Source organism: Bdellovibrio bacteriovorus (assembly GCF_001592755.1).
GTDB classification, from domain to species: Bacteria; Bdellovibrionota; Bdellovibrionia; order Bdellovibrionales; family Bdellovibrionaceae; genus Bdellovibrio; species Bdellovibrio bacteriovorus_E.
This window is the reverse complement of record NZ_LUKF01000001.1, coordinates 206,868-262,668: the sequence shown is the minus strand read 5'-3', so window position 1 is coordinate 262,668 and position 55,801 is coordinate 206,868. Positions and strand designations below refer to the sequence as shown.

Here is a 55,801-nt window from a genome sequence, read left to right as displayed (position 1 = left end):
AATAAAAAACGTAAAGCCCCATGTGTTCGAAAAAAAATTTGTCAAGGTGCTGGCTTTAGGTCAGAAGGAGTTTTTTTAAATGAAAATCGCCGTAGCGGGAGCCAGCGGATTTGTGGGGAAAGCTCTTATTCAAGAGCTTAAAAAGAGCCATCAGGTGATTGCTCTGAGTCGCTCCGCAAAGAAAGCTAAATCTGACAGTGAAGTTGAATGGCGGGCCTGCGATCTTTTTAGTTTGCTGGACGCGGAAAAGGCTTTAAAGGATGTGGACGTCGCAATTTATTTAGTCCATTCCATGCGTCCTTCCGCGCACCTGACTCAAGGAACCTTTGATGATTTTGATTTGATCGTGGCTGATAACTTCGTGCGCGCGGCGGAGAAAAATCATGTGAAGCAAATCATTTATCTGGGCGGAATGCGCCCGGATAATGCTCCGGATTTATCGCGACATTTACGAAGTCGCTGGGAAGTGGAAGAGGTTTTTAAAAACAGCACTATTCCCGCAACCGTTTTGCGGGCGGCGATTATTCTGGGACCGGAGGGGTCTTCATTTCAAATCATGGCTCGCTTAGTAGCTCGACTGCCCTTGATGATTTGTCCCTCGTGGACGAACACTTTGAGTCAGCCCGTCGCTTTGAAGGACGTGGTTCAAAGCATTCTTTACTGTGCTGAAAACGGTGATACCTATAATAAAGTTTTCGATATTGGCGGAACGGCGATTAGTTATCGAGAGATGATGCAGAAAATAGCCGATCAAATGGGATTGAAGCGCTCAATGCTTCGCTTTCCCTTTTTAACTCCGCAGCTTTCAACGTTGTGGGTTTGTTTGATAACTCAAGCTCCTTGGTCTTTGGTGTCACCTTTAGTCAAAGGTTTGCGATATGATTTATTGATTGATCCCAAGCGCGCCTTGGTAATTCCCAATCATAATTTTGCCGATGTCGACATGGCCTTAAAAGAAGCGTTGATTGACTACGATCCGCATAAGAAACCGTTGGCATTCAAAGGCACTGAAGTCGGTAAGCACGTCGTGCGTTCTGTCCAACGCTTGCCTTTGCCGCCCGGAAAAACAGCAGAGTCGGTGGCGCACGCCTACTTGGATTTTTTACCGACACTGCCGGCCTTTTTAAAAGTGGATGTCGAGGGTCGTTGGGTTTATTTCCGTTGGCGTTTTCCAGATACAAAACTTTTGGTGTTGGAATATGCGCCCGAACGAAGCTGGTCTCATCGTCAGCTCTTTTATGTGCGAGGCGGATTGTTAGCGGCAAAAACGGAGCGGGGCCGACTGGAGTTTCGCGAGATCCTTGGTGGTAAAGCCGTCATTGCCGCCATCCATGATTTTGTTCCACGCATGCCTTGGTATGTGTATCGATGGACACAAGCTTACTTTCATCTTTGGGTGATGAAACAATTCGGTCGCTACTTAAAACGAAATAAAAAGCAGCGTCCGAATAAACGTCAAATTCCGCGACCTTCGTAAGCTTCTTCCATTTCCGGATCGCGCGTGGGAAGCAAGGCTCTTACTCTCTCAAAAGCCCATGCTAAACCGGCCGACGACCAGATAATAAGGACCGCGTCGAAAGGGACGCGAAACCTGTTTTCAGATTTGAAAAACCACACAGTGAAAAATAGGGTTAACATCAATAAAGCGGCGACTTTCGAATAGTCGTCATTCTTTCTTGCGTAAGCTAGAGCCCCGATCACGGTGAAAGGAAGAAGGAAGAAGTGAAAGAACTCTTCCCAGTCCAAGAAGAGCGAACGCATCGGCGTTTCACCTACAGGCCATAACATATTTCCGGCAAACAAATAGTAAACATAGCGAAAGCTTTCAGCGAGTACCCAGGGATTTTCTTGAATACATTTGAAGCCCTCGTTCCAAAAGTAGTTCTGATCTGTGAAAGGACGAGGCCACTGTTTGAAGGTTCTTTCGCCCGTCACCGTAAAAAGAGGCGACATCCAACGACTGCCTTGTGAATCTTGGTTGTCTTTAGAGGGACATTTTCCTTCAACAAAGTTCAAAGCGCCAGCGGTAGGTCCTAGGTAAGATTTCCCATAATGAGCCTTCGTCCAAACAAGATGGGGAATGGCGATGAGCATACAGCCCAATCCTAATGCAAACACCTTGGAGATTCCTTGAAGCAGATTTTTGCGATCACGATAGAGTAACCACAAAGAAAATGCCGGTAAGAAAAACGCGTGATTTCCTTTAAAGTAAAAAGCCGTCATTAAAAGGGCGCCGATAAGAAAGTAACCGGTCCATCTTTCTTTCTTTAAAGTCTTTAAAATAAAATACAAGGAAAGCGTGATTAAAAAGGCATAGGCATTTTCAGCCAGATGCAAGGACGCCATAGCAGCCTGAGGAATATGAATCGCTGCAAAGAAAAGACTGATGAATCCCGCCAGTCTTCCAAATCGTTCTCGCACCATAAGATAGATCAGTACGACGATGCCCCAAGAAAAGAAAACTTGAGTCCAATTGAAAAGCTCAAAGCCTCCAAGATCGCGAATCCATTGTGACCAAAGCGTGAATCCAATCGGTTGAAAAAGTTGATTGGCATTGAAGGAATGCCGTGAAATTTCCCATGCTCTTTGAAAATAAGCCGACATATCGGAAAAAAGACTGAACTCGGGTGGATAGGTAATAAACACAAACCAAAAGCGCAGAACGAAGGCTCCGCAAAGAGCAAAAACAACGGCGATACGTTCTGAATTATCATCGGCGGGAATAAGTGCGAAGAGCAGTACACTTAAACTCAGAAGGAAAAAAATAAGTCCACCCACAAGTTTTGGCTCAGACCAATCTTTATCTAAGATCACTCCGTGAAGGTCCCCGCGAGTGCTACCAGCAATATGCCATTGCGTTTCGCTAAAAAGAAAGGCCGCCGTTTTTGTCAGCGAAAGACCTTTTTTATTGTCACAAACTTTTGAAAGCTCGGTCGGGATATTCCAATCCCCTTTAGTTGTTGTAAGAGAATGAACGCAATTGCGGGTGCGAAGAAGAAGCTTATCTAAGGCAAAAATTCTTCCGGGTGTTGTAAAGCTTAACCAATACAGACCTTCCGGCGTCCCGCGGTGATTGAGAGTGGAAGGGGCTTTATTGTAAAGCTTAAGATCAGGTTGAATGAAGTTTGCATTGTAAGGACGAGGTGAAAGATAAAAGAACCACGCCAGTCCTAAAACCATGCCGGTTATGCCTATGAGTGAAAGTAAATGTGTGCGCTTTATCATGAGTGGGCAAGGGTTTAACCGTGCCGTGGACTCATTCACAAGTTACGAAAGATTTAGTGAACAAGTCGTAATAGTGAGCCGCTATGAAGGGTCACCAGCAGGCAATAAGGAAGTGTATAGCAGAAAAGAACTCCCCAAGGCTTGGTATTGTGAAACAAGTGCAAACCTGTAATTACAAAAAGTAAGGGCGCAAAAGCCGCCAAACTTAGTGGAACAGCAAAATTAATGATAAGAAAAATTCCGAAAACAATTTCGATCAGTTTCACTGCGGGCATGATGAATTTTGTTTCGATACAAGCCGTAACAAACTGATCTATCACCGGGCTTGCTGGCGGGATTTTAATCCATTGGAAAAATCCGTTCAGTCCCCAGAAGACCATCTGCATAGCGAAAGCCCATCGCACGGCGATCTCAAAGTATTCACTCATGTATGTCAGTCTATATGATTTTTGCTCCGGGGCAACCCTGTGATTCTTACCACTGGACTTCGCCAATACTCCCCCGAAACTTGCGCCCTTTGATAGCTTGAAAGCAACGAGAGGAGCTTGCATGGATATGGATCTCGCAAAATTTGATAAAGAGATCGTCAACAACGAAGCCTATGATCACTTGGCGGAGCGCTGGTATGAAGCGCAGGATGACCCCATCGCCTTGCTGCGGAATCAACACAAAGTGGAGATGCCTTGGATCTTGGAAGAAATCCGCCGCAACATTGGTTATCGCGCCGAGATTTTGGATATGGGTTGTGGTGCCGGCTTTCTTTCAAACGATCTAGCACTGGCGGGCCATTCAGTGCAGGGAATAGATTTATCGACATCCAGCTTGAAGGTTGCGGAAGACCGCGATGTCACTCACACCGTTCGCTACCAACAGGGTGATGTCTATGCAGTGCCTTTTGAGAAAGAAAGTTTCGATGTGGTCTGTGCGATGGATCTGCTTGAGCACGTATCAGATCCCCGTCGCGTGATTGCTGAGGCCACGCGCGTCCTGCGTCCCGGGGGACTCTTCTTTTTTAATACTTTCGCGAAGAATCCACTGGCATGGCTGGTTGTTATCAAAGGGATGGAGTGGTTCGTAAAGAACACACCGAAGGATTACCACGTGTATTCTTTATTTATCGATCCAGAACAAATGAGGGAGTGGGCAGATGAAAGCGGATTGGAAGTTATGCAGATTCGCGGAATACGTCCCGTCTTCGCGCAGAAAGCGATGTTTGAGCTTATTCGCACGGGTGTTGTCCCGAAAGATTTTCGTTTCAAATTTACAAAGCTCCCGCTTATCGCATACACGGGATACGCCAAGAAAATGCGTGAGCATTAAAGACTTCTTAATTTCAAAAAAGAAACTTGTGACGCTTTGACACGGAGTTTATAGATGTCGCATGAACGTTTCGGCACTTTTGAGATATACCAGTCTTCTGCTGGTGGGTCTGATGGCAGGAAGCTCTTTTGCTTTCGTGCTGGGAATGGGACCTGCCATGGAGAAGCTCTCTGCGGCTGCGTATATCGAACTTCATCAAAACTTGGATCCGGCATTCACAGCGTGGAATCCGTTTCTTTATTTCGTGGTGACTGTCACCATTGCTGCTAATTTGTATCTCATTCGTCACGAATGGAAGTCTTTGGAATTTCTTTTGGTTTTATTTGCGCTGATTTGTGTGATTGATGAATTACTCATGACGTGGACGGGAAATCTGCCGTTAAACCGTGCCGTTCATTCTTGGCAGATGCTTGCACCTCCGACGGATTGGGTGGAGGTGCGTTCGCAGTGGCTAAGATTTATGTACATTCGCTGTGCTCTATTAGTAACTAGTTTTGGGCTTCTGCTGGCGTCCAGCTTCTTTATGAAACGGTCTCTGCCTTCCCCGCAAGGTGTCTTTGTTGTCTCTTCGGAATGGCAGAAGTCACCTCTTTAGTGCCTGTCTTTTTTACTAAATTTTCTTTTAAGAATTTCGGTAAATCGGTTTTACCAGTTAAAGAATAATCTTCCATAATCAAGGCTTTAGCTTCGTCGGCAGGCCATTGCAGTTCCTCTTTTAGATAAACATAGGCCGATTCAAATAAACTCAGCTGAGAGATTCCAAACGACTGGGCATATCTTTGCGTAAGGAACGTATTAAATTCAAAGAATTGCCAGAAGAAGGACTTATCTTCTCGCGCCTGCGCTTTTTCACGAAGGACGTTGACGAATTTTTTAAAGCTTCCGCTATTAGCGTAAAGATCCCAGTACTTTGCAAAGCGATTCATAACCTGCAAGGTATCGAAGTTCATACTCTTCGTGCGTAAGATCTGAAAGGGCGGATGATCCGAATAGACCATTTGCCATTCTTTATCATGACGAGCAATCGGCGCCCCTTTAAGGCGTTTTAGAATTCCCACCTGAATTTCATGAGGACGTAAAGCCGCTAGAATATCAAAACCTTTGGCAAAGCTTTCAAGGTCTTCTCCGGGAAGGCCCGCAATCAAATCGGCATGAGTGTGAACACCTGTTTCTTCTGCAAGGAAGCGGAAATTGTCTTTTACTTTCTCATAGTCATTGCGACGACTCACCAGACGAGCGACTTCGGGATTCCAGGTTTGAATTCCGATCTCAAACTGCAATGCTCCTGCAGGAAATTTTTTAATCAGATCGCGAATTTCCAAAGGCAAACGATCTGGCACCATCTCAAAGTGCAAGAACAAACCTAAATCAATACGATCCAAAAAGAATTGCAGGATGGTTGTACAAGTTGTCGGACTTAAATTGAAAGTTCGGTCGATGAACTTAAATTGACGGGCGCCGCGATCTAAGAGCTTTTGCATCTCTGTTAAAAAATCGGCAAGTTCAAAACTTCGCACGGCCTTATCCAGCGAAGAAAGACAATATTCACAACGGTAAGGGCATCCTCTTGAGACTTCGACATAGATCACGCGGTTTTGGATGTCTTCATCCGTATAAAGCTCATAAGGCGATTTGATTTTTTTGATATCTGGAAGAGCGCCAGAGATAAACTTTGTTTCTGGAAGAATCCCGTTATCTAAAGCATTTTTGCAGAATTCATAGAAAAGAAAATCGGCTTCACCCTTGATGGTGAAATCCGCTATTTGACAGATTTTTTGCGTTTCCGATTCGTGACTGACCTCAGGTCCCCCCAGTACTACGATCGTGTCGGGACTGATTCTTTTCAGTAAAGAGACGAGTTCTAAAGACTCTTGGGCGTTCCAGATATAAACGCCTAAGCCGATGATCTTCGCATTTTGACGCAGTAAAGCCTCGGCGATATCGCGGGGATCCTTTTGAATGGTGAACTCCATGATCTGAGCGCGTTCTTGCAGATCTCCCAGATTGGCCATTAGGTAGCGCAATCCAAAGGAACTATGGGGATAACTTGAGTTCAGAGTAACCAGCAAAATGTCTTTGTTCATAGGGCGCACCTTACTGCATGTTGAAAAAATAAGCGAATTGTCTTTGCCAACCTGAGGACAAATTCGATACGATTACGTGACGGTAATTTATTTTTCAAAGGATTGAATTATGAAAACTGCCACGATGGCACTTTTATTCGTCGCAGCGACGGCTTCGGCCCATGTTGCGCCTCTTGAAAGCTTCGAAACCAAGCCTATTCTCGCAGATCTCAAAGATCTTAGAGCCTTGAACATTCCGGTTTTAGCTAAAGATGAACGTATCGAGGTGGGTTACGCGATCGTTACTCCCATCATGCAACAAAGAATTCAAGAGCGCGCTCACCAAGTAGGGAAGTGCGGTGGATTTGAAGATCTCAGCCAGGATGTCATGTTGCATTCAAATGGCTTTGATAAAATGTTGCAAAGTCTGGCCGATATTCAGGAGAAAAACGAGCTTTACGAAAGAGCTCCATTTAAAATCCTGTCTTTAACCAAAGATGCAAAAATCGAAGCGGCATTGACGGAAGTTAGTGAAAGCAATCTTCGCAGTTATGTGACTTGGCTTTCTTCTTTTCCGAACAGGAACAATCGCGATCCTCAACCCAACCGCCACGTTGACGAAATGAAACAACGTCTGGAAGCAATGCTAGGAAACGCGACGATTCCCTACGAGATTTCAATCATCAGTCACACTTCGACAAAACAAAATACGATCCGGGTTCGTTTGCCTGGTTCCGAAAGACCTAACGAGATCGTTGTCCTGGGTGGTCACCTTGATTCGATCAACCAATCTTGGGGCGGAGATAAAGCAGCACCGGGAGCGGATGACAATGCCTCGGGTTCAGCGAATTTGATCGAAGCTTTGCGTATCTTGATGAATAAGGAGCAACCCAAACGCACCGTCGAGATTTTCTGGTACGCGGGTGAAGAGTCAGGACTTCTAGGATCTGCGGAAGTTGCAAAACAGTATAAAGCAGAAAAGAAAGATGTTGTGGCTGTTCTTCAGCTGGATATGACTTTGTTCCCAGGCTCTGGCGAGCTTGTGATCGGAAGCATGACTGATTTTACCAGTGCTTGGCTTCGCGACTATCTTAAGGCGATGAACGAGACGTATCTGCATGCACGTGTTGTTGACGACAAATGCGGATATGGCTGTAGTGACCACGCCTCTTGGAATCGTCAGGGGTATCCCGCTTTGATGCCGTTTGAAGCAACATTTAGAAATAGCAATCAGAATATTCACACGGCAAAAGATGTGATTTCTCCGGCGTCGAACTTCAAGCATTCTGCGGTTTACACAAAGATTGCGTTGGTCATGGCAATGGATTTGGCGAACAGCCAGGCTCGCCAACCGTACTAAAGATTATTCTGAAATTTTAAATTCATTAAAGGCACAAGGGCTTCCTTTGTGCCTTTAATATTTTTCAAGTCTCTTGATGCTGTTTTTCACTTCTTCCACGGTGTCATCGTAGTGATCATCCTTACGGCCTAAAAGATAAAGACTGTGTTTCCAGTAACCTGTTTTAGGCCCCAGTAAAGTGATCGTGCCGTTATTCACTTCGTCTAAAAGATAAGGCACGGGCATAAATCCGACACCAGCGCCATCGACAATGGCTCTTCCGACGACAGAAATAATATCGCTTTCAAGCACTACTTTTTTTCGCGCTTTGATTTCCTGAAAGTACAGATCCGTTTCGTGGCGTAATTTCATTTTGTAAGAAGGAATAATTAAACCCCAAGGAACCGCATTTAAAAAATCCACCGCAGAGGTGTTTCGGGAAGTGCGGATCTTCATGTCTTTCAAGTTCTTACTAGAAACCATCAGATTGACCGGCATATTCGCCGAGGCCAACTCTTTCACGTCTTCTGCATAGATGGGTTTATTCGTTAATACCAAATCAATTTCTTCACTGCGCAATTGGTTGACCAAAACTTCAGAGGGCGCTGAGCTGACAAAAAAAGTTTTTTCAATGTTTCTTCGTTTTTCGCGAATCAGTGGACTTAATAAATCGGCGATGAAGGGACGCTCTACTTGATCTGTGACACCGATACGGATTTTCTGACTTTGTTTTTCAGTCGGTGAACGCAGACTTTCAGCAAACTCATTGGCAATGTCGAATATCTTTTTAGAATAAGCGTAAGCCTTTTCCCCGTCGGGAGTGAGCTGTAAGTTGCGACCTTTTTTTTCGAATAACTTTTGATCAATGGCAGATTCAAAAACTTTCAGCTGCGAGCTGAGCGACGGCTGACTGATATGTAAGTACTTAGCGGCATTACTAACGCCACCTAGACGAGCTGTTACATAAAAGTAATAAAGATGGTTGTAGTTGAACATGAAACTGGACCCCCGGATGACAGCGTTTTCTTGGCTCCTTTTTGGAACTGGTTTTTCGACGTGTCACTGTAAGTGTTGAAGTTCCCTCAAATTTCTATTTTGCAGCCCTGCAAATATATAGTTTTAAACTAAGTAAGTCATCCAAATTATATATTTAAAGAAATCATGGTTGTTAGCGATAATAAAGGCAGAAGGAGGTAGATATGCAAACAGACATCTACTACAGAGACATCACTAAGACTGAAAACCTAGAAGCTTATTTGTTGGAAAAGGTGGAAGGTACAGTCGAAGACTTCTTTAAATACGATAGTGGTGCTCATCTCACAGTGCGGGTGGAAACAGATCGCCATCGATCGCAGACTCGTAAGCCCAGCTATATCTGTGAGGTCATTCTTAAAGCTTCCTACATCCGTAAAGTCATTAAAGTGCGTAAGACGGATGAGAACTTTAAGCGATGTGTAGCTAACACCGTAGACGCTTTGAAAGTAATCTTAAGTAAACAGTCCTCTTTAAAATCTCAGCACCGCCGTCGTGATCCGGCTTTGAATTATCAACCGGAATCATGGGAAGACGGTGTGGCGTAATTGAAAATTTGAACTGAGACAGAAGGAGCAGCTTATGAATACTCTTCTTAAGAAAAACCATGAAGATTGCGAACTAGCTCAAAAACTACGTGAACGGATTAAATGGGATAAGAGAGTAAGTGAAGCTGACCTCGATATTGTCGTCCGTGGAGGTGTAGTCATTGTCAGTGGCTGCGTTGATACCTCATACAAAAAGAATGCTGCACTGGAAGCGATCTCTGACACCGAAGGCGTTTGGGCCGTGGAAGATCGAATAGTAGTTCCAGTAGATTTTCATAGAACGGATGGCGAAATTTCGGAAATCCTGATGTCGGAGCTGACGGAAATGATCAAGATCGATGGAGAGCATATTGAAATCGATGTGATGAACGGAGTCGTAAAACTTTACGGCGAAGTCTTCCGTCCTCGACTGAAAGCGATGGCCGATGCCTCAGCTTGGGAACTCTCCGGGGTGAAGGACGTCATTAATTTCATCGAAATTAAAGACCCACCTCGCCGAGTTCCCCTTACTACCGATGAATACCAACCTCTGTTCCACAACCCCGGAACAGATTTTGAGGAAACTCTGAAGGAGGTTTCTTGATGACGAGAGAAACAACATAATTGCGGTCCTTTTCCCATCCCTCCATAATGGGCGCCCTTTCTGTGGCGCCCTTCTTTTTTTCTTTGATCGAAGACGGAAATTTATTTTTGGAAGCAGAGTTGGGTGCTGGCGCTTCGGTCGGCACGCCTTCCGGGCTCGGTTGCCGCCGAGGCTGCGCCTCGGTTCGCGCCATCGTGGCGCCGGCAAAGGCCGACCTTCGCATCAGCACCCAACTCTGCTTCCAAAAATAAATTTCCTTCGACAGAAGAAAAGAAGAAGGGCTACAGACGGAAGCTTGGTGGGTTGGTTTAAAAGTTATTGTGGTTTTCTGGCGGCTTCGCCGCGTTTTCTGCTTGCGGCTGGCTTTCGGTGGGAGTTGAGTTGAAATGGTTGGTTCTTTTTGATTGCTTCTTATGGTGGATTTTTCTTTTCAGCTATGGTGCTTTGTTTTTGATGTTTGTTGTTAAAGTCGGGATACTTTTTGTATGAAAAAGATTTTGGTTTTTAATGGAAGTCCGGCTGGGGATGGTGGGAATTGTGCTCGGTGGGTTTCTTGGATTTTGAAGTGTTTTAAGAAATTGGGTGTGGATTGTTCTGTGGAAGTTGTGCATTTGAAGGCGGCTTCTTATGGGGCTTCTTTGAAGAAGAAGATTTCGGCGGCGGATGGGTTTGTTTTTGTTACGGGGACTTATTGGGATTCTTGGGGGAGTCCTTTGCAGAAGTTGCTTGAAGAGATGACCGAGCTTGAGGGGACTTCTTCTTTGATGGGGAAGCCTTGTGCGGTGTTTGTATTGATGCATTCTGTGGGTGGGAAGTCGGTGCTTTCTCGTCTTCAAGGGGTGTTATCAACTATGGGGCTTTTGATTCCGCCTATGAGTGGGATGGTTTATTCTTTGGTTTCTGAGGTGGCGCTTCGTTCGAAGTCTTCGCATCGGGATGACTTTTGGCAAAAGGAAGATGCGCTTCTTATTCTTTCGAACTTAGTGAAGGCTTGCGATTATCGCGTGGATTGGGAAACTTGGCCGGTCGATAAAAAGGATCCTCGTCGGATCTGGATGAAAAATTAGATTTGTTAGAATGTTTGTCTCGCAGGAGCGCAGGAGTCTTACTGATTGCGCTTAGCAGTGCAAAAAAGAAGCAGGCACTTCTAAAAAAAAGGCTGCGCTAGGCAGCCTTTTTTAAGAAACTACGTCATTGATTTCGTCAAATCGCGAACTTTTTTGGAAGCATAGTTTTCTGAAACGAAGTTCCAGTTGATTTGATTCCAGAAAGTCTCAAGGTATTTTTGACGAAGATTGCGGTAATCAACGTAGTACGCGTGTTCCCAAACGTCAGCAACCATCAATGGAGTTGGGCCGTTGTTTGTGAATGGAACTTGTGCGTTTGAAGTTGATACTAGGCTTAATTTGCCAGAAGCATCTGTGCAAAGCCAGATCCAGCCTGAACCGAAAGTCTTCATACCGCCATCAACGAATTTTGCTTTCAACTCGTCCATAGAACCGAAGTCGCGTTTGATCGCGGCATCAAGATCTGCAGAAGGTTGACCGCCTTTACCTTGCGGAGCCATGTTGAACCAATAGAATGTGTGGTTCCAGCCCTGAGCTGCGTTGTTAAATACGCCGCCAGAAGAAGAAAGTACGATCTCTTCTAGAGATTTACCTTTCAACGATGAGTCTGTTTCCATCATCTTATTCAAGTTGTCCAAATAAGCTTTGTGATGTTTGTCGTAGTGATAGTTCATTTGTTCTTCATTGAACAAAGGAGCTAAGTCAGTTTTTGCGTAGGGAAGTGTTGGAAGTTTGAACATTATTACGCCTCCTGTTGTCTAATGAAAGTATAATGAAAACAGGAGGCGGTCTATTAATTAAGCATTTTCGCCAAGCATCGTTCTGACGAAGGTTGGCAAAGTGAACGCAGCAGAGTGCAGCTCTTCGTTGTAGTACTTCAGACCTTTGGCTGAAGAGAATTGGCGCGCTTTGTCTTTGTTGAAGTCTTTCGCAGGGTGATAGTTTCCTTTTACACCGACTTGCAAGCTCCACATTCCTGATGGGTACGTTGTGGCGTGGAAAAGCATCGTGTGGACGTTGGATTTTCCAAAAATGCCTTTTAAGCAAGAGTTCAGCTCAACGAAAGTGCCTTCATGGAACATCGGCGATTCACCTTGAGTGATGATGATACCGCCTTCTTTCAATGCGTTTTTGCAGTTGTTGTAGAAGTCGGCCGTGAAAAGACCTTTTGCTGGACCTACGGGGTCCGAACCGTCAACGATGATCACGTCATAAGAGTTGGCGGCCGCGTCTTTCACGAATTGAATGCCGTCACCGATAATAAGATTCAATTTCGGATTACCGAATTCAGATGCGATTTTTGGAAGATGTTGTTTCGATGCGCGCACAACAGCTTCGTCGATTTCGACCATCGTCACTTTTTCGATGTGATCGTATTTGAAAAGCTCGCGGATTGTACCGCCGTCACCGCCACCGATGACTAGAATATTTTTCGCGTTTCCGTGGGCTTGCATCACGGGGTGAGAAATCATCTCATGATAGTGGAACTCATCACGCTCTGTACACATCACCATGTTATTGATCGCCAAGAATTTACCGTGAGAATAAGAATCCAAAACGCGCACGCGTTGGAACGGATTTGTTTCGTCGAACAACACGTCACCTGTGTAGCGCAAAGACAAAGCTTGGTTTTCATCTTTATCCGTAAACCATACGTTGCGCTCGATTTGGAAACCTTTCTTCAAATCGAAAGAAGGCTCTGTGCGCAAATGCTTTGGTTGGAAATCAGATTTTTGGATCACGTGCAAAGATCCACGATTCATTTCGATCGCAGAGTAATTGGCTTGGAAAGCTTTTTTCAAATGCTCAAAAGAAACCCAAGGATCTACAGAATCACCGCAAGTGAAAAGATCGACAGCGGCATATCTGTATTCAGGCCATGTATGGATGGCCAAATGGCTTTCCTGGATCACCACCACACCACTCACACCCCAAGGAGAGAAATGGTGAAAGGTCGAATTAATAACCGTAGCTCCGGCAATTTGAGCGGCATCAATCATGCTTTTTTCGATGATCGATACATCGTTCAAAACCTCGGCGTTACAACCACTGAACTCAACTAAAATATGGCGACCTAAAGCTTTCAATTCCGTGCCCTCCCAGGGAAAATTGGTATTTTGTTGGAAAAGGGGGGTTCTAGGTCCTTTTGACCCCCCATGCAAGAATTTTCTTCAGAGAATTTCAGTCGGTCAAACTTAGATATTCTGCTCTAAAGCACGAAGCGCGCTCAGCAGCGTTCAGAGCGGCTTTCGACAGGGAAAATCTGTTTTATTTGTGTTTTATCTCGAAGCAGTTGTGAATTTTTTTATCGTGAAAGTCTTGTGGAATGGATTCTTCGGTTAAATCTTTCACGGTGTATTTGGCCTGAATTTGTTCTGACAGTTTAAACTTTCTTTTGTTGTTGGAAAAATAAAGGACTCCACCGGGCAAAAGTAGACTCATGCACGCATTCACTAGGAAGTCCTGATCTCGCTCGACCTCAAAAGTGTCTTCCATTTTTTTTGAATTCGAAAATGTCGGGGGATCCAAGAAAATCATGTCGTACATAGGGTTGTTCTGGTTCAGTCGTAGCCATTCCAAAACATCGGCATTCACGAAGGTGTGAGCCTCGGGATCAAGGTTATTCAGGGTGAAGTTTTCTTGCGCCCAGCGAAGATAGGTTTGCGACATATCAACACTCGTGGTTTTTGCTCCTGCCAAGGCTGCAAAAACGCTGACGGATCCCGTATAGCAAAACAGGTTCAAAAACTTTTTATCTTTGGCGTTTTTAAAGACCTTCTGGCGCATCGGACGGTGATCCAGGAAAAGGCCGGTGTCCAAATAGTCATAAAGGTTCACTTTCAAAACGGCTTGGCTTTCTTGAATTGTGAAAGTCTGACTTTTTTCGCCTAATTTTTCGTACTGTTTAAGCCCTTCTTGGCGCTCACGCTTTTTGATGACCATGTGTTCGTCATCACTTTTAAAAAGGGCCTTCAAAGCCTCTGTGACGTGAGGAAGGTGGTTTTTGTCTTTATCGCGAATGGGATCACTTTTGTCGTAGATCACATAGAAGTTTTTATAGATATCGACGATAAACGGGTACTCAGGAATATCACGGTCATAAAGACGGAAGGCCTCGATTTTGTTGCGGTCGGCCCAGCTTTTTAGTTTTTTATAGTTCTTTTCAAGACGGTTCTTAATCATATCCATGGTGTGATTCCTGTAACGGCGGTTTTAGACAAAAATACGTCTTTATGGTACCAATTCTTTATGTTGGCGCAAAATCGGGCGGAACACCTAGCATTTTTACTTAAAAAACCCGGCTTCGAACTCGCTTTTGTCGAGCACGAAGGGTCTGTCTATTTTGCCCACTACAAAGAAAGCTCCGTTGCGCCGTCCTCTGCTGTAGTAAAACTCCTCCAAGGGCTTTTTGATCAGTTTATCGATCACAGTTTTTTTATTCTTCGTAATCGCATTTATACAACAGCTTCACTGACGGAAATGTGTCGGGGAATGATCAAAGTGGTCGCCAAAAGAGCCACCGCAGGAATTATTCCCGTCGATCACAAACTGGATGGCCCGTGGCAGTTTCGCGAAATCGGTCCAGCTGACATGGAACTATGGAATTCAATGTATAGAGTCGATTCCAAATTGGCAGAGTCCCAAAAGCTCAATAAAGGCCTTCTGTCATCGTCACAGTATCTATCGGAATTGCGCGAAACGGCTTTATCTTTGGCGAGGCAAGTTCCGCGTGGCGATGTTTTGCATGATTATGACCGAGATATTGCCGCCGTGCTGGTCGATGCTGAAGGCGCCATTTTAAGTTATGGCGTGAATTCCAACTCCAAAAATAAAACTCTGCATGCGGAAGTGAATCTGCTGCAAAATCTTTATCGCCAAAGCTCAGTAAAAATTCCGGCAAACGCCGTTCTTTATTCGACTCACAAACCCTGTAAGATGTGCGCGGGCATGATTTATCATTGGTGTGAAGACCCCGCGTCCTTGCGGGTTTATTATTCGGTGGAAGAAAAAGGCTCGCTCTCCCGAGAAACAATTCTGGATAAGCTGAGCCTTAATAAGCCATTTCCTGCTCAGTAAAAGTTTTTAAAATTGTTTTTAACAAAGTGTCTTTGCGAATAGGCTTAGATAAATGCTCGTCACAGCCTGCTTGCAAACTCTTTTGTACGTCTTCGGCAAAGGCGTTTGCTGTACAAGCGAATATCTTAGTCAGTGGACGGTGCATTTCTTTTTCCATCGCCCGAATGCGACGGGTGGCTTCATAGCCATCCATTTCTGGCATTTGCACGTCCATAAAAATAATGTCGAAGTGTTCTTTTTGTACCAATTCAACCGCTTCCACTCCGCTTTCGGCATACGAAATAGAATGAATTGTATTTTGTAAGTAAATACCAAAAAGAGCTCGATTGTCGTCAACGTCGTCGACAATAAGAATCTTCAGTCGTTCTTTCGCCAGACTGTTTCTAAGTTCATCCACTTTTCGTTTTTGCGGAAGCAGGGCGAAGTTGTTCAGTTTTTCCAGAGTCGGTTTCAAAGTCGCTGTGAAGTAAAAAACACTTCCCATGCCGACTTCGCTTTCTAGCCAAATCTGTCCCTGCATCATCTCGACAATGTTTTTTGTTATCGAAAGACCTAAGCCGGTGCCGCCATAACGACGTGTTGTCGTGGGGTCGGCCTGAGTGAACGGTTGAAAGATGTCTTTAAACTTCGAGCGAGAAATTCCAATGCCTGTGTCGGCGATACAGAAAAGCACGTTCCCTGGGCGCGATGTACGATTGCGAGTCACGCGCAAAGAGATCTCACCACCATGCGTGAACTTAATGGCATTGTTTAAAAGGTTCATCAATACCTGACGAAGGCGATCCGCATCGCCCATATAGAATGAATCGACGTCGGGATCGACTTCAATAGTCAACTTCAAGCCTTTTTCTTTAGCCCGGAAGCCTAAAACGGAAGTCAGATCATCCAAAAGTTTTTGTAAGTGAAATGGCAACATTTTTAGTTCCACTTCTCCGGCTTCTACTTTTGAAAGATCCAAGACGTCATTGATGATAGTCATCAATTGATTGTTCGCGCGTTGAAGAATCTCGACAAACGAAGCCTGTTGGTTGTCGAGTTTTGTCTCTGCCAAAGTATCTGTGATCCCAATAATAGAATTCAGTGGAGTGCGAATTTCATGGCTCATATTTGCCAAGAAAACAGACTTCGCATATGTCGCCGCTTTGGCTTTTTCTGCTGTCGATGCCAATTCCTTATTTTTCTTTTCTAAGTTTTCAGCCAGGCGTTTTTTTTCGGTGATGTCGATCACCATTTTGATGATTTTCATCACTTGGCCGTTAGGGTGACGAACTGGAGTGTAAGAGCCCTGAATCCAAACTTCTTTCTTACTTTTTGTAAGACGTTTGAACTCACCGATCTGTGTTTGCCCTTGTGCAAGTTGGTACCACATTTGTTGATAAGAAAGTTCGTGCTGCGATTTTTCGGGCAAGAACATAGAGTGGTGTTGGCCTACGATTTCTTCTAATTCGTATCCCATGATGTTCAAGTAATTACGATTTGCCCAAAGGATGAACCCCTGTGCATCGAACTCGATCACCGCGTTTGAATTTAGTAAAGCGTCATAGACTTGATTGGTCATGTGACAAGTCTACTTGGTTTGACATTGCTTAATAAAATTACAAAATCGCCTGGGAATTAAAGTTTTGTAATTTCACTTGGCGATTTCGTAAATTTCATCTGTGCGCTCGCACATGCCGAATGACAACAGACGATGGGTGTGAATGAAAACTGACAAAATCCTTCGGATTCCTTTCTTCATCTGCGTATCAGAGGGAAAATAGAAAAAAGGGAGGTCGATATGGCTATGAATCAAATCCAAGATAGCGACACGGCCAAGTGTATAAACAACTGCTTAGCCAGTGTTCGAGTATGTACCGAAACTCTTCATTATTGTTTGCAACAAAAGGGGACCGCCTTTTCCGGCAAGCATATTGCCCTTCTTCAATTCTGTGCGGATGCATGCAGTATCTCGGCTAAGTTGATGATCGCGGACTCGGAATTTCATCATCAGGCGTGCGAGCTTTCTTTTGAACTTTGTGATGCTTGTGCCATTGAGTGTGAACGCTACGAGGACGACGAGGTTTTTGCCAATTGCGCGGAAGTGTGTCGTCGCTGTGCTGAATCCTGTCGTGGCATGGCAGGCATGACCGTACGAATGCCGATGCAGGGGAGAAGCGAAGGGAATCAAGCTCGTATGTGAAAATAAAAAAGCCCTTTGCGGAACAAAGGGCTTTTTATTTTTCTAAATTTATTCGAAAAATTATTTCGCTGGAGTTGCGAACATCGAAGTCGCAAAGAAACTCTTACGGAATGTAGACCAGTTTGCATCAGCAACGGCTGCCACTCTCCAGTAATAGTGTTTACCAGCTTCCAAACCTGTGGCTTCGAAAGAAGTGCCTTTAACGTGGTATTCGTTTGCTACCAACCATTTGAAGTTTGGATCTGTCGCTAATTGCACGTGGTATTCAGAAGCGCCTTCAACAGCTTTCCATTGCAAAGCCGCTTTATCCGCTTTCACTTCAGAGAAATAAGCTGGTGAAGCGATTTGCGGAGTCGCTGGAACTTCACGTTTCGCAGGAACTGGTTGTTTCGGTGGGAACAAAGCATTCATTTTTTCAGCCAGTCCACCGTGACCGCCGCCACCATGGCCTTCTTCCGCCAAAGACGGAGACGTAAGAGCTAGAGTCAAAGCGAATGCGAATAGAGATACAGCGATCTTCATGATAAAGTCCTTTTGTAAACGATGCTTAGAAATTAAAATAAAATAGGGGCGATGAAAACCCTCTTGCGCTTTTTGCTGGGGGGTGTTAGAAAACCCCTTCGGTTTTGCGGATGATCGCTCTAGTAATACTCTAAATTGCTGAAATTAGAGAGGAAAGTCCGGACTCCAAATGGCAGCGCAAGGGGTAACGCCCCTCGACAGTAATGTCAGGAACAGTGGAACAGAAAGAATATCCAGGACTATGATCCTAAAGGCGGGAACGGGAGCCTTCTGGGGAGTCGCTGGAGTGAAAACAGCCAAACTCTGCGCGGAGCAAGATCAAATAGGGAAGCATTAGTAGGACGGCCAGTCCGTAGCTTTCGGGTAAGATCGCTTGAGGGTGTTAGTAATAGCACTCCCAGAGGAATGATCATCTACGATTATCGGGACAAATTATGGGACCTGGTGATTGGGACAGAATCCGGCTTACAGCAAAACCGTGATCCCGCCTTCCTTCTTAGGGGCACCAAATTTTAGAAAATTTCTAATTTCCGGGCCTTTCCTTGGGAAATAGAGCTTTTTCACTTAAAAAGCTCTTCATGAAATCAACGATTCTTTTAGCTCTCTTCTTTTTCGGTTTTTCTGCCCAAGCGGCTTTGACTCTTCCTACTCTGGCAAATTACGAATCCGGTCGCACTCTCTGTCAAAAGACTTACGCCAGTTTGATTGCTCATGAAAAGGGAACCTACGTCACTGTTCCTTTTGATTATTCCAACCCTGCTTTAGGGACTACAGATATTTATTCGTACTTTGTTGGTGGTGTTTACGACTCGAGTAAAGAAACACTTCTGTATTTCACTGGCGGTCCCGGATCCACAGCGCACTGGGGACTTTTCCGTCAAGCGATGCCTTACAATGTTCTGATTATGGAACAAAGAGGGATTGGTTGTTCTCGTCCAGCGACTTTGGCTCAATATTTAAATCCTGCCTTTTACTCATCTGAAAACGTCGCCCGTGACGCGGAAAGAATTCGTCAGCATTTAGGAATTTCCAAATGGACAGTGTACGGCATTTCTTATGGAACCGTTCCGGCGACAATTTATTCTTCACTTTTTCCACAAGCGACTCGCGCGACTATTTTAGAAGGTGTCGTCTTTGATGGCGAATCGGGATTGTGGGATGCGCCTCATCGCCGCAAGCTTTTACAGCGTATGTTGGGTACTTTGCCGGCGGATCTTCTTAAGAAATTAGATCAAGTTCATACACAGTATGGTGTTCCTGCGATCTGGCTTTCAAATTATGCGCGCACGCAGATGATGTATGACGATGGATTGAACAAAATCAAAGAACGTTTCTTAGGTTTTACCGACGAAAAAAAATATCAGGAGTTCATCAAAGAAATGGTCTCGATGTTTGAGCCCATCAACTACACTCCGCATGTGCTTTTTGTCTCTAATGATATTCCTTATTTTATGATTGCTTGTCAGGAGCTCGGATTGGCGCTGCCAAACATGAGCACTGCAGATGTATATAAAAACGGAGTTCTTACGCCGGTTGTGGATATCGAATCACAAGGCAACTGCCGCCAGCTTCGTGCGGCGACAAAGGCGACCTACAAAGCAGAACGTTATCCTCTTACGGTTCCAGTGACTTATTTTCAAGGTGCCGATGACAGTGCGACAGCTTCACCGCAAGCGATCAGACATTATAAAACTGTTCCCAAGGCGTCGAAACAGATTCTGATTCAAGTGCGCGGGGGCCACAATCCTAATCTGCAGTTGGTGAACATCGAAAATGTTCGCCAAACACAATTCTTCGACCTTGCTTTTAAGGGACAGAAAATTCCGAAATCCTTGGTTAAAGAGTTTAATGACAATGAAGAAGTATTTTGGGCCTTTACCAGTAATTAATGTGGACATACATAAGGAATAAGCGCAGCGCCGAAGGTATCTTCGGCGTTTTCTTTTTGAGGGGCGTGAGATACGCTTTCCTCTATGGAAAAAATGGCTTGGAATATCGAATCAGAATACCCTTCGTGTACATCTCCGGAATTTCAAACGGAGTTTACTAACTTTGCCAACAAAGTGTCGTTGCTGGAAGAACTTGTTAAGTCAGTTCAAGCGCCACTGGCGGAATCGTTAGAGGCAAAGACAGATCCGGCGGCGGCTACTTGTGAGCAGCTACAAAAAATTCTTTTGGAAAGAGACGCCGCGATCGTTCTTTCGATGAACATGGGTACTTATTTGAATTGCACACTTTCCGTGAACTCGGCAGACGATGTCGCTCAAGGAAAGTATTCTGAGCTTCAGTCCATGAACTCTCGCTTCTGGCAATCCACGATTCCGGTTAACAATTTTCTAAAACGCTGTTCAGAAACTTTCTTAAGCAAAGTTCTGGCTCATCCTGAATTACAGCCTGCGGAATTTTATTGGAAAAATGAACGAAAGAACGCTGACACACTTCTGGCTGATTCCGAAGAAGCTCTTCTAGAGGCGGTATCAAATCCGGGATTAAGAGCCTGGGGAGAACTCTACACTAAGCTCAGCGGTTCTATGCGCTGTCATCTTCAGTGGGGTGATAAAACAGAAACTGTCGGCTTGGCACAGGCGAGCTCTTTAACTCGCAACGTGGATGAAAATACGCGCAAGGTGGCATGGCAAAGCATTCAAAATGGTTGGGCAGAGCATAAGCATTCAGCGGCGTTCATTCTGAATTCGTTGGCAGGATGGCGCCATGAGGTGAATAAGAAGCGCTCTTATTCTAAGTCTGTGCATTTCCTCGATACGTCATTGCACAACAATCGTATTGAAAGAAAAACCTTGGATGCTTTGATGACTGCTTGTCATAACAATCTCAGCGAGACTCGCAAAGCTCCTTTGATGATGGCAAAATTGATGGGTAAGCAGACCTTGGATCCGTGGGATTTGTTGGCGCAAAGCCCGGTTTCGGGCGGTAAGAAAGAACGCTCTTATGATGAAGCCTTAAAGCTGATTCAAGATTCTTTCGCGCAAATTGATCCGCAAATGAGTGATTTTGTGAAGATGATGGCGGACAACCGTTGGATTGAAGGCCGAGTTCTTCCGAACAAACGCAATGGCGCTTACTGCACGGGATTTGCGAAACGTCGCGAGCCACGTGTATTTATGACGTACATGGGTTCAAACAGTGATGTTTCTACATTAGCGCACGAATTGGGCCACGCCTTCCACTCTTGGGCCATGCGTGATTTGCCAAGGTCACAAACAGGTTATCCAATGACTTTGGCCGAAACGGCCAGCATTTTCGCAGAAACAGTTTTGCACGATGTTCTGATTGAAGAAGCTCAAAGCAAAGAAGAAAAGATCGAATTTGCCTGGGGAGAAGTGGAAGGAGCGACAAGCTTCTTGATCAATATTCCGGCACGTTTTGAGTTCGAGAAAAACTTTTATGAACAGCGTTTGAAGCGCTCTTTGAATGCTGACGAGCTTTCGCAGTTGACGGACGAAGCATGGACGAAGTGGTACGGACCGACATTGACATCGAATGATAAAATGTTTTGGGCGACCAAACTGCATTTCGCAATGGCCGGAACCAGTTTTTATAACTATCCCTACACCTTTGGTTACCTGTTTGCGATGAGCATCTATGCTCGCCGTAAAGAGCTAGGCAAAGACTTCATGAAAAAATACGTCGAGATTTTGCGTGATACCGGCAGAATGACGGCGGAAGACTTAGTACAGAAACATCTTGGCGAAGACATTCGCCGTCCTGAGTTCTGGCAGAAGTCCATCGATGTTATTAATACCAAAGTAAAAGCATTTGAAAAGCTAGCGCTCGGCTAGCGTTTCTTTTGAAGATAGAATTTTAAAAGTTCGGAAGTGCTTACGAAGCTTCCATCTTTGAATTGGCAGCGATCTAGGGCAAACCATTCGTTGCCGGCTTTGAATTCCAAAAGCTCAGGTTTGCCGTCAAGCTTGCGACAGAGGTTAAAGGCGGGGTTGCTGTTTTCGTCGTGCAGTTCTGAAAACTTAAAAAACTTTCGATCGTTGAAAGCTGCGGGACACTTTAGATCCTTGCACTCTTTGGAGTAAAGCTGGGTTTTGTCAGAGTTATAACAATAGTAAGCTTTGGTCGTTGATACGACTCCGTTCGTTGTTGAACGAAAACTACCATCAACGCAGTGAAGCTCCGATTGTGCGAAAGAAGAACTCATAAGAATAAAAAGAATATTACTTAACATAGTCTAAGAATTTCCCTCTTTGCATAATGTCGTTTTTGGGAATCCAGATATTCCCTTCTTTGCACTCGTAGGCAGTATCATAACTGCAACCACGTCCCCACGAATTTCTAAGAAGATATTCGCACTGTCCTGATTTTTCATTAAAGCGACGTCCGACGATCACACTGGCATGCATCTGCGTTTTTTCAGTATCTCGACGATCCATAAGATTAGAAGCGTCGTAGCCTAATGCCACAGGATTGCTTTTATTCAGTTGTTCATCCAGATCACGAATCATCGCCTTCTTGTCAAAGATATACATATTGGATTCAGTTTCTAAATTTGCCTTGATCCGGGGATTGCAAGTTTTGTCGGCCAGATTATCAATGAAATTGCGTGACGAACTTTCTCTTAATAGCTTTTGTAGGTCCGGCATCTTCACATTAGGAAAAAGAACTTGCGACGCCTGGTGAAGTTGCACGCAATCGGCACCGGCTATACCTAGCTTTTGTCTTCCCAAAGAATCAATTTCTTTTAAGGTGTTTTTTAAGTTTGATCGAGAGTTGTCTTCGCTCGGAAAGTCCTTTTCTAAGCAGAAGCCTTTTTTGGCGGCATCGTCGATAGCGGAAGCGGTGAAGCCGCCTTGAAATTTTTCGGCCGTCGATCCAAATGTTTTTTGGATGTCACTGATAACACCGTCATTGTAAGTGACAGCCATATCCGCAGCAGAAACTTTCTTTTTTAGTCGGTACGAGACAAGATCCGCGCCCGCGAAAGCATAACACCAACCAATAGAGTCTTGGTTTCGTACCGGGCCCATTTCTTTACTCATGTCCACGCCCGTACAGGTCTTTCTTTCACGTGCTGCCGATTTAATACCTTCTTCTTTGTATCGCTTCAGAAAAGCATCGGTTTCGGCCTGACTCAAGCCAACTCTCTTTGCGTAGAGGCGATACTCTGTTTCAAACATTTCGACGCGTCCGTTTTCCGAGAAGTTTTTGATGTCGTCTTTGATTCTTGCCATCTCGGCACGGGTGGACGCAGTTTTAAGTGATTCAAGAAAATTATCTGAAACACCCATGCTGCGATTGTCGATCTTGCAAACTTGCAGATCTTTTTTGGTCATATCGATGTATCGAGAGACATCACGATAAGTATAATTCTGAACGATGAACTTCATTTGTTCGCGGACGGCTTCGCGATTGCACTCTTGAGCGTGCGAAAGACTAGACAAAAGGGTATGAATAAAGAAAAGTAAAACCATCTCCAATTACATCGGCGAAACCACCGATGTAATTGAGTATTTTTGAGGTTTTACTTAGGGAAATGGCGCATTTCTGCGACTTTCTTGAAAGCGGCTCGCTGCTGGAACTCGCCCATCCATTTTTGTACATTTGGATAAGCCTTAAGGTCATACTTAAGTCCTAATAGAATATTCGTGACTGCGCCTACGTTCACGTCCGCCACAGTGAAGCGATTGCCCACGAGATAAGTTTTCCCCTCAAGGCCGCGGTTAAGAACTTCTAAAACTCTTGGTAAAGCTTTTTTGGCGTTCTCAATGATCTGATGATTTCGGTGTTCTGCGGGAACGAAAAGCTCTTGAATCATCCAGTTCACAGCAGGCTCTTGAAAATCGATCAGACCCCAAAGGCTCCATTGTTGAATCAAAGACTCTTCTTGTAAATTTTTTGCTGCCAGCGGGCTTTCGAATTTTTTTGCAAGGTAGTTCGTGATGGCCATAGACTCCCAAAGCACGAAGTCTCCATCTACGATCACCGGAATTTTTCCGTTTGGATTGAGCTTAAGAAATGCTTCAGACTTATGCTCTTTTTCACTCATGTTTAAAGGCATTGCTTCGTAAGGAACACCCAATTCTTCAAGCATCCAATAACAACGACCGGCACTAGACATCGGAGAACCGTAAATCTTAATCATAAAAACCTTCCTTAAGAGCTTGCACTTGAATAAAAGCGCAAGGCGAATTTCCAAAACTTGTTTGAAAGATAAATTAAAATGCCGGCTAGGGCTACAACCCAGGCAAAAAGGCCTAGTTGTGGGGGCTCTAAAAGGGCGCGTGCGGGAACACTGGCAATCACGCCCACAGGCAGGGCTGTTAGAAGAACCCATTTAAACCAAGGAACATAAATGGAATCAGGACGCATCCCGAGCTTATAAATCTGATACCAGATGAATTGCAAATTTTCAGAGCGAGCAAAGATAACGGCCGTTGAAGCCATAAAAAATCTCATCGCATAAAGTGCGACCAACCCGCAGGGAATCAAAACTACAAGCCATAAAAGACGGAACCAATTAAAATCAGAAAGCTGCAAGAGACTGTAAATGAACCAAGCCAGTCCCAAACCCAGATTTCCAATCATCGCGGTCGATGCCTTTTGCAGACTGAGCATGAACTGCGAGTTCACGGGCTTTGCTAAAAGCAAATCCAAGTCGCCCTTGCGCACTTTTTCGGAAAACTGATCTAAGTTCTCCGAAAGGATGATCATATAAAGTCCGTCGACCACAAATACAATGCCCAGGAAGACACGCATCTGCTCTAAATTCCAGTCGCCAATTCGAGGCGTGTGATGGAATAAAACTTCAAATGTTATAATCTGAGCCGCATACCAGAAAATATCTGTCATGATTCGAGTCAGAAAGTTCACACGGTATTCAAGATCGGCAATGAAGCTGGTTCTAAAAAGAGCAAAGTACAAAAGAAGATATTTTTTAATATTCTTCATTAAGCACCCGTTCCCGCATAAGTTTTGATTCCCTTACGCCACATCACCATGCCAATTAAATTTACGACGACAATGCCGATCGTGACCGAGATAAATGATTGCCATACGGTCGCTATTTCTAGGCGACCCGTAATATATCCAACCGGAACATAGACTCCCGCACTGAATGGCAGAGCGATAGCCCAAGTTCTGAAGGGTTCTGGCATCAGATCTAAAGGAAAAAGTTCTCCGGTGAAAAGCCACAGAGCTAAATTCTTTGCTCCAGTTAAGGAATAGACCTTATTGAAATAAAAGGCGATGGATGCGACGACAAAGCTGATCGAGTGAACCAGGATGAGATAGTAAAACTCTAAAGCAAAGGCCATGGGAAGTCTTGAAAGCTGCGTCGGTAATTTAAAAATCATCACGACACAAAGAGGAATCAACATCGAAACAAGTGTTGTGACGAATTTGTACCCCATCAACTGCGAAAAATAGTATTCATAGAAACTCATGGGACGAACCAGCAGACTGTTGATGGTGCCCGTATCGATTTCTTGAATCATTCGGTATTCATACATCCAGCTCGTGCAAATGCGCGCAAAGAAAGCGCCCCAGAGAGCATAAGAAAGATAATACTCGCGGGTGAAACCGGCAACTTCGGCTGTGCCAGCACCGACAAAGACCGCGTACCACAAAAGCATCTCGATACCCGTGGTGATCGTCGGTTGCAAAATCGCATCCACGAAATAGTTGAGGCGATATTCAAGATTTGTCACGACCGCTAGTTTAGCGAACGCGAGATTCCGTTTCCAAAAAACGGCGGATGACATCTTCAAAATCGACCTCTTCATTTTCAGCTAACTCACTATTTGATTTTGCCACGAAATCAGGAACCGTGCCCTGATAGACGATATGCCCTTTACTAATCAGAAGAAGCTTGTCGGCAAGCTTGGCAATGTCATCCATGTAGTGGCTGGTCAGAATGACGGTCGGGCTTTTTTCTTTCACATATTCATCCAAGAATTCGCGAATCGTTTCTTGGGCCACGATATCAAGTCCTATAGTAGGCTCATCTAGAAACAACACCTGGGGCTCATGCAAAAGCGCGCCGATGATTTCCATCTTCATGCGTTCACCCAAGCTTAAACGACGTAATTGCGTGTGCAGAACGTGTGAGCACTGAAGCATATCTGCCAAGTGTTCAACGCGTTTACGTGCTTTCACTAAATCTAAATCATAAATACGAGCCAGCAATGCATAGGAATCTGCTGGGGAAATATCCCACCAGAGCTGATTTTTCTGACCTAAAAGAATGCTGATCTGACGAAGAAACTCGTTTTTACGTTCCCACGGTCGGAAACCTAAAACTTTAGCGTCGCCACTTGTCGGTGTTACCAGACCTGAAAGCATTTTTAAAAGAGTCGTCTTGCCAGCACCATTGGCGCCTACAAGGCCGACAATCTGCCCGGATTCAATCTGGATGGAAGTACTATCAAGAGCGACACGATCAATGTGCTTACGATTCACAAAGCCGCGAAGGGAATTTAGAAATCCTTCGGGCTTTTGATAAGTTTGATAGACGCGTTTTAGATTTTCAGTTTCGATTGCTATCGCCATGTTGGCGACACTATAGACTAGTCTTGGACAAAAGAAAACTCAGCGTAACGTTCTTCGTCGCTGAAGTAGGTCTGAGCGTCAGAGGAAACATAGCTTCCCTCAACAATGCGACCTTCTTGGCAGCCCTTCAAAGAATTGCGAGTGCCGTCAAAATCGCAATCGCCAGTGTACCAAGCTTTTTCAGAATACTGGATTTTGTAGCCGATCAGTTCTTGTCCTTTATAGAAAGCCATTACTTGATCCAGACGTGTGCGTCCGGAAGCGTAATAGTCTCCTTCAAGAATAGTGTCGCCCCAGATTTGCGCTTGATCTACGGCGACCTTTTTTAAAGTTTCGCGAGTTTCAGCTGAAATTTTAGTGAACTTTGCTTTTTGATCGTAAACCAGAACGCGGCTGTAAGGCCCTTCACAAGGCTCCGTACGGCAAGCATGTTCAAAATGAGCAGCCTCTTCGTAGAATTTATCTCCGTTTGGTCCCATTTGATCAGCGAATGCGGTCGTGGAAGCACACAATCCCAAAAGTGCTGACATGATTAGTTTTGAAAACATAGTGGCCTCCTTTACAAAGGAGACTATGCGCCTAAAACGAGAAAAATTTTAATACATAGACAATATGTTATTATACGAAAAATGAATCTTACCCGCTCTGGCAGCGGGTCTTAAGAGTATGAATGCGACCTAAAAAGTCTATTTCAGGCGAAATGCTGCGGTTATCGGAGCATGATCGGAACTTTTCACGTCCGGATGCAGGGTGGATGAGTGAGTCAAAAGACCTCGAACGAAGATATGATCCAGTTTCATTCCGCGATCATCCTTGTCCAAAGGAACTTTTTTAAGCCCTAACGGAGATAAAATCTCATTCAGCGCACTGGTGCGGTTGCCGTTCCAGCTATTAAAGTCTCCGGCAAAAATGATGGGGCCTTTATGCTTTTTTAAGAAGTCCGCGACAGCCTGAATCTGGGCGCGATTGTTTTTGTCCTGTACGAAGTTGAGTGCATGAATATTTGCGACCATCAGGGTTTCACGGCTATTGGCGATGGCAAACTCTGCAACCAAGGTCATTTTAGGGGTGCGAGCGATAGGCTCGCGTCCCGGACTGCGCAAGAAATGAGTTTTTAAAGCTGTAATTGGTGAACCATTCATCACGCCAGTGGGATCATTGTCGATAAAGCTTGTGGCGAAATCCCAACAGAAGTTTTTTTGGCGAAGAGCAATGGAGGTTACGAAAGTATCGAGCATGGCCTCTTGAATAAGAACCACGTCGGACTTCGGCGCAAAGCGCTCAAAATCCAAAGCCCATCGAGACTTGGCCTCTGCCTTTTTAATATTCCAGACGAAAATTGAAAAATTAGAAGGTAAGAATTCCGCTTTGCAGTCCCCGAAGTGAGTCATCACTTCGCTGTCGCGCGGAATTTCATATGCGTATACCGAAGTGCTTAGTAGCACTGTGAATGCTAGGATCCATCCCCGCATCATATATCCCCCAAAAAAAGCCCCTGCTTCTTTTTTTAGATTTTCTTTTCAAGAACTGTGAACTCCAGTCCTTGAACTTTCGGGATGCCGAAACGTTCGTCACCATATGGAAATGGCTTTTTTTCCTTTGTATCGCGGAAACCGTGTTTCACGTACCAGGCAATCAATTCAGAACGCACCGTAATCACCGTCATATAGATGCTAGTGCAATCCCAGAATTGTGCAAGTGCTTCTGATTCGTCTAACAACATCTTGCCAATTCCCTGACTTTGCAATGACGGAGCGACGGTTAACATCCCCAAATAACATTTCGTGTTTTGTCTTTCCAAATGCACACAGCCCAAAAGGTCGCCGGTGTCGTCGTCTTCAGCAATGAGTATGATGGAATCTTCTTTGTTGATCAGCTCACGGATTCCTTCGGCATCAACGCGTTGGCCATCAAGAAGATCTGCTTCGGTTGTCCAACCTTCTTTGGAGCTATCGCCACGGTAAGCGGAATTAACGAGTTCAACGAGGTGATCGACGTGGCTTTCATCGGCTTGGGTGAATTCAATGTGCATGAGGTCCTCCGACCCAAAGGTGCCAGGTTCTTTTTTGTACTTCAACGCATCACTTTGTGCTGCGGTGAAGTACAAAAAAGAAGCAGGCACCTTTTAGTTTTTCTTGGTGTAGATGAAGAGTTCTTTGCCTTGGCGTCGGGGAATGGATTTTTGCCAGCGGCCCCAGAAGATGGGGTGGTAGTGGGATTTAAGGCGTTGGCGCAGTTCCCATTCGGTGCCGCCGTAAGGGGGGCCTTGGCGTTTTTCGAAAGTGAAAAAGACGCCCATCAGGTGGCCTCCGCTGACTAGAACGCGATTCCAAACTTTGACGAGTTCCTGGCGTTTTGCCGGATTGATGGCGCAGTAGCAGGTGTGTTCAAAGACGATGTCAAAAGCCTGGTCGTAGTCACGAGGAAGTTTGAAAAGATCGGCTTCTACGAATGTTAAGTTAGAAAGATGGCCGTAATTTTTTTTGGCTCTTTCAATGGCTTCCGGGGAAATGTCGACGGCCGTCACGAAATGTCCAGCGGCTGCAAATAGAGCGGCATCATGACCTTCACCACAACCTAAAACCAGAACGCGGGAGCGGGCGATTTTCAGTCGAGGAATCATGTCTTTCAAAGCTTCTGCCGGTTCACCCAAATTCCATCCTGGGTTGGCTTCTTCCTTGTAAATGCTGCTCCAGTAAGTTTCTTTTTCGACATTTTCATTCGAAGGCCAATAGTTAGGAATGTCGTAAGTCTTGCCTTGAAACTCGATGAAATCGTCGCCGTATTCATCGAGCAAATTAAAGAAACTGGCTTGAGCTTTGCGAGAAAAAACAAAAGGAATGTTGTTTGAAGTATAACCGTGAAAACGATCCCACTCATCCAGCGACAAACATTCTAATTGAAATGAATAGTGAACGCCGTAGGGAAGAGAGATTTCCCAAACGCCGTCTTCTTTCAAGTGAACTTGCGAGGCTACGTAAGGCTCGTCGAAAGCTTCGACGATGACGGGAGTTTCACCGATGGTGGAAAGCAAGGTTCCACCTTCATGAATTTTTAAATTTTGCAGAAGTTCTTGTCCTACCAACGGGTCTTGGATGCGAATATCTCGACTGAGTCCAAAACCCTCTTCATCAATCTGGATGAATTGTGTAGGAATGGACATTACTAGTGAGTCGCTTCCTGAGGAGCGGCCGTTGCGGCAGGAGTTGCCGTCGGAGCTGCCTCTTCTGTTTCTGGAGCTTCACCCGGAGTCAAAGTCGTGCCTTCTGTGAAAACCACGATGTCGTTTGTCGTTTTCACAGACTGAAGAACCCATTTGTCCGTGTTTGCATCTTCAGAAGGTTCACGGTGAAGAACGGCTTCGCCTTCGATGATTTGTTCAAGCTCTTCGCCCTCTTCAGAAGGTTCGATGAATTTGTAGGCGAACACAGCACGAACTTTGTTATCACCCAAAGATTCTGTCCACAGGCGCATGATAGAAAGGTCCTTAGCCTGAGGCTTCTTCGTTGTTAGCGTGTTGCCGATAAGTTCAGCTAATTTCAACTGGATGCCGGAGTGCGTCTCAAAACCCACAGCTTCAGAAGTGTGAATTACATTCCAAGTCCAAACCAACGCCACAAGAAAAACAATGAGGCTAACAATTTTCTTCATTCCTAGAGTCCTCTCTCCATTTACTCAGTGTGATAAAACTGACATCCTTATCCGAGCATGATATTCCGTTTTTTTCAACAACCGTGCAGAGAGGATATCTCATGAACCAACAATGGCTGACAATCTTAATGTCAAAGGGGATTGAGCTGGAGCAAAACCTGCGTCAGCAGTTGCAAACTGCGAAGGACGAACTGAAATCTCAGTTGGAAAGTCGTGGCATTCGTATGAGCGCTGCCGATTTTGCCGCCCTTTTAGAGGAGGTTTCTCCGAAGGCCTCGCATGCTGCTTTGAGTTATGCGCTGGATATCGTGAGACCTTTTTCAGCTGGCATGGGTTTAAGAATTTCTCGCCTTTCTGACACGCAAGTCGAGATGGTGATTCCGGCTCGCACCCGCAATATGAGCGAGACGAATCACATGCACGAAGGAGCTTTGACAACGGCGGCCGCCGAAGCGGCGAAAGTGTTGTGGATGCGCCACGCTCCGGTCGGAAATTTTGAGATTTCTGTTTCTCGTATCGAAGCGGAGTTCTTTAAAAACCAAACCGAAGATTGCCGTATTCGTATGGAGCTTCCTGAAACAACGCGTGAGTTGGTGCTTTCAGCTTTGCGTGATCATCGTGAAGCTAAAATCGAAGCGGAACTCAAAATCTTCGACGACAATGAACAAGCTGTGGCGGAAGTCCGATTGCAGTTAAATTTCAAACACACTCCCGCACTTGCTGGACAAGAATAGTTTTTAGGATTTATGGAAATTTTAGACAGTCACATAGATACAAATTCTGCCGACTTTAAAGCCAACCGCGAAGCGATGTTAGGCATCGTGAATGAATGGCGTGAAAAAGTGAACCTGGTAAAACAAGGTGGCGGTGAAGACGCGACAAAAAAGCACAAAGCCCGTGGTAAGTTGACAGCGCGTGAACGCATTGAAGCTCTGGTTGATGGCGGTACCGCTTTCCTAGAGTTCTCAACACTGGCGGCGTGGGATATGTATGAAGGTCAAGCGCCGGGTGCAGGTGTGATCACCGGGATCGCCGTGATTCACGGGACTGAGTGCGTGATCGTAGCGAATGATGCAACTGTAAAAGGTGGAACTTACTTCCCAATGACCGTGAAAAAGCATCTGCGTGCGCAAGAGATCGCTTTTGAAAATGGTCTTCCTTGTATTTATCTTGTGGATTCTGGGGGCGCGTTCTTGCCAATGCAAGCGGATGTCTTCCCAGACCGCGATCACTTTGGAAGAATTTTTTATAACCAAGCTCGCATGTCTGCAGCGAACATCCCACAAATTGCCGTTGTCATGGGATCTTGCACGGCGGGGGGAGCTTATGTTCCGGCGATGAGTGATGAAACCGTGATCGTTAAAGAAAACGGAACCATCTTCTTGGGGGGACCTCCTTTGGTTAAAGCGGCGACGGGTGAAGTCGTTGATGCCCAAGAATTGGGTGGTGCTCAAGTTCACTGTGAAACAAGTGGCGTGACAGATCACTTCGCGGAAGATGATCAACATGCGATTGAAATCACTCGTTCGATTGTTGCGCACTTAAATCACAAGCGTGCCGTGCAAATGAAAATGATGCCGGTCGAAGAGCCTCTTTTTGATTCAAAAGAAATCTATGGCGTGATCCCTAAAGACAGCCGCGTTCCTTTTGATGTGCGTGAAGTGATTGCGCGTATCGTGGACGGTTCTCGCTTTCATGAGTTCAAACCTCTTTTTGGTAAAACTTTAGTGACGGGCTTTGCTCATATCTGGGGAATGCCTGTTGGTATTATCGCGAATAACGGTGTTCTTTTCAGTGAGAGTGCGCAAAAAGCCGCGCACTTTATTGAACTTTGCGAACAGCGCGAAGTTCCTTTGATCTTCTTGCAAAACATCACAGGTTTCATGGTCGGAAAGAAATACGAAAATGAAGGCATCGCGAAACATGGCGCGAAGATGGTGATGGCCGTTTCTAATGCGCATGTTCCAAAATTCACCGTGGTTATTGGTGGCTCTTACGGAGCAGGCAACTATGGTATGTGTGGAAGAGCTTATCAACCTCGTCAGCTATGGATGTGGCCGAACGCTAAAATCAGCGTGATGGGTGGCGAACAAGCCGCGAACGTTCTTTTGACGGTGAAGATGGATCAGATGGCGGCAAAAAAACAAAGCATGTCGCCTGAAGAACAAGCCGAGTTTAAACGTCCTACACTTGAAAAATACGAGCGTGAAAGTTCAGCCTATTATTCGTCAGCGCGTATTTGGGATGACGGTATTATCGACCCCGCCGATACACGCCGTGTTTTGGCTTTGGGAATCGCAGCAAGTCTTAACAAGTCTTGGGGAGAAAAATCCCAAGGCGTCTTTAGGATGTAATTATGTCTTTTGTTGTTGTGACCGAGATGAATCAAGTCGCCTACGTCAAGCTTCATAGACCTGACGTGCGCAATGCTTTTAATCCTGAAATGATTGAAGAGCTGACTCAAACTTTTAGAAATTTAAACGGCCGTAAAGATTTGCGTGCCGTGGTTTTGCAAGGTGAGGGCAAGGCCTTCTGTGCCGGCGCGGATCTTAACTGGATGCGCGAAATGGTGAACTTCTCTTTTGAACAGAATCGCGAAGATTCTTTAAAGCTATTTCATATGTTTGAAACCATGGCTCAGTGTCTTTTGCCGGTGATCGGAATGGTTCATGGCGCGGCCTTTGGTGGCGCTTTGGGCTTGGTGGCGATTTGTGATGAAGTGATCGCTGAAGAGGGCACTCAGTTCTGTTTCAGTGAAGTGAAATTAGGAATTGCTCCGGCGGTTATTAGCAGTTTTGTAAATCGCAAAGCTGTTGCCGGTAAAGTTCGTCCACTGATGCTTTCAGGCGTGGTGTTTAATGCGCATGTGGCGCAACAAGCAGGACTTGTCACGGAAGTCGTTCCTCCGGGTGAGGGTCATACAGCTGTGCAAAAAGTGGTTCATAACTATTTGCAGTGCGGACCGGAAGCTGTTCGTGAAACTAAAAAACTTTTAAATGATTTGAATTTCATGTCTTGGTCTCAACAAAAAGATGCGACGACGCTTTTGATTGCGGAACGTCGCGTGAGTACTGAAGGACAAGAAGGACTGAAGTCTTTCTTGGAAAAACGTGAACCATCTTGGAGATCACAATAATGGCTAAGTTCTCTAGAATCGCCATCGCCAATCGCGGTGAAGTGGCTGTTCGTATTATTAAAGCTTGTGAAGAACTAGGGATTGAAACCGTTCTTTTGCATTCGGAAGCGGATATCAATACTCGCGCTTACAGAATGGCGACAAAAACCATCTGTATTGGACCCGCGCCAACAGCAGAAAGTTATTTGAATATCAAAGCGAATGTCGACGGAGCTTTGGCGGGAGGCGCTCAAGCCATCCATCCTGGATTTGGATTCTTATCTGAAAATGCCGACTTTGCTGAAGCTGTGACAAAAGCAGGACTCACTTTCATTGGTCCTTCTGCGGAATCTATTCGCTCTTTAGGTGATAAAGTTCACTGTAAGGAATTGGCAAAAAAAGCCGGCCTGCCATTGGTGCCTGGCTATCAAGGTGAAAACCAAGATGTGGCGCATTTGATTTTGGAAGCTGAAAAAATCGGTTTTCCCGTCATTGTAAAGGCCGCTGCGGGTGGTGGTGGCCGTGGGATGAAGCTCATCAAGTCTTCAGCCGAAGCAAAAGAGTTGATTGAATCCGCACAGCGTGAAGCTCAATCTGCTTTCGGTTCCCCGAAAGTCTTTTTAGAAAAATACTTGGACCGTGCAAAACACATCGAATTCCAAGTCTTCGGCGATAGCACCGGCAATGTGATTCATTTCTTCGATCGTGAATGTTCAGTTCAACGTCGTCATCAAAAGATTATTGAAGAAGCGACGTCTCCCTCATTAAGCGATGATCTTCGCCGCCGTATGGGAGAGGCCGCGTGTGCGATTGCCACTTTGGGTAAGTACAAAGGTGCAGGAACTGTTGAATTCCTTCTTCAAGATAACGAATTCTATCTTTTAGAAGTAAATACACGTTTGCAAGTTGAGCATCCGGTGACGGAAGAAGTTCTAGGTGTCGACTTGGTGAAAATGCAGATTTTGACGGCTCAAGGCGAATTCGTGCACGATCCAAAACAGGTGCGCGTACCTCGTGGTCATTCTATTGAATGTCGTATCTATGCTGAAAACCCGTTCATGGGTGGAGTTCCTTCGACAGGTCTTTTGGGACATGTGGAATGGCCGGAAGGGCCGGGACGCCGCTATGAGTATGGTTTTGATGCTGGCGACACCATCACGCCTTATTACGATCCCATGATTGCAAAAGTCATTGTGTGGGATGAGACGCGCTCGCGCGCGATTCAAAAAATGATTCGTGTGCTGCAAGACTCTGTGGTGTTTGGTGTTCATACTAATATTCCTTATTTGATCGAAATTCTTTCGCACAAAGAATTCGTCATGGGAACGATGACCACTCGTTTTATCGAAACATACTTTGCTGAAGCATTGAAAGAGCCAGAGCTTACAAGCCTAGACAAGAAAATTGCCGAGGGCGCACTACTGCAGCTTCGTGGTGGCGGAATGCAAAACCAAGGTGCGAGCAATTCACCGTGGGCATCTTACTGGAGAGGCATCTAATGGAAATCAAAGTCAGGGTCGACGGTGTTGACCATAAAGCTCACGCACAATTAATCAAGGGCACCTTATGGGTGCATCATAACGGCCGTGTTTTTACGATGGATGCGTCTACAGGACGTAAGTCTCGCAAAAAAGCGGGTGCCGGAGGATCTTCAGATCAAGTCGTGGCCCCCATGCCAGGTAAAGTGACTAAAATTTTAGTCTCTGCGGGTGCTTCCGTGGAAGCCGGCCAAGCCGTTGTAGTGATGGAAGCCATGAAAATGGAGTACACTTTAAAGGCGGACATTGCAGGATCCATCGACAGCATTTCCTGTGCGGTGGGTGAACAAGTGGCGCTAGGTAAAGCACTTATTAAAATTAAACCAGCTTCCGATAAATAGGATCTATGAAAAAGTCAGTCGTGATTGTTGAAATGGGATTAAGAGATGGTCTGCAAAACGAAAAAACCGTTTTGGATTCAGACACTCGTGTGGAGTTTGCAAGACGACTGATCGAAGCGGGTACGAAGCGTGTAGAAATTGGTGCCTTTGTTTCTCCGAAGTGGGTTCCACAGATGGCGGGAACGGCCGAAGTTTTAACAAAGACTTTTTCTTTGGTGAAGTCCGGTTCGATTCCAAAGAAGACGGAGTTTTCAGTTCTGGTTCCCAACGAACGCGGAATGCAGGACGCAATCGCCAGTGGTGTGAAAGAAGTCGCGATTTTTGCGGCTTGTTCGGAATCTTTTTCTTTAAAGAATATCAATTGCTCCATCGATGAAAGTTTCAAACGCTTTGAGCCCGTGATGGCTTTGGCGAAAAAGCACAAGATTAAGGTGCGCGGTTATCTTTCAACATGTTTCGGATGTCCGTTTGAAGGCAAAGTTCCTGAAGCTCGCGTGGTAAAACTTGCAGCACGCATGCATAAGCTTGGCGTCTACGAAATTTCTATTGGCGACACTATTGGTGTGGCAGACGCGGGCCAAGTCGAATCATTGTTTAAAAAGTTGAAGAAGGTTGTTCCCGTAAAAAAACTTGCGGGGCATTTTCACGACACTCGCGGGCAGGCCTTAGCCAATATTCTTGCGGCCTATAAGCTGGGTGTGATGGTCTTTGATACAAGTTTGGGTGGCTTGGGCGGATGCCCTTACGCTCCCGGAGCCACGGGCAATGTTGCGACTGAAGATGTCGTTTACATGTTCCATGGCATGGGTGTGAAGACAGGTTTGAATTTAGATAAGCTTTTAGAGATTGATCCTTGGATGGCTGAAAAGATTCAGCACCCTTTGCCTTCGAAAGTGGGTAAGGTCGGCAAATTAAAGCCTTTAGGAAAAGTCACTCGCGAAGCTTAAGAGCACTTGTTCTTTTTAACGGGAGTGAAGTTGTAAATCATCACTCCGCCGTTTTTCAATAGTCCCTTTTTCATAATATCCAAGTAGGGTGGAGTTCCCCCTAACTTGGAATTTCCTTTGGCCCTGGTATCTAAATTTCCCGCAACACCAAGACAGCCTTGAGTTGGCGTGTATGGATCCCATCCGTGAAGCAAAACTCCACGCCCGAAGATGTCTTGGTTTTCTGGTTCTAACCCAATAAGTTCAACACCGTCTTTGATGTTTCCGTTACGGGGAGGACGATAAGCTTTTGTCACGACAGCACCATTGGGAGTTCTCATCGTGCCACGTCCGTTTCCAAATCCACCTTCACCGCGAGAAACCCAGATGGGATTTTTATCAACGACTTTTGCTGGCGTTCCATCGGCATTGAGGAACCACATTTTCCCCATGACGCCGCCATTGGAAAAGTCGTTGAAGATGAAAATTTCCTGAGTGATTTTGCCGTCGTCTTTGCCTTTTCTGAAAGCGGCTAAGGCCTGTTCAACTCCGCATACTAAAGTTTTATCTCTTTTTAAATCCTGAGGCAGATTGTCGGTGCAGCTGGGCTCTAAGGGTTTTGCAAGTTTCGCATTGGTCTCGGTCACCGTTTTCTCTAGTGCTAAGGCCATAGCCTCTTTGGGAGGTGTTTTTTCGATGTTCTTAGACGGAGTCACCAGACTTGGTTGTTTTCCCATTCCAAAAAGATTTAAAAACCAATTTACGAAATCAAAGTTGCCGGTTTTATATACGGGAACATCTTGCGTGATCGTGCAGTTCGTAGAGTCACCTGAACTTGAACAATTCGAATTCTGTGCCGTAAGATCCCCGGTCTGTACAACCAGTTGTTGGTTCGTGGCGAGGGCTTGCAAATCCGCTGTGTCTGAAGAGGTGTCTTTTGTGGTGATGGATTTCACCTGCAGCAAGCCGGAGTTATCAACCTTTTGAAATCCGGTTTCAGTATTGTCACTGCGGACGGCGGGATTGAAAAACGAACCTGTCGGAACTGTTTTAAGTTCAATGGCCGAGTCTTTGGGAATAGCACCAATTGGCAGCACTGCTTGCGTAGAATTTTGGGCCCAAGAGCCGTGCAAAGAAACGGACAACAGAACGATTTTTAAAAGACTCATACTTCCTAGACTAAGCGATTGTATCTGTACAAATAAGACCAGTTCTCTGGAATTGATCCGCAACAATCCGGCTTCGTCTGGGCTTATGTTGAGCTTCAGTCCTAAACACATTCCGTTGTCGCTCATACCACCTGCGGCGTACGTTTAACTTTGGAGAATTCGCTATGCCTTCCTCGTTGAGTCCAGACGAATCACTACGCTATCGCACGATTGTTGAGTCGGGCGTTATTGGTGTTATGTGTACGACGGTGGAAGGGAAGATTATTGAGGCCAATGATTATTTTTTGAATATGGTCGGCTATTCTCGAAAGGAACTTCAAAGGGGAGAGTTGAACTGGAGAACTTTGACGGCCCCAGAAGACATTTCACGTAGCGAGCGCGCGGCCACCGAAATCCTAGAAACTCACACGGTCAAACGATTTGAAAAGCAGTATATACATAAAAATGGAACACGCATTCCCGTATCCGTGGCGCTGACCTTATTTCAAGACGGTACCGTGATCGCCTTAGTTCTGGATGCGACGGAAAGAAAACGCGCCGAAAAAGAGTTGGAAGAAGCCAAAGTGCGTCTGCAAGAAAGTGTGGCGCAACGAACTCAGCAGCTTCAGCAGTCCGAAGCTTTTTTTGAAGCTATTTTTGAAAATATTCCGAACATGGTTTTTGTAAAAGACGCCCGTGATTTGCGCTTTGTTCGGTTCAATCGTGCCGGTGAAGAATTATTGGGAGTTCCCAGACATGAACTTATTGGTAAGAATGACTACGATTTTTTTCCGAAAGAACAAGCTGATTTTTTTACCTCCAAAGACCGCGCTGTTTTGAATCAGAAAAATGTCGTCGACATTCCTGAAGAAGTGATCGACACGCGGAACGGTGTTCGATATTTGCACACAAAAAAAATTCCTGTTCTAGGCGATTCCCAAGAGCCCCAGTATCTTCTGGGGGTTTCCGAAGATATCACTGAAGAAAAGGAACTCGAAAAGCAGAAAATGGCGCTTTTCCAGGCAGAGTTCGCTAGAACCCAAGCTGAAAATCACGCTAGAGAAATGAGTTTTCTGTCGGATATTAGTTTGATCACTCAGTCCTTTGAACTTGATAAAATTATTAAAGCCTTCTGTCGTAAAGTCGTTTCGTTCAAAGCAGACCTTTGCATTGTCGATCTTTTGGATGAGCAAAGACTTGAAATTAATCTGACAGAAGGTGCGGCCCAAGATCCGATAGAAGAAAGTATGGCGCTGCAATGGCGACAACGTCATCCTTTAAGGTGGGATTCAAATACCGGTCCAGGAAAAGTTCTAAAGACCGGTAAGGCTAACATCATCCTAGGTGAAAACTTAGATTTTCACGTCGAAGAAGCTTATGGTACCGGTGCGCGTGAAAGCGAAAAGGCTGTCGCAGTAGGTTCGATAGCCTTTACCCCTATTAAAATACGTGATGAAAAACCTATCGGTTTTATTACCTTCTTAAATAAACCTCAAAGTCCGCGCTACACTGAAGCAGACTTGCCATTGCTTGAGGAAATCTCTTCGCGCCTTGGCTTGGCGATAGAAAACTCAAGGCTTTATGACAAAGCTCAGGAGGCGAGTAAGGCGAAGTCCGCATTTCTAGCCAACGTCAGCCACGAAATTCGCACTCCTTTAGGAGCGATGTTGGGTTTTGCAGAAATTCTGCAGGATGCCGACGGCCTGACATCAGAGCTCAAGGACTCGGTCGAAACAATTTATCGCAATGGCCAGCAACTTTTGCGGATCGTCGATGAGATTTTGGACATTTCAAAAGTGGAGTCTCAAAAAATCGAGATCGAAAAGCTGGCGGTTTCGTTGAAAGAAATTCTTTTGGATGTCGAGCACCTTCTTACTTTGCGCGCGGAAGAAAAAGGGGTGTCATTAAAGATCCTCTATGATGAGCTTCCGGATTACATTCGCACGGACCCCACTCGGCTTCGACAGATTCTTATAAATATTATTGGTAATGCGATTAAATTCACCGATCAAGGATCTGTTGAACTGCATGTGCACAAGCGCCCGGACCCCAACGATCAAAATCACTGTGTTCTTGAATTTCGAGTGATTGATACGGGCATCGGAATTTCTGATGAACAAAAAAACTTGCTCTTCCAACCTTTTGTCCAAGCTGACAGTTCGACCACACGAAGATTCGGAGGAACGGGACTTGGGCTCTTCTTATCGCGAAAACTAGCAAGGCTCTTGGGTGGTGATGTAATTTTAGATAAGAGTATCGCCGGAAGTGGCAGTGTTTTCTTAGTCACCGTGGCCTGTGACGTTGTTTCGAGTAAGGATGTCAGTCCCGAAAATTCGCGGGCTCAGCAAATGCATGACTTTCGATCGATCAATTCTGTGTTGGTGGTGGACGATGCTGTGGATAATCGCGAGTTGTTTTGTCACTATCTTTATAAATTTGGAATTCCACGATCGCGAATTGAAACCGCTGAAAACGGCGTCGAAGCTGTAAAGAAAGCTTCAAAGAAAACGTATGATCTGATCTTGATGGACGTGCAAATGCCTGTGATGGACGGATTTGAAGCCGTTCGTGAACTAAAAAAACGCCATTACCAGGGGCGCATTGCTGCGGTGACGGCGCATGCAATGAAAGGGGATCAAGAGCGCTGTCTTGCCGAAGGCTTTGATGGTTATTTGCAGAAGCCCGTTTCTAAAGAGGCCCTTCGTCAGGAGCTAATTAAAGTAGCGGATCTCAAAATGAGACCGGGCACTTCTTTTGAAAATAGAAGTCTTTAGAGGTGTAGCTATGGACTCTACTCGAAAATACTGGCATTTAACGACCGCGTTGATGGTTTCGGCCTCCCTTGTTTTGTCAGCCTGTCAAGAAACTAGCCGCAAGGCCTCTGTGCGTGCCGCCGGAAAAGGGACTGGTGCCCCCGTCACTGAATCTGTTTCCAGTAAAGCGGAAGTAGCTAAAAAATACTCTAAGAACATCAAAGATCCCCGCACTTTAACAGCCTACAACGCTCATCTTTCTGAAATTTTTAAAGCTTTAGAAAAATCCGGGCAAGTTCCTTGGAGTGGTTTGTTCTCATTGAAAAATTGGATCTTCGGTGGTGCTGACATAAAAATGATTACGGGCTTCATCGCTGAAGAGTATGAAGTTCGCCATCAACAAGCCGTCGTTCGTCAAACTCAATTTGAAGTTTTTGTCGATGATAAAGCCTTCGCTACAGTTGCGTCGGAAGAGCAGGCAAAACTTATTTTAAGACAATATCTGATAAGTCTTTATTCTCTTCGCAGTCTTTCAGGACAGGAGCTTTGCACACTGGCAAAACAAAGTCTGACAAGTACAGAATGCCAAGCTATTGCCGAAACGCCGACACCTGAACAAGCGGCGGCCGCTCGGGTGGAAGCTTCTAAATCAAAAACAAAAGTAACGAAGACAGTACCATCGGTGAATAGAAAGATTGAACGTGCGGATGAAAATCGTGTCGACCGTGTCCTTGCTCTAGTGATGCAAAAAGGGACGCAATTGACGGAAGCGGATCTTTTGAAGGAATTGACAGATGCAGGTTTTGATATGCGTTTGTTCTCTTTTAAATTAGGTAAAGCTTCCGAGGTCAGCAATCCCCTAAAAATGACGGACGCCCAGACTGAAAGTCTTTTCAAAGAAGTCGTGCAACTTCATGGTAAAGAGACGACGTGTTTTTCGTTGCGCCTTGATGGCAATTCCAAATGTCAGGTCAGTGTTGAAAGATCGGATCTATTTAAAGTTCCAGGCCACGCCGGGTATCGTTTGATTTCTTTGGCGGCAAAAGAAGCTGAAGCAGAGTCCGCTTTGTTGACGGAAGTTTTCTATGAGCTTAACGGCCAGGATATCGTAGAAGTGATGGACTCAAAAAACGAAAAATTGCAGCTTCTGCCTCTGATGTCCAAAGGTTTAGAAAAGCCTGAGGTAGGCACGAAGTATCGTTTGAACTATCTCGTGTTAAAGAAGTCTGAAACAGAAGGAAAAACTAACTTCGGCATTTCGGGAGTTCTATCTATCCCGGGCGTAATTAAAAAAGTGACGGTCGTTGATGGAAAAGCGACTTGCGAAGGTGCTTTGGCTGAAGGAAAAGATAAAGCTCAAGATATTATTCTGGTCGCTTCAGATGATAAGCTTGTGAGTTCTTTAAAAGAAGTGACAGCGAAGTCTCAACCGACAGCACCTTGTTGGTAATTTACTGAATAGCCGTGCAGTAGTATTCAGGCTGTGCGGCTCCCAAATCCTCTACTCCACATGCGATATTGCGCAGTTTGATTGTAGAGGATCCAATCTTATCGCGATTAACAGCGGCACCCGCATTCAACAGTGATAAAAAAAGCTCGGTTGCGGGGCGACCGTTGCATTCTACTTTAATACTTGGTTCACCTTCTTCATGCATATCCATAGAGCGGCATTCCAGTTGTGTCAGATAGAATTCATAGGCGTCCGGGCCAATTGATTTTTTATATTCGGGGAAAGTGTGTGACAACGCCCAGTAAACCCATTCGGCGTTCACTAAAGCCGCTTGGCGAGGTTTGTTTTGAGCAAACGAAGTCATGGGTGCAAGACAAATTATCATAGCAAACATCTTGAATTTGGACATAGGGTGTTCTCCGGGATATAGACATGGTTTAAAGAAGATGGCCCTTTAACGCAAGAGACGCCTCTATTTGTGACAGACATATAATCCTGGTCTCTTGGCTATTGAAAAAATCCACTCGACTGTGCTAATCTTATTCAGTCGGGCCCTAAACCCGACGTCTATGAGAAAATAAATCCGTCAATACTTCCTTATTCTAAGAACTTCTTAAGGCCTTTCAGGCTGTTGGACGGATATTACTATGCAAAACAATTTAATACAGGTGACCGGTCAGTCACTGAGCTTTGAGCTTCCTCAAGGCGATGTGCTGTTTTCAAACATTTCATTTTCGTTAAACTCGCTTCGCTGCGGATTGGTGGGCCCTAACGGTGTTGGTAAAAGCACGCTGGCAAAAATTATTGCTGGCGAGCTAGAACCCACCTCGGGAACTCTATTGCGTTCGCACCCGGTGATTTATTTAACTCAGTTCGCGGAAACTGCGGATATGTCTGTGGGTGAATATCTCATGGAGTTGTGGGAAAGCCCCTATGCGGATCCCGCAATCTGGGGTGCCCTCTTGCAAAATCTTTCATTAGAGTCCTCACTGAAAAATCTGAGTGGAGGTGAGTGGACACGTGTTCGAATCGCCAAAGCTTTGGCTTCACCCGCGGGACTTTTGATTCTGGACGAACCGACGAATAATTTAGACAAAGATGGGCGGCAGATGATTATTGATTTTGTGAAGGCCTATCAAGGGGCTTTGCTTGTCATCAGCCATGATCGAGAACTTTTAAACTATGTCGACAGTATCTGGGAACTATCAAACCAAGGTCTTTCCAGCTACGGCGGAAACTTTGCGCACTATCAAGAGTTGAAAGAGGCCGAGCGTGAATTACAGCAGGTGAAGATCGAGCGCGCCCGGAAAGAAAAAAAGAAGATTGAAAGGGAATACCACGAAAGAATGGATGCGCAAGAAAAGCGGATGCGCCGAGGTCAGCGAGTCGCTGACAAAGGAGGCATTCCCCGCATTGTGGCTGGCGGCTTAAAAAGAAGAGCCGAGGTGACGCACGCGAAGATCCACGTCAATGAGGAAAAACGTGCGGAAAACGCGGAAGAGGGATTTCGTACTCTATTGGCTCAGGCAAAAACCGAAAACATCTTGGGGCTAGAGCTTCCCGATGTGGCTTTGCCCGAGGGAAAGCTTGTCATTGAAGTGGATGAGTTCAACTTGCGCTATCCCGGTAAAGAGGATTTTTTGTGGACTGACGCTATTTCTTTCATCATGCGTGGGGCTCATCGATGGGCTTTGGCCGGTGCGAATGGAAGTGGAAAAAGCTCGTTGATACAGGCGCTATTAAGAAAATTTCCAGAAAACGTAGAACAGGTGGGGGTGGCGAAACTTGGCGCGGTCACCGTGGCGCTCTTGGACCAGAAGTACTCGTTACTTGATCCGAGCCTGACAGTGATGGAAAACGTGATGCAGACTTCCGCTTACGATGAAGTTGAAACTCGCAATAAACTCGCGCGCTTTCAGTTTATGAAAGAAAAAGTCCATCAACCGGTAGCGACGCTGAGTGGGGGCGAAAAACTTAAAGCCGGGCTGGCGAAAATCCTGCTAGCAGCACCGATTCCTCAGCTTCTGATTTTGGATGAACCGACGAACAACTTAGATCTGCAAAGTTTGGAAATCCTGGAGGCCGCTTTAAACGAATATCGGGGAGCCCTTTTAGTGGTCTCGCATGACGAAGTTTTCTTAGAAAACATCGGGGTTGAAGAGGTCTACCTTTTGCAATCTTAGTTAGTTAATATGCTGGCCCGTTGGTTGACCTCGCTCAGTCTTGTGTGTTTTGGCTTACTTAGCCTGATGGTTCTTCAGATGACGAAGAGGCCGATCTGTATTGATTCCAAGGTTGTCGAAAGAATTGACAGAGTATCGGCCGAATCTTCTGAAAGCATCTATCGCTGTGCTTTAAACAAAAACGTCCCCTTTAGTGCTTACTTCAATGAGCAGGTGAAGGACTTAAACTATCGTGTGCAACAGATGGAAAGGCTCCTCGAAAGCATGGAGCCTTTCTATAAGAAGGTTCAGCTGACGATTTTGGAAGATCGTCCTTACTTGTACCGAGTGCAAGGTCATCAGATTTATATCGGCGCTAAATTATTAGAAGCGCCAGGCCACTTAGAAAAAGCCCTGGCGAAGATCTGGTATCGGGAACGCAACGAAGCTCTTTTTGCTCAGCAAGTTTTGATGGAAGAAGTGATCACTGACTTTGTCGTCTATTTATTAAATGGCGATTTGGATCTAGGTGATCCCCAAACGAAGATTGCAACGGCACTTCGTAAAGTGCGTTGGCCTTTTGTGATTAAGTCAGTACCCGCCTATTGTGAATCGCCATGGAAGCAGTCTGAGCACTTTGCGGTATGCCTAGATCAAAAAGAGGATTTGTCGGTTGATCAACAAGTGGTGGAGTTGAGCCTTAGACCTCTTTTGGTGACGAGCTGGGTGAATTCATATAAAGGTCTTTCCAGCAGAGAAAGATTTAACTTTGTTCAGAATTTGCCGCGACTTTTGCGTTCTGAACACCAGCCCGCACTTCCTTTAATTGGCATGCACCGTTTGGCGGGTGTGCAGGAAACTACTTTGTTGAAAGCCGCCGAAGCCATGAAGAATATTAATTCCTTTGTCGCTTCATCACAGGCGATGAAGGATTCTGAAACTCACCGGGTCTTTGCTGCGAATTTCACGAACGAGCTGCGCAGCCACGGTTTTCAAGAGGCCTTTGCGGAAGCGTCTTTTGATCTTCTTTTTGTCAGTCCGGTGGCACTTTCCGAAAAATCCGCGATATTTGCGCATTTTATGAAGATCGCGAAGTCCTCACCCAAAGTTCAAATTGCTTTACGGGATCAGGATAATCTATGGATGTTACCGTCGCGTTTTCCTATTCCTTTGAAATCATTTGGTCAGATCAAAGCCAATCGTACGGTCGTTGAAAAGTGTGGCGGATATAACTTTAGCTATGTCATGGATTACGCCAATATCACTGAAAAACTTTTGGTTGTTGACCACTGTGATGAGAAAAGAGAACTCCAGTATTCACGCTTCTTAAGTGAAGGCGCTGAAGGTTTCGGGGCGCAAAACAAGGGTATCGCGTTCGTTCAGTTTCATTTGCCGTCTTTGCTAATGAAGAAAAACGAGCTGGAACAAGTGTCGAATGTGTTTGAGTTTATCCAGAAGCGCGACGTGGAAAATCCGTCTTTTAAAAGCTTAGGCTGGCGAGAAGTTCACTGGAGTGAACAAGCCAATGCTTACCAACCTAAAGCCTATGTTGACGCGATTGAATGGTTTCGCGTTCCAAACTAATTACTCGTCTAAACTAGGAAGCTCTTCTTTAAATCCTGTGATCTCGGAAAGTTTTGAATTTCTGTTGTTTTCAAGTTTCTTCAGATCGCTCTCTTTCCCGGAAATATCATGGTTCAAGGAAGAGATATCTGAATTTAACTGGCTGATGCGATTTTCGATATAACCGAGTTGTGCAGGATTGTTGTTCGCAACAAAAGCTTTCTGAGTCTCTAAAGAGTTCAGCTCGCCACGGAGTCCGGTCAAACGTCCTTTTTGAAAGTTAAGATCGGATTTCATCGAGCGCATGCGGTTATCCAGCTCACGCACTTCGCCTTCTTTGGTAGAGATCAAAGTTTCCACGTACTTCTTGCGGCCTCGGCGATACTCTTTAAGGAAAGCGGGTTCCATTTCTTTCGGACAGATGTTTTGATATTTCTTTCCGGAAGTGCCCGCCGTGAAACCATAAGTTTTATGGCAATAAGCCGCGACACCTTTTTTGTGTTCATTAAGAAGAACGTTAATCTGGGGACCTTCGCAGAGATCGCGGGAAAAGAAGTCTCCGCTTTTACCAACATTATAGGCATTCGTGTTGCTACAGTAGATTTGCATGCCGTTTTTGAATCCTAGATCCAATTGCGATTCCTGGATTTCCGCATCGACTTTGCGGCACTCGGTCACCATCGCATCTGCATTCAGCCATTTCCCGCTCAGCGCGACTTTCTTACCGTGTTCAAACCAGTTGATTGATTCACAGTCTTTGCGTTTGAAGTAACTTGCACAAGAAACCAAACTCAGGGCCAAGGCCAGCAATATCCATCTCGACATTTATGATCCTACAAGTTGTTTTAGTTCTGTCTCGAAGTTTTGCTGATCTTCCATCGCCTGAAGCATAGAAGATTCCAGATCTTCGATTTGACCGCTCAGCTCATGCAGCTCTTTTGCAAAGGTGGCCGCTTTATCGCCTGACGCCGTCATTAGTTTTTCATTTAAAGAATCTCGCATTTGCCCCAGTTGGGCAATCTTCTTGTCGCAATCTTCAATCTGCTTCTGAGCCTTTTTAACTAAATTCTCTAAACGTTTGCGTTCTTCTTTATAGTTAAACTTGGCGGGTTCGTCGCTTTTCGCGGTCGCCGCACCTTTAGCGTCTCCGGTTTCGAAAGTTCTTTCCGCCAAGAAGCCTTTTTGTAAACTCCAAACGTACTCATCATACGTCCCCGGATAAAGAGTCAAAAGTCCGTGATTCACCTCAAGGATTTTATTGGCGACGCGTCCGATAAATCCGCGGTCATGGCTCACGGTCACGATTGTTCCTTCGTACTCTTCTAAAGCTGTCGTCAGAGCTTCGACCGTGTCGAAGTCCAGATGGTTCGTCGGCTCATCCAGCAATAGCAACGGAGACTTCTGTAAAAGAATTTGCCCTAAAGCCACGCGGGATTTTTCTCCGCCGGAAAGGACCTTCACTTTTTTGTGAACGGCGTCTCCGGAAAAGAGCAGACTGCCAGCTATATTTAAAACATCCTGTTGAGTCACTTCTTTATGAGCTGCCGCAGCCATAGCTTCAAGAACCGTATGTTCAGGATTTAAAGCTTCCGGCGTATGCTGCGCAAAGTATGAATAGCTCACTTGGTGGCCCCATTTAATGGCGCCTTTGACCAGAGGAATTTGTTCGCCCAGTGATTTAAGCAGCGTGGATTTACCCGCGCCATTCAGTCCGACGATGCCAAGATGATTTCCTCGCTCTAGGCGCAAGGAAACATTCTTAAGAATGACTTTTTCCCCGTAGCCACAATCAGCATTCTCGATTTCCAAAATCATTTTTCCCGTCGGTTGCGCGGGGGGAATGTGAATATGCGAGTGAGTAGGGGCGGCCTTCATTTCGATGACTTCCATCTTTTCCAAAGCTTTCAGGCGGCTTTGCGCTTGGCGGGCTTTGGTGGCTTTGGCACCGAAACGAGTGACGAAGTCCATGATGGATTTTCTTTTTGCCTGTTGAGAAAGAATTTGTTTTTGCAAAATCTCATTCAACATTTGTTTTTGTTCAAAGTAATCATCTAAGCTGCCTGGGAATTTTACGATATCTCCGGACTCTACTTCTAAGATGTGGTCTGTCACGCGACGCAAGAATTCGCGGTCATGCGAAATCAAAAGAAAAGCGCCTTTGAATTCTTGAAGAAAGCTTTCCAATACAAGAAGTGTTTCGAGATCCAGAAAGTTTGTCGGCTCATCGAGAAGCAACAGATTAGGTTCCTGGCCAATCAGATAAAGTAGCTTCACGCGCATGCGATAGCCACCGCTGAGCTGTTTCAGGTGAGATTGAAAATGCGCTTCGGTAAGACCCAGCTTTAATCCGAACTGCTTTAACTCCCAAAGAGGTTTGATGCAGTTCTTATCTAGGTATTCTTCGACCTTTTCGTCGACGTTCCATTCTGCTTCTTGCTCTAAGTAGCCTAGACGAAGCTGCTGAGATCTTGTGACGATACCTTGATCCAGATGTTCCTGATCCACCAAAACTTTGAAGAGAGTTGTTTTACCCGCGCCATTGGGTCCGATGACCCCGACGTGCTCACCTTCATTGATTGCAAAAGTGGCGTTGTCGAAAAGAATCTTTGGACCGTAGGCCTTATGGCCGTCTTGTAGCTGAAGAAGCGTAATACCCATCCGGCGACTGTATCATAGTGAAACAGGCCTCGTAAATAGCCCAGAAATATTCATGGAATTTGGGCGTTTCCCGATAAGTCCCTTATGGAGACAGGGACGTACATGCGCATCAAGATTCTAATTGTTACGGCAACATTTGCTCCTGCGCTTTCCTTTGCGCAAACGACGACGGCGGCACCGAATCCGGCGAATGCCACCGCGATTTTCCAATCCATGCAAGCTCAGCAAAACTACATGCTTCAACAGCAACAAGCGGCGGCGCAAACAGCGGCGAATCAAGCTCTTGCGGCTCAAGAAGCTCAAGCTGCGGCTACACAAAAGCAAAGTATTTTTCAACTGATCATGGGTTTTTGTACGAATATGTTCAGCGGCGGCGGCAAGCAAAGCGCGATGGGTGCTGACAGCAAAAAGACTGAAGACAACTCGTACGATGTGATGGATGCGGCTTGGGCTGCGCGCGAAAAAGAAGGTTTCATTTACGAAAAGGATCTGGATCGCAATGTGGCTCGAGAAGTCGGATCTGATGCCAGCGCAAAAATGGCGAAGGGCTGTGATAACTTTATCAACAAAGAAGGTCAGCTAGGTTCGTGGGGATCTTACACTCTTCAACAGATCAAAGAAAAGCCAGACTCTTTCGGCGAGAATATTCCTGATGATATTACGAAGTGGTGTCCCAATTATCCGAAGATGTCTAAGGACCAGCGCGAACTTTATTGGGTGTGGATCATCATGTCCATGGCTTCATCTGAATCAAGCTGTAATCCGCGCAATGACAATCCGAACGCACCTAATGGAACGGCCATTGGTCTTTTGCAAGTGTGGAAACCGGTATGTCCTAAAGCACGCGACCTTCACGTGCCATATCAAAATATTCAGTGTGGTATCGATTTGCTAGCGAAAGAGCTGCAGAATCGTGACACTCTGATGACTCCAACATCCAAGGGGCCCGAGGGGACTTATTGGGGACCTTTGCGCAGTGACGACTGGAATAAACGTCGTGGTGGAGATATCTCGGGCGCTCAAAAAACTCGCGCGATCATGAGTCAATATCGTTACTGTAAATAATCAACTGTCTTCGGCTCAACCTCTCAAGATATCTTTTCTGGGGAGGTTCTATGCATGTTCATCACTTAAATTGTATTTCAACTTGTCCTTTGGGCGGAAGCCTGATGGATCATGGGCCTGAATCCGTTATCCAAAGAGGACACCTCACGAATCACTGCCTGCTTATCGAAACTAATCAAGAGCTTGTCCTTATCGATACTGGTTTAGGGACCCGCGACGTTGAAAATCCTCAAGGTCGTCTGAGTTCCTTTTTTCTGAGCTTGGTCAGCCCGGAATTTCGTCTCGAGATGACGGCCCTAGAGCAAATTAAACAAATGGGTTTTGATCCTCGCGATGTGCGGCACATTGTTCTAACTCATCTGGATTTTGATCACGCAGGTGGGTTGGACGATTTTCCGCAGGCGACAGTTCACATGATGCGATCAGAGAGGGACAGCGCCGTGAAACAAGAAACTTGGTTAGATCGGCAACGTTTCCGACCGCAGCAGTGGTCTACTCAGGATCAATGGAAAGTGTATGACGCCGGCGAAGGAGAATCTTGGTTTGGATTCAATCGTGTGCAGCAACTGGATGGTATTTCTTCGGACATCGTTCTTTTACCGCTGTTGGGACATACCTTAGGGCATGCAGGAGTGGCCGTGAATACGGGAAGTAAATGGCTGCTTCAGGCGGGGGATGCCTACTTTTATCATCAAGAGATGAATGTGCTGAATCCCCATTGCACACCGGGTTTAAATTTATATCAGATTATGATGGAAAAAGATCGTAAGGCTCGTTTGTGGAATCAGGATCGTTTGCGCGAGCTAAAAAGAACTCACTCTGAAGAAGTGGAAATCTTTTGTGCGCACGACGTAGTGGAGTTTGAGAAACTTTCGGGACGATCTGCAGAAGTCCCTGCAGAAAAAATTCTTAAATGGGAAAAGCCAAAACCATTTCAAGAAGGGCGGTTGTAGCCGCCCTTTGAATAATCACTTATTATTTTTTCTGTCTTCTTTGCGCTTTTCTTTCACGCGATTTTTCGCATCAACAAAAACCACTGCGGGTTCGTGCTTTTTAGCTTCGTCCATGCTGAGTCCGCAGTAAGCACAGATGATCACAAGGTCTCCACGTTGAACGTGGCGAGCTGCAGCTCCATTAAGGCAAATTTCGCCTTTCTTTCCTTTGATCACGTAAGTGGAAAAGCGGGCGCCGTTATTACAGTTATAAATATCCACGCGCTCATTAATTAACAAACCAGAAGCTTTGATAAGATCTGGGCACACACTGACGGAACCTTCGTAATCAAGGTCCGCTCCGGTGACTGTGGCGCGGTGAATTTTTGCTCTTAACATTGATAAATTCATATAGTGATTCCTAAATCCTTACGTATTGTATTGCAAAGCGATCAACATGCCCTTCAGAACTAAATCCGGCACGATCTCATCAAATATTTTTTCTTTTTCAAACAAGTAGGCAAATCCGCCGGTTCCTATGACAAGCGGCTTTTCTCCTTGGAAACATTCCTTGGTGATTCTATCACTCAATTCGCGGATCGTTCCTAGATGGCCGTAGAAAAGTCCAGACTGGATGCTTTCTATCGTCGAGCGTCCCAAGGCTTCGTGCATAGAAACGATTTCGACGGATGGAAGTTTCGCCGTTTTACTTTCTAAAGCTTCCATACAAAGGCGAAGGCCCGCCACGATGGAGCCGCCCAGATAATCCTTTTCTTTCGTCACGGCACAGAAAGTGGTCGCGGTACCCAGATCCACGATAATAAGATTTTTACCTGGGTAAAGATGAGTTGCCGCAATTGAATTGGCAATACGGTCTGCGCCGACTTCTAAGGGATTGCGATATTTTACTTTCAATCCTGTTTTAACTCCGGCCTGAAGAATAAACGGATTGATATTAAAATACTTCATGCAAGCGCCCCGAAGCGAATAAATCACTTCGGGGACGACGCTGCAGATAGCGATCTGTTTGATTTTGGAAGGATCGTAACCATTCTCACGAATAGCGCTTCTTAAGAAAATCCCGGTCTCGTCGGAAGAAGCCCCGCTTTTAGAGTTCTTACGGAATGAAAGCACCATTTTGTCTTTGTCAAAAAGACCGGCATAGATCTGAGTGTTCCCCACATCAAGACATAAAATCATAAAGTATCCTTAGGCATAAGAGCATGGATCAATTCACTGGAAAGTCTTTCTAGGCTTTCGCAAGCCACCGCGTTGGAAGGCGAGTGTAAGGTGAACTTATGTGTTTTGTTAACAATATCAATATCCGTCATATCGTTGTGTACGACGAAGTCGGCATGAGAACCTTGGAATAACTTCGTCACGGCTTTTTGTTTGTCTTCAGCCGAAGCATGGCTGGTCAATTTAAACGCGATCACTTGCAGATTTTTATTCTTTGAGTAATCCTTCAAACGATCCACGATCTTATGATTGCGTTTCAAATGAATATTGAGGTGATCTGCGTCTGAGCTGACCTTTTTTACCTCAAAGGGGCGATGCTTAACACCGTTCACTTCAATGCTATCCACAGAATAATCACTCACAGCCGCTGCGTGAATGACATGCGTGAACTCTTCACTGGAAAGATAATTTTTCATCTTTTCATCAAGGCTAGCAAAGCTTGTAAAGAAGTCGCGACGAGTGACGTGTTCAGCGTGTGCGGATCCATGCGCCTGCAAAAGTGTGACGTCAAAACCCATTTGCGTCAGATTTTCTGCGATCGTAACACCTGTTTTACCAGAACTCAGATTGCTAATAACTCGTACGGTGTCGATGGGTTCTTGCGTGCCGCCGGCAGTGACAAGGACTTTGACTTTGCTGGCGGATTTAAATGAGATCGCCTCGGACGGGACCGTGGCGCCTTTGTTTTGCAAAGCTTCAAGCGTGAATTTCAGAATCAAATCAGGTTCAAGAAGTTTCCCCCAACCTTCTTCGCCGCAAGCCAGAATACCGGAAGCGGTTTCTAAAATCTGCACACCCATTTCACGAAGAGTCTGCAAGGACTTTTGCGTGACAGGGTGTTTGTACATACTCGTGTTCATCGCGGGCGCAACAAGGAAAGGTTTCTTAAAGTCGTGAGCTAAGAAAAGAGTTTGCACTAAATCATCGCCGACACCTTGGGCTGCTTTGTTGATGAAGCTGGCCGTTGCGGGTGCGACTAAAATCACATCCGCCCATCTCATAAGGTGAATATGATCCATAACATTGCCTGTGGCGTACATGTCGCTGACAACAGGTTTTCCGGTCAGACCTTCAAGTGTCGCATTGCCCACAAACTTTAAGGCCGAAGGAGTCGCAACGACTTGCACTTCGCAATTGGCTTGGACCAGTCGAGAGACCACGTGGCAGGCTTTGTAGCAGGCGATAGAGCCCGTCATAATAAAAAGAACTTTAGATTTCGACATTGTCTATCAACCTCACTTCACCCAATTTCGCCGCGACGAAGCGGCGAGATCCTATATCGGTGACGTAATCGACGACAAAACCCTGGGCTTGAAGTTTTGCCGTGGCTTCTTCGGCACTTTTGCTTTCGGTGATGGCTTTATAGATCGCAGGCGCGATTTTTCTTTCTTCAGCTTTCAGTCGCGTATTGCGAGAACTCATGGCTAGACCATCGTGCTCACGCACCGTCGCGACAGGAATGACCTCCAGATTCATAAAAAATGCATCCACCATTCCGCGAATTAATGAGAGCTGTTGAAAATCTTTTTCTCCAAAGTAGGCTTTATTAGGACGGACTAAGTTAAAAAGCTTCATCACGACGGATAAAACGCCGTCAAAGTGACCGGGTCGATGAGCGCCGTCTAATAGCAAGGAATAATCGTTCTCTGAAACTTTATAGCGGTACTTGTCCGGATACATTTCTTCAAAGTTAGGAAAGAAAACCGCATCCACTCCGTTCATCTCGGCCATGGCGAAATCTTGCTCCCATGTTTTTGGATACTTCGCCAGATCTTGAGGGTCATTGAACTGTGTCGGATTTACGAAGATAGAAAGAACAACCAAGTCATTTTCTTTGCGGGCGCGCTTGATCAATTCTTCATGCCCGGCATGCAAAGCACCCATGGTAGGAACAAAGCCCACCGTGCCCACTTTGTCTTTGCGCCAGGCTTTCATTTCTGAAGGAGAACGCAGAACTTCACTCATGAGTAGCTCTCTTTCTCGGTAGGGAATTTTCCTTCTGTCACTTCTTGATGATAAGTGTTAAAGGCCTCTTTCATCGCTTCAAAGCCATTGAAGTATTGTTTTAGGAACTTAGGTTTAAATCCTGGAGTCATTCCTAACATGTCTTGCAGAACAAGAACTTGGCCGTCGCAGTCAGGACCTCCACCGATACCAATCGTGGGGATTTCTAGGGACGCGGTGATTTCTTTAGCAAGTTTTGAAGGAACGCATTCAAGTACTACGGAAAAGGCACCAGCGTCTTGAAGTTGCAAAGCTTGCTCTTTGATTTTTTTCTGAGCCTTTTCGTCGCGACCTTGTACTTTAAAACCGCCCAATTGATTCACGGATTGCGGAGTTAAACCTAAGTGACCCATCACCGGAACGCCTGAATCCAGAAGATGACGAACCAGTTCGATATTTCCAGAAGCACCTTCCAGTTTCACCGCGTGGGCTCCAGCCTTCATGATCTTTTCAACGTAAGTCATATTGGCAGTAAGACCTTTGCGATAACTCATGAAGGGCAAATCACCAACGACGAATTTATCGCCGGCGCCGCGCACGACGGCCGCCGTGTGCAAAGCCATCATGTTTACAGAGGCGTTCAACGTCGTCTTATGTCCATGCATCGTCATCGCCAAAGAATCTCCCACTAAAAGGCAATCGACGTCGCTTTCGGCTAAGATGCGCGCGAAGGTGTAGTCATAACAGGTGACCATGGATATTTTTTCTTTTTTCGCTTTCTTATCCTGAAAATCTAAAATGGTTTTCATTGTTGCCTCACTTTCGCGGGTAATCGGGCCAGTGGGTTTTTAAAAATGCTTCATAGACGGGAAGATAGGAATCCTCTGAAAGAGCTGCGAGATTTGTCTTCACAGTATCGACATCTTTTCGCACAAGCGGTCCCGTTAAGGCCTGAGTCGGATTCTGAAATGTATTCGCTAAAATTTTTTCGACGTAAAGGTGCGCGGCCTCGACCGGAATATTCATCTCTGAAAAACCTTGCAACATTTTAGTTACAAGTAAAGTCACGAAGTTTCCGCCTAAAACACAGTACGCGTGATAGCGCGCCTTTTGTTCCGGTGGCAAGACAGAGAAAGGATTCGTAAAGACCGGGATCGCCTCTTTAAGAGAGTCAGCACCCGTCACGGTGAAGTGAACCTTTTGATAAAACGAAAGATCATAAAGCTCGGGTCCGAAAGTCATCAACGGGTGCGCGGCAATCATATCATCAAAATGATGAGCTCCAGAAAAATGCACGAGGACTTTCTCGTGACCTGCTAAATGCTGTCGATAAAATCCTAAGAGGGCCGAATCACTGATCGCAAGCAAGACGTGAGAAGATTTCGCGACTTTTCGTGCCAGTGCGTGCGGATCTTGTGAGCGATCCCAAGTTTCAAAATGTTGATTGAGTAAGTGAAGATAATAGCCCAGGTGTCGGGCGACGCGGCCAGAGCCAATAATTAAATAAGAAAAAGAAGAATTTGTATTCGTCGCCTTCATATAAGTGGGTACCTGTCCTGGGGATCAAGTCCTATGTAATGTTCGCAACCTAGCATAATTCTAACAGATTACAACGAGGATTGCCACGCTGCGACGAATGGCGTGCGTAGCGCCGTAACTAGACTTCGCTCATATTCTGCGCGACCTTCGGCCCCATGAAATACATTTACTGGGCCTGTGCTACTGCTGTGATCGCTTTGGGTATCTATTTTGCGATGAATTTCTCTATCCAGCCGCAAAGCATTCCGAAGATCAAATTCTCTCAAGTGACGACTCCTGAAGAGTTAGGGAAGGGCGTTTACGAACGTCTTCGCTTAGAGATTAAAGAGGCGCCGGTTGTGTTATTGGGAGTCACTCCGAACCAAATCGAAGACATGGAGCTTTTGCGCGGATTTTTTGAAGCCAATCAAGAGGCCGGATCTAAATACGATGTGATCGTTGTTGAGCCTATGCTGCCTTACGTGGAGCTTTTTAATTCCAACATGCGGGTCGATATCAAAAACGAAATGGATCGCTTCGTGGACGGCGTAAAGACGGCTCGTGAGCAGGGTTTGCGGGTCGCGGCCATCGTACCTAACATTTATTCTTCGCAACTATTAAAGAAAAATCCTGCCAATCGTTTGAAAGAAGAGTACAAGCTCGATGTAGTCAGTTTTTCTATCACAAAATTTCCGGTGACTCGTCAGCAAGAGGAGTCGTTTGAACCGAAGTGTGTGATTGAAGAAGGTAAAGATTTGGCGGGTACCGGTCCTTTGGGGTGCATGATTCAAAACATCGCTCGCAAGACCTACCGCAAGAAATTTGAAGACAATAAATTTTCGGGAATGATGGAACAAACAGGTGCGAAAGACTACATCATTTTGTTCAACCGCAACGCGGGTTCTCGATAGGGGGAAATATGAAAATGTTCGTAGCCGCATTAACATTGGCTTTGTCTTTCAACGCCGTTGCCGGCAGCAATTTGGAAGGCACATGGATGAGCGAAGATGGTCGCGCGACGGTTCGCTTGGTAGAGTTCGACGGTCTTTTGACTTTGAATACTCGCAGCTATTACTACAATGGCGCACCTTCTGATTATTTCTTTTCTTTCCGCGTACCGAAAGATCGTGACGTACAACCCGGAGAAATTCTTGAAGGCCGCATTCGCAGCATTGATGGTTTCTATGGTTGTTTGTTTGAAGAACCTGCGAAGGCTCAGTTGACTCATGACGGTCGTTTGAAACTTCACTATCCACTTCTAACGTTCCATCGCGAAACTCGTTCGGTTGTAGACCGTGATGGGCGTGGTGGTTACCGCCGTGTCGT

Annotated in this window: 56 protein-coding genes and 1 other RNA gene (1 of these 57 running past the window's edge); 27 read left to right on the top strand and 30 right to left on the bottom strand. The window is 45.5% G+C overall.

Annotated features, from left to right (window positions below; translation table 11 throughout):
* Positions 1-79: 79 nt before the first annotated feature.
* On the top strand, positions 80-1,477 hold the full coding sequence (locus AZI85_RS01260) for an NAD(P)H-binding protein (RefSeq protein ID WP_063242369.1): 1,398 nt from the start codon (positions 80-82) through the stop codon (positions 1,475-1,477).
* Here the strand turns inward: AZI85_RS01260 and AZI85_RS01255 are convergent.
* Both AZI85_RS01255 and AZI85_RS01250 read right to left on the bottom strand, forming a co-directional pair.
* Positions 1,456-3,180: a glycosyltransferase family 39 protein gene (locus tag AZI85_RS01255; protein ID WP_063242368.1), complete on the bottom strand. Its 1,725-nt coding sequence runs from the start codon at positions 3,178-3,180 to the stop codon at positions 1,456-1,458. The genes AZI85_RS01260 and AZI85_RS01255 overlap by 22 nt on opposite strands.
* 98 nt (positions 3,181-3,278) lie before the next feature.
* Positions 3,279-3,653 carry a hypothetical protein gene (locus AZI85_RS01250; protein ID WP_063242648.1) on the bottom strand — a complete coding sequence of 125 codons (375 nt, stop codon included), beginning with the start codon at positions 3,651-3,653 and terminating at the stop codon, positions 3,279-3,281.
* A gap of 121 nt (positions 3,654-3,774) precedes the next feature.
* On the opposite strand from AZI85_RS01250, the gene ubiG reads away from it, so the two are divergent.
* Positions 3,775-4,545, top strand: a complete 771-nt coding sequence (gene ubiG / locus AZI85_RS01245; RefSeq protein WP_253720775.1) for a bifunctional 2-polyprenyl-6-hydroxyphenol methylase/3-demethylubiquinol 3-O-methyltransferase UbiG — start codon at positions 3,775-3,777, stop codon at positions 4,543-4,545.
* Positions 4,546-4,606: 61 nt separating this feature from the next.
* Positions 4,607-5,140: a DUF1772 domain-containing protein gene (locus AZI85_RS17485; RefSeq protein WP_081110869.1), complete on the top strand. Its 534-nt coding sequence runs from the start codon at positions 4,607-4,609 to the stop codon at positions 5,138-5,140.
* Here AZI85_RS17485 and AZI85_RS01240 read toward each other — a convergent pair.
* Complete coding sequence (locus AZI85_RS01240; RefSeq protein ID WP_063242367.1) at positions 5,067-6,629, bottom strand: B12-binding domain-containing radical SAM protein; 1,563 nt, start codon at positions 6,627-6,629, stop codon at positions 5,067-5,069. The genes AZI85_RS17485 and AZI85_RS01240 overlap by 74 nt on opposite strands.
* Before the next feature lie 109 nt (positions 6,630-6,738).
* Between AZI85_RS01240 and AZI85_RS01235 the strand changes: the two genes are divergently transcribed.
* A complete protein-coding gene (locus tag AZI85_RS01235) occupies positions 6,739-7,968 on the top strand; it encodes a M20/M25/M40 family metallo-hydrolase (protein WP_081110868.1) in 1,230 nt (409 codons plus the stop codon).
* A 54-nt stretch (positions 7,969-8,022) separates the two neighbouring features.
* Here AZI85_RS01235 and AZI85_RS01230 read toward each other — a convergent pair whose 3' ends face one another.
* A complete protein-coding gene (locus tag AZI85_RS01230) occupies positions 8,023-8,943 on the bottom strand; it encodes a LysR family transcriptional regulator (RefSeq protein WP_063242365.1) in 921 nt (306 codons plus the stop codon).
* 203 nt (positions 8,944-9,146) lie between these two features.
* On the opposite strand from AZI85_RS01230, the gene AZI85_RS01225 reads away from it, so the two are divergent.
* The 4 genes from AZI85_RS01225 to AZI85_RS01210 all read left to right on the top strand — a co-directional run bounded on the left by AZI85_RS01225 (position 9,147) and on the right by AZI85_RS01210 (position 11,177).
* Positions 9,147-9,527, top strand: a complete 381-nt coding sequence (locus AZI85_RS01225; protein WP_063242364.1) for an HPF/RaiA family ribosome-associated protein — start codon at positions 9,147-9,149, stop codon at positions 9,525-9,527.
* Positions 9,528-9,561: 34 nt separating this feature from the next.
* Positions 9,562-10,110, top strand: coding sequence for a BON domain-containing protein (locus AZI85_RS01220; protein WP_063242363.1), 549 nt, complete (start codon positions 9,562-9,564; stop codon positions 10,108-10,110).
* 62 nt (positions 10,111-10,172) lie between these two features.
* Positions 10,173-10,361, top strand: coding sequence for a hypothetical protein (locus AZI85_RS01215; RefSeq protein WP_172795284.1), 189 nt, complete (start codon positions 10,173-10,175; stop codon positions 10,359-10,361).
* A 234-nt stretch (positions 10,362-10,595) separates the two neighbouring features.
* Entirely contained in the window at positions 10,596-11,177 is a 582-nt protein-coding gene (locus AZI85_RS01210) for a flavodoxin family protein (RefSeq protein WP_063242361.1), read from the top strand.
* Positions 11,178-11,296: 119 nt separating this feature from the next.
* On the opposite strand, the gene AZI85_RS01205 is transcribed toward AZI85_RS01210, so the two are convergent.
* The 3 genes from AZI85_RS01205 to AZI85_RS01195 all read right to left on the bottom strand — a co-directional run bounded on the left by AZI85_RS01205 (position 11,297) and on the right by AZI85_RS01195 (position 14,366).
* Positions 11,297-11,920 carry a superoxide dismutase gene (locus tag AZI85_RS01205; RefSeq protein ID WP_063242360.1) on the bottom strand — a complete coding sequence of 208 codons (624 nt, stop codon included), beginning with the start codon at positions 11,918-11,920 and terminating at the stop codon, positions 11,297-11,299.
* Positions 11,921-11,974: 54 nt separating this feature from the next.
* A complete protein-coding gene (gene speE / locus AZI85_RS01200) occupies positions 11,975-13,264 on the bottom strand; it encodes a polyamine aminopropyltransferase (RefSeq protein WP_063242359.1) in 1,290 nt (429 codons plus the stop codon).
* 181 nt (positions 13,265-13,445) lie between these two features.
* Positions 13,446-14,366, bottom strand: coding sequence for a class I SAM-dependent methyltransferase (locus tag AZI85_RS01195; RefSeq protein WP_063242358.1), 921 nt, complete (start codon positions 14,364-14,366; stop codon positions 13,446-13,448).
* A gap of 3 nt (positions 14,367-14,369) precedes the next feature.
* Here AZI85_RS01195 and AZI85_RS01190 point away from each other — a divergent pair, with 3 nt between their 5' ends.
* Complete coding sequence (locus AZI85_RS01190; protein ID WP_253720773.1) at positions 14,370-15,254, top strand: Bd3614 family nucleic acid deaminase; 885 nt, start codon at positions 14,370-14,372, stop codon at positions 15,252-15,254.
* On the opposite strand, the gene AZI85_RS01185 is transcribed toward AZI85_RS01190, so the two are convergent.
* Entirely contained in the window at positions 15,229-16,812 is a 1,584-nt protein-coding gene (locus AZI85_RS01185; protein ID WP_063242357.1) for a PAS domain-containing hybrid sensor histidine kinase/response regulator, read from the bottom strand. The two genes, AZI85_RS01190 and AZI85_RS01185, sit on opposite strands and share 26 nt — an antisense overlap.
* A 219-nt stretch (positions 16,813-17,031) precedes the next feature.
* Between AZI85_RS01185 and AZI85_RS01180 the strand changes: the two genes are divergently transcribed.
* Positions 17,032-17,433, top strand: coding sequence for a four-helix bundle copper-binding protein (locus tag AZI85_RS01180; protein WP_063242356.1), 402 nt, complete (start codon positions 17,032-17,034; stop codon positions 17,431-17,433).
* 60 nt (positions 17,434-17,493) lie between these two features.
* Here AZI85_RS01180 and AZI85_RS01175 read toward each other — a convergent pair whose 3' ends face one another.
* Positions 17,494-17,955, bottom strand: a complete 462-nt coding sequence (locus AZI85_RS01175; protein WP_063205360.1) for a fibronectin type III domain-containing protein — start codon at positions 17,953-17,955, stop codon at positions 17,494-17,496.
* A gap of 98 nt (positions 17,956-18,053) precedes the next feature.
* On the opposite strand from AZI85_RS01175, the gene rnpB reads away from it, so the two are divergent.
* From rnpB to AZI85_RS01160, 3 genes are all read left to right on the top strand, one after another.
* Positions 18,054-18,439, top strand: an RNA gene (gene rnpB, locus AZI85_RS01170) — RNase P RNA component class A.
* A gap of 94 nt (positions 18,440-18,533) precedes the next feature.
* Positions 18,534-19,844: an alpha/beta fold hydrolase gene (locus AZI85_RS01165; protein ID WP_063242355.1), complete on the top strand. Its 1,311-nt coding sequence runs from the start codon at positions 18,534-18,536 to the stop codon at positions 19,842-19,844.
* A gap of 84 nt (positions 19,845-19,928) precedes the next feature.
* Positions 19,929-21,755: a M3 family oligoendopeptidase gene (locus AZI85_RS01160; RefSeq protein WP_063242354.1), complete on the top strand. Its 1,827-nt coding sequence runs from the start codon at positions 19,929-19,931 to the stop codon at positions 21,753-21,755.
* Here AZI85_RS01160 and AZI85_RS01155 read toward each other — a convergent pair.
* From AZI85_RS01155 to AZI85_RS01105, 11 genes are all read right to left on the bottom strand, one after another.
* Positions 21,752-22,153 carry a hypothetical protein gene (locus AZI85_RS01155; RefSeq protein WP_063242353.1) on the bottom strand — a complete coding sequence of 134 codons (402 nt, stop codon included), beginning with the start codon at positions 22,151-22,153 and terminating at the stop codon, positions 21,752-21,754. The genes AZI85_RS01160 and AZI85_RS01155 overlap by 4 nt on opposite strands.
* Positions 22,143-23,396 (bottom strand): C1 family peptidase, encoded by a 1,254-nt coding sequence (locus tag AZI85_RS01150; protein ID WP_063242352.1) that lies wholly within the window; start codon positions 23,394-23,396, stop codon positions 22,143-22,145. Before AZI85_RS01150 ends, AZI85_RS01155 begins: the two co-directional genes overlap by 11 nt.
* 50 nt (positions 23,397-23,446) lie before the next feature.
* On the bottom strand, positions 23,447-24,067 hold the full coding sequence (locus AZI85_RS01145) for a glutathione S-transferase family protein (protein WP_063242351.1): 621 nt from the start codon (positions 24,065-24,067) through the stop codon (positions 23,447-23,449).
* An 11-nt stretch (positions 24,068-24,078) separates the two neighbouring features.
* A complete protein-coding gene (locus AZI85_RS01140; RefSeq protein WP_063242350.1) occupies positions 24,079-24,873 on the bottom strand; it encodes an ABC transporter permease in 795 nt (264 codons plus the stop codon).
* A complete protein-coding gene (locus AZI85_RS01135) occupies positions 24,873-25,631 on the bottom strand; it encodes an ABC transporter permease (protein ID WP_253720771.1) in 759 nt (252 codons plus the stop codon). The genes AZI85_RS01140 and AZI85_RS01135 overlap by 1 nt, the downstream gene beginning before the upstream one ends.
* Positions 25,632-25,641: 10 nt before the next feature.
* Complete coding sequence (locus AZI85_RS01130; protein WP_063205349.1) at positions 25,642-26,472, bottom strand: ABC transporter ATP-binding protein; 831 nt, start codon at positions 26,470-26,472, stop codon at positions 25,642-25,644.
* 17 nt (positions 26,473-26,489) lie between these two features.
* Positions 26,490-27,020 (bottom strand): hypothetical protein, encoded by a 531-nt coding sequence (locus tag AZI85_RS01125; RefSeq protein ID WP_063242348.1) that lies wholly within the window; start codon positions 27,018-27,020, stop codon positions 26,490-26,492.
* A 138-nt stretch (positions 27,021-27,158) separates the two neighbouring features.
* On the bottom strand, positions 27,159-27,947 hold the full coding sequence (locus AZI85_RS01120) for an endonuclease/exonuclease/phosphatase family protein (RefSeq protein WP_063242347.1): 789 nt from the start codon (positions 27,945-27,947) through the stop codon (positions 27,159-27,161).
* Positions 27,948-27,979: 32 nt separating this feature from the next.
* Positions 27,980-28,504, bottom strand: coding sequence for a GNAT family N-acetyltransferase (locus AZI85_RS01115; RefSeq protein WP_063242645.1), 525 nt, complete (start codon positions 28,502-28,504; stop codon positions 27,980-27,982).
* A 93-nt stretch (positions 28,505-28,597) separates the two neighbouring features.
* The gene (locus AZI85_RS01110) at positions 28,598-29,635 is read right to left on the bottom strand and encodes a class I SAM-dependent methyltransferase (protein WP_063242346.1); all 1,038 of its coding nucleotides are present in this window, start codon (positions 29,633-29,635) and stop codon (positions 28,598-28,600) included.
* 2 nt (positions 29,636-29,637) lie between these two features.
* Positions 29,638-30,123: a hypothetical protein gene (locus AZI85_RS01105; RefSeq protein WP_063205345.1), complete on the bottom strand. Its 486-nt coding sequence runs from the start codon at positions 30,121-30,123 to the stop codon at positions 29,638-29,640.
* Positions 30,124-30,224: 101 nt separating this feature from the next.
* Between AZI85_RS01105 and AZI85_RS01100 the strand changes: the two genes are divergently transcribed.
* From AZI85_RS01100 to AZI85_RS01075, 6 genes are read left to right on the top strand one after another with little or no spacing between them, the layout of a single operon-like run.
* Positions 30,225-30,857, top strand: a complete 633-nt coding sequence (locus AZI85_RS01100; RefSeq protein ID WP_063242345.1) for a DUF4442 domain-containing protein — start codon at positions 30,225-30,227, stop codon at positions 30,855-30,857.
* A 12-nt stretch (positions 30,858-30,869) separates the two neighbouring features.
* A complete protein-coding gene (locus tag AZI85_RS01095; protein ID WP_063242344.1) occupies positions 30,870-32,477 on the top strand; it encodes a carboxyl transferase domain-containing protein in 1,608 nt (535 codons plus the stop codon).
* A gap of 2 nt (positions 32,478-32,479) precedes the next feature.
* The gene (locus tag AZI85_RS01090) at positions 32,480-33,259 is read left to right on the top strand and encodes an enoyl-CoA hydratase-related protein (protein ID WP_063242343.1); all 780 of its coding nucleotides are present in this window, start codon (positions 32,480-32,482) and stop codon (positions 33,257-33,259) included.
* Positions 33,259-34,737, top strand: a complete 1,479-nt coding sequence (locus tag AZI85_RS01085) for an acetyl-CoA carboxylase biotin carboxylase subunit (RefSeq protein WP_063242342.1) — start codon at positions 33,259-33,261, stop codon at positions 34,735-34,737. The genes AZI85_RS01090 and AZI85_RS01085 overlap by 1 nt, the downstream gene beginning before the upstream one ends.
* Positions 34,737-35,117 (top strand): acetyl-CoA carboxylase biotin carboxyl carrier protein subunit, encoded by a 381-nt coding sequence (locus AZI85_RS01080; protein ID WP_063242341.1) that lies wholly within the window; start codon positions 34,737-34,739, stop codon positions 35,115-35,117. Before AZI85_RS01085 ends, AZI85_RS01080 begins: the two co-directional genes overlap by 1 nt.
* Before the next feature lie 5 nt (positions 35,118-35,122).
* Positions 35,123-36,064 (top strand): hydroxymethylglutaryl-CoA lyase, encoded by a 942-nt coding sequence (locus AZI85_RS01075; RefSeq protein ID WP_063242340.1) that lies wholly within the window; start codon positions 35,123-35,125, stop codon positions 36,062-36,064.
* Here AZI85_RS01075 and AZI85_RS01070 read toward each other — a convergent pair.
* Positions 36,061-37,212: a hypothetical protein gene (locus tag AZI85_RS01070; protein ID WP_253720769.1), complete on the bottom strand. Its 1,152-nt coding sequence runs from the start codon at positions 37,210-37,212 to the stop codon at positions 36,061-36,063. The genes AZI85_RS01075 and AZI85_RS01070 overlap by 4 nt on opposite strands.
* Positions 37,213-37,376: 164 nt before the next feature.
* Between AZI85_RS01070 and AZI85_RS01065 the strand changes: the two genes are divergently transcribed.
* The gene (locus tag AZI85_RS01065) at positions 37,377-39,965 is read left to right on the top strand and encodes a PAS domain S-box protein (RefSeq protein ID WP_081110866.1); all 2,589 of its coding nucleotides are present in this window, start codon (positions 37,377-37,379) and stop codon (positions 39,963-39,965) included.
* A gap of 10 nt (positions 39,966-39,975) precedes the next feature.
* Entirely contained in the window at positions 39,976-41,394 is a 1,419-nt protein-coding gene (locus tag AZI85_RS01060; protein ID WP_063242339.1) for a hypothetical protein, read from the top strand.
* Between the two features lies 1 nt (position 41,395).
* Here AZI85_RS01060 and AZI85_RS01055 read toward each other — a convergent pair whose 3' ends face one another.
* A complete protein-coding gene (locus AZI85_RS01055) occupies positions 41,396-41,803 on the bottom strand; it encodes a hypothetical protein (protein WP_063242338.1) in 408 nt (135 codons plus the stop codon).
* A gap of 238 nt (positions 41,804-42,041) precedes the next feature.
* Between AZI85_RS01055 and abc-f the strand changes: the two genes are divergently transcribed.
* On the top strand, positions 42,042-43,577 hold the full coding sequence (gene abc-f / locus AZI85_RS01050; RefSeq protein ID WP_063242337.1) for a ribosomal protection-like ABC-F family protein: 1,536 nt from the start codon (positions 42,042-42,044) through the stop codon (positions 43,575-43,577).
* Positions 43,578-43,655: 78 nt separating this feature from the next.
* Positions 43,656-45,140, top strand: a complete 1,485-nt coding sequence (locus AZI85_RS01045; protein ID WP_253720767.1) for a hypothetical protein — start codon at positions 43,656-43,658, stop codon at positions 45,138-45,140.
* Here the strand turns inward: AZI85_RS01045 and AZI85_RS01040 are convergent, their stop codons facing one another.
* Both AZI85_RS01040 and AZI85_RS01035 read right to left on the bottom strand, forming a co-directional pair.
* Positions 45,141-45,944: a DUF2799 domain-containing protein gene (locus AZI85_RS01040; protein WP_063242335.1), complete on the bottom strand. Its 804-nt coding sequence runs from the start codon at positions 45,942-45,944 to the stop codon at positions 45,141-45,143. It lies immediately after the preceding gene.
* Positions 45,945-47,777 carry an ABC-F family ATP-binding cassette domain-containing protein gene (locus AZI85_RS01035; RefSeq protein WP_063242334.1) on the bottom strand — a complete coding sequence of 611 codons (1,833 nt, stop codon included), beginning with the start codon at positions 47,775-47,777 and terminating at the stop codon, positions 45,945-45,947.
* Positions 47,778-47,861: 84 nt separating this feature from the next.
* On the opposite strand from AZI85_RS01035, the gene AZI85_RS01030 reads away from it, so the two are divergent.
* Positions 47,862-48,842, top strand: coding sequence for a hypothetical protein (locus AZI85_RS01030; RefSeq protein WP_172795283.1), 981 nt, complete (start codon positions 47,862-47,864; stop codon positions 48,840-48,842).
* Positions 48,843-48,892: 50 nt separating this feature from the next.
* Positions 48,893-49,795, top strand: a complete 903-nt coding sequence (locus tag AZI85_RS01025; RefSeq protein WP_063242332.1) for an MBL fold metallo-hydrolase — start codon at positions 48,893-48,895, stop codon at positions 49,793-49,795.
* A gap of 15 nt (positions 49,796-49,810) precedes the next feature.
* Here the strand turns inward: AZI85_RS01025 and panD are convergent, their stop codons facing one another.
* Genes panD through AZI85_RS00995 form a run of 6 tightly spaced genes read right to left on the bottom strand, consistent with a single transcriptional unit; the run spans position 49,811 to position 54,496 of the window.
* Positions 49,811-50,185 (bottom strand): aspartate 1-decarboxylase, encoded by a 375-nt coding sequence (panD, locus tag AZI85_RS01020; protein ID WP_063242331.1) that lies wholly within the window; start codon positions 50,183-50,185, stop codon positions 49,811-49,813.
* Between the two features lie 18 nt (positions 50,186-50,203).
* Positions 50,204-50,974, bottom strand: a complete 771-nt coding sequence (locus tag AZI85_RS01015) for a type III pantothenate kinase (protein WP_063242330.1) — start codon at positions 50,972-50,974, stop codon at positions 50,204-50,206.
* Positions 50,971-52,236 (bottom strand): bifunctional phosphopantothenoylcysteine decarboxylase/phosphopantothenate--cysteine ligase CoaBC, encoded by a 1,266-nt coding sequence (gene coaBC / locus AZI85_RS01010; protein ID WP_063242329.1) that lies wholly within the window; start codon positions 52,234-52,236, stop codon positions 50,971-50,973. Before coaBC ends, AZI85_RS01015 begins: the two co-directional genes overlap by 4 nt.
* Positions 52,223-52,978 (bottom strand): pantoate--beta-alanine ligase, encoded by a 756-nt coding sequence (gene panC / locus AZI85_RS01005; RefSeq protein ID WP_063242328.1) that lies wholly within the window; start codon positions 52,976-52,978, stop codon positions 52,223-52,225. Before panC ends, coaBC begins: the two co-directional genes overlap by 14 nt.
* Positions 52,975-53,766, bottom strand: a complete 792-nt coding sequence (panB, locus tag AZI85_RS01000; protein WP_063242327.1) for a 3-methyl-2-oxobutanoate hydroxymethyltransferase — start codon at positions 53,764-53,766, stop codon at positions 52,975-52,977. The genes panC and panB overlap by 4 nt, the downstream gene beginning before the upstream one ends.
* 7 nt (positions 53,767-53,773) lie before the next feature.
* Positions 53,774-54,496 carry a Rossmann-like and DUF2520 domain-containing protein gene (locus tag AZI85_RS00995; protein ID WP_063242326.1) on the bottom strand — a complete coding sequence of 241 codons (723 nt, stop codon included), beginning with the start codon at positions 54,494-54,496 and terminating at the stop codon, positions 53,774-53,776.
* A 155-nt stretch (positions 54,497-54,651) separates the two neighbouring features.
* On the opposite strand from AZI85_RS00995, the gene AZI85_RS00990 reads away from it, so the two are divergent.
* Positions 54,652-55,386: a hypothetical protein gene (locus AZI85_RS00990; protein ID WP_063242325.1), complete on the top strand. Its 735-nt coding sequence runs from the start codon at positions 54,652-54,654 to the stop codon at positions 55,384-55,386.
* 8 nt (positions 55,387-55,394) lie between these two features.
* A protein-coding gene (locus AZI85_RS00985; RefSeq protein ID WP_063242324.1) for a hypothetical protein crosses the window boundary here: on the top strand, positions 55,395-55,801 show its 5' portion. It continues 187 nt past the right edge of the window; 407 of the gene's 594 nt are visible here — the first part of the coding sequence; it begins with the start codon at positions 55,395-55,397; its stop codon lies beyond the right edge, outside the window.

What these genes read in the sequence shown, in the direction of transcription:
- abc-f (WP_063242337.1), top strand. Translation starts at nt 42,042, where the DNA reads ATGCAAAACAATTTAATACAGGTGACCGGTCAGTCACTGAGCTTTGAG.
- AZI85_RS01015 (WP_063242330.1), bottom strand. Translation starts at nt 50,974, where the DNA reads ATGATTTTATGTCTTGATGTGGGGAACACTCAGATCTATGCCGGTCTT.
- AZI85_RS01125 (WP_063242348.1), bottom strand. Translation starts at nt 27,020, where the DNA reads ATGTTTTCAAAACTAATCATGTCAGCACTTTTGGGATTGTGTGCTTCC.
- AZI85_RS01040 (WP_063242335.1), bottom strand. Translation starts at nt 45,944, where the DNA reads ATGTCGAGATGGATATTGCTGGCCTTGGCCCTGAGTTTGGTTTCTTGT.
- AZI85_RS01165 (WP_063242355.1), top strand. Translation starts at nt 18,534, where the DNA reads ATGAAATCAACGATTCTTTTAGCTCTCTTCTTTTTCGGTTTTTCTGCC.
- AZI85_RS01085 (WP_063242342.1), top strand. Translation starts at nt 33,259, where the DNA reads ATGGCTAAGTTCTCTAGAATCGCCATCGCCAATCGCGGTGAAGTGGCT.
- AZI85_RS01210 (WP_063242361.1), top strand. Translation starts at nt 10,596, where the DNA reads ATGAAAAAGATTTTGGTTTTTAATGGAAGTCCGGCTGGGGATGGTGGG.
- AZI85_RS01060 (WP_063242339.1), top strand. Translation starts at nt 39,976, where the DNA reads ATGGACTCTACTCGAAAATACTGGCATTTAACGACCGCGTTGATGGTT.
- AZI85_RS01110 (WP_063242346.1), bottom strand. Translation starts at nt 29,635, where the DNA reads ATGTCCATTCCTACACAATTCATCCAGATTGATGAAGAGGGTTTTGGA.
- AZI85_RS01075 (WP_063242340.1), top strand. Translation starts at nt 35,123, where the DNA reads ATGAAAAAGTCAGTCGTGATTGTTGAAATGGGATTAAGAGATGGTCTG.
- AZI85_RS01140 (WP_063242350.1), bottom strand. Translation starts at nt 24,873, where the DNA reads ATGAAGAATATTAAAAAATATCTTCTTTTGTACTTTGCTCTTTTTAGA.
- AZI85_RS01225 (WP_063242364.1), top strand. Translation starts at nt 9,147, where the DNA reads ATGCAAACAGACATCTACTACAGAGACATCACTAAGACTGAAAACCTA.
- AZI85_RS01145 (WP_063242351.1), bottom strand. Translation starts at nt 24,067, where the DNA reads ATGATTAAGATTTACGGTTCTCCGATGTCTAGTGCCGGTCGTTGTTAT.
- panC (WP_063242328.1), bottom strand. Translation starts at nt 52,978, where the DNA reads ATGAGTGAAGTTCTGCGTTCTCCTTCAGAAATGAAAGCCTGGCGCAAA.
- AZI85_RS01070 (WP_253720769.1), bottom strand. Translation starts at nt 37,212, where the DNA reads ATGAGTCTTTTAAAAATCGTTCTGTTGTCCGTTTCTTTGCACGGCTCT.
- AZI85_RS01240 (WP_063242367.1), bottom strand. Translation starts at nt 6,629, where the DNA reads ATGAACAAAGACATTTTGCTGGTTACTCTGAACTCAAGTTATCCCCAT.
- AZI85_RS01120 (WP_063242347.1), bottom strand. Translation starts at nt 27,947, where the DNA reads ATGATGCGGGGATGGATCCTAGCATTCACAGTGCTACTAAGCACTTCG.
- AZI85_RS01175 (WP_063205360.1), bottom strand. Translation starts at nt 17,955, where the DNA reads ATGAAGATCGCTGTATCTCTATTCGCATTCGCTTTGACTCTAGCTCTT.
- panD (WP_063242331.1), bottom strand. Translation starts at nt 50,185, where the DNA reads ATGAATTTATCAATGTTAAGAGCAAAAATTCACCGCGCCACAGTCACC.
- AZI85_RS01105 (WP_063205345.1), bottom strand. Translation starts at nt 30,123, where the DNA reads ATGAAGAAAATTGTTAGCCTCATTGTTTTTCTTGTGGCGTTGGTTTGG.
- AZI85_RS01180 (WP_063242356.1), top strand. Translation starts at nt 17,032, where the DNA reads ATGGCTATGAATCAAATCCAAGATAGCGACACGGCCAAGTGTATAAAC.
- AZI85_RS01235 (WP_081110868.1), top strand. Translation starts at nt 6,739, where the DNA reads ATGAAAACTGCCACGATGGCACTTTTATTCGTCGCAGCGACGGCTTCG.
- AZI85_RS17485 (WP_081110869.1), top strand. Translation starts at nt 4,607, where the DNA reads ATGAACGTTTCGGCACTTTTGAGATATACCAGTCTTCTGCTGGTGGGT.
- AZI85_RS01065 (WP_081110866.1), top strand. Translation starts at nt 37,377, where the DNA reads ATGCCTTCCTCGTTGAGTCCAGACGAATCACTACGCTATCGCACGATT.
- AZI85_RS01090 (WP_063242343.1), top strand. Translation starts at nt 32,480, where the DNA reads ATGTCTTTTGTTGTTGTGACCGAGATGAATCAAGTCGCCTACGTCAAG.
- ubiG (WP_253720775.1), top strand. Translation starts at nt 3,775, where the DNA reads ATGGATATGGATCTCGCAAAATTTGATAAAGAGATCGTCAACAACGAA.
- AZI85_RS00990 (WP_063242325.1), top strand. Translation starts at nt 54,652, where the DNA reads ATGAAATACATTTACTGGGCCTGTGCTACTGCTGTGATCGCTTTGGGT.
- panB (WP_063242327.1), bottom strand. Translation starts at nt 53,766, where the DNA reads ATGAAAACCATTTTAGATTTTCAGGATAAGAAAGCGAAAAAAGAAAAA.
- AZI85_RS01220 (WP_063242363.1), top strand. Translation starts at nt 9,562, where the DNA reads ATGAATACTCTTCTTAAGAAAAACCATGAAGATTGCGAACTAGCTCAA.
- AZI85_RS01030 (WP_172795283.1), top strand. Translation starts at nt 47,862, where the DNA reads ATGGAGACAGGGACGTACATGCGCATCAAGATTCTAATTGTTACGGCA.
- AZI85_RS00995 (WP_063242326.1), bottom strand. Translation starts at nt 54,496, where the DNA reads ATGAAGGCGACGAATACAAATTCTTCTTTTTCTTATTTAATTATTGGC.
- AZI85_RS01195 (WP_063242358.1), bottom strand. Translation starts at nt 14,366, where the DNA reads ATGGATATGATTAAGAACCGTCTTGAAAAGAACTATAAAAAACTAAAA.
- AZI85_RS01100 (WP_063242345.1), top strand. Translation starts at nt 30,225, where the DNA reads ATGAACCAACAATGGCTGACAATCTTAATGTCAAAGGGGATTGAGCTG.
- AZI85_RS01080 (WP_063242341.1), top strand. Translation starts at nt 34,737, where the DNA reads ATGGAAATCAAAGTCAGGGTCGACGGTGTTGACCATAAAGCTCACGCA.
- AZI85_RS01260 (WP_063242369.1), top strand. Translation starts at nt 80, where the DNA reads ATGAAAATCGCCGTAGCGGGAGCCAGCGGATTTGTGGGGAAAGCTCTT.
- AZI85_RS01230 (WP_063242365.1), bottom strand. Translation starts at nt 8,943, where the DNA reads ATGTTCAACTACAACCATCTTTATTACTTTTATGTAACAGCTCGTCTA.
- AZI85_RS01045 (WP_253720767.1), top strand. Translation starts at nt 43,656, where the DNA reads ATGACGAAGAGGCCGATCTGTATTGATTCCAAGGTTGTCGAAAGAATT.
- AZI85_RS01035 (WP_063242334.1), bottom strand. Translation starts at nt 47,777, where the DNA reads ATGGGTATTACGCTTCTTCAGCTACAAGACGGCCATAAGGCCTACGGT.
- AZI85_RS01115 (WP_063242645.1), bottom strand. Translation starts at nt 28,504, where the DNA reads ATGCACATTGAATTCACCCAAGCCGATGAAAGCCACGTCGATCACCTC.
- AZI85_RS01130 (WP_063205349.1), bottom strand. Translation starts at nt 26,472, where the DNA reads ATGGCGATAGCAATCGAAACTGAAAATCTAAAACGCGTCTATCAAACT.
- AZI85_RS01095 (WP_063242344.1), top strand. Translation starts at nt 30,870, where the DNA reads ATGGAAATTTTAGACAGTCACATAGATACAAATTCTGCCGACTTTAAA.
- AZI85_RS01055 (WP_063242338.1), bottom strand. Translation starts at nt 41,803, where the DNA reads ATGTCCAAATTCAAGATGTTTGCTATGATAATTTGTCTTGCACCCATG.
- AZI85_RS01025 (WP_063242332.1), top strand. Translation starts at nt 48,893, where the DNA reads ATGCATGTTCATCACTTAAATTGTATTTCAACTTGTCCTTTGGGCGGA.
- AZI85_RS01250 (WP_063242648.1), bottom strand. Translation starts at nt 3,653, where the DNA reads ATGAGTGAATACTTTGAGATCGCCGTGCGATGGGCTTTCGCTATGCAG.
- AZI85_RS01155 (WP_063242353.1), bottom strand. Translation starts at nt 22,153, where the DNA reads ATGTTAAGTAATATTCTTTTTATTCTTATGAGTTCTTCTTTCGCACAA.
- AZI85_RS01160 (WP_063242354.1), top strand. Translation starts at nt 19,929, where the DNA reads ATGGAAAAAATGGCTTGGAATATCGAATCAGAATACCCTTCGTGTACA.
- AZI85_RS01255 (WP_063242368.1), bottom strand. Translation starts at nt 3,180, where the DNA reads ATGGTTTTAGGACTGGCGTGGTTCTTTTATCTTTCACCTCGTCCTTAC.
- AZI85_RS01185 (WP_063242357.1), bottom strand. Translation starts at nt 16,812, where the DNA reads ATGACCAATCAAGTCTATGACGCTTTACTAAATTCAAACGCGGTGATC.
- AZI85_RS01150 (WP_063242352.1), bottom strand. Translation starts at nt 23,396, where the DNA reads ATGGTTTTACTTTTCTTTATTCATACCCTTTTGTCTAGTCTTTCGCAC.
- coaBC (WP_063242329.1), bottom strand. Translation starts at nt 52,236, where the DNA reads ATGTCGAAATCTAAAGTTCTTTTTATTATGACGGGCTCTATCGCCTGC.